Genomic DNA, 57426 nt, shown 5'->3' with positions numbered 1-57426 from the left:
CGCTGCTGACGCCGCAGCGGTCGTCGAACATCTCGACCTGCGCGACGTCATCCATGTCGGCCACTCGACGGGCGGTGGTGAGGTGGCCCGCTACATCGCACGCCACGGTGCCGATCGCGTTGCGAAAGCCGTTCTGATCGGGGCGGTTCCGCCGATCATGGTGCAGACCGAAGCCAACCCGGGTGGCCTGCCCGTCGAGGTCTTCGATGGTTTCCGCGACGGGGTCGCCGGCGACCGCTCGCAGTTCTACCTCGACGTCGCGTCGGGACCGTTCTACGGATTCAACCGCCCGGGCGCCGAGGTTTCGCAAGGCGTCATCTGGAACTGGTGGCGTCAGGGCATGGCCGGCAGCGTGAAGGCACATCACGACGGGATCAAGGCCTTCTCGGAGACCGACTTCACCGAGGATCTGAAGGCCATCGGCGTCCCGACGCTGATCCTCCACGGTGACGACGACCAAGTGGTCCCCATCGCCGACTCCGCCGAACTGTCGGTGGAGCTCGTGCCGGGCGCGACGCTGAAGGTATATCCCGGCCTGTCGCACGGCATGTGCACGGTCAACGCCGCGACCATCAACGCCGACCTTCTCGACTTCTTCAAGAACTGACTCACCACCCCGAACGAAAGGCATGATCATGAACGCTTCCCTCGCACTCCCCGGCGGCACCTGGACCCTCGGCGACACCACCGTGATGCGCTTCGGTTACGGCGCAATGCAACTGGCCGGGCCGTGGGTGATGGGTCCGCCCGCCGACCCCGACGCGGCACGCGCCGTGCTCCGCGAGGTCGTCGAGCAGGGCATCACCCACATCGACACCAGCGACGCCTACGGGCCTCGCATCACCAACGACCTGATCCGCGAGACGCTGCACCCGTATCCCGAGTCGTTGTTCATCGCGACGAAGGTCGGCGCCAACCGGGACGCCGAGGGTGGTTGGCCGCCGGCGCGGGAACCCGAGGATCTCCGTAAACAGGTCCACGAGAACCTCCGCGCCCTGGACGTCGAGGTTCTCGACCTCGTCAACATGCGGATGGGCGACACGCTGGGGCTGCAGGCGGGTTCGATCGCCGAGGGGATGGAAACGCTCGCCGACCTGCAGCGCGAAGGATTGATCCGACATCTCGGGGTCAGCAACGTGACCGTCGAGCAGGTCGCCGAGGCACGTTCCATCGCCCCGATCGTCTGCGTACAGAACATGTACAACCTCGCCCACCGCGACGACGACGCCCTCATCGACGAGCTCGCTGCCGACGGCATCGCCTACGTCCCGTTCTTCCCGCTCGGGGGCTTTTCGCCGCTGCAGTCCGAAGCGCTGTCCAGCGTCGCCGCGCGGTTGAACACGACGCCGATGTCCGTTGCGCTGGCATGGCTGCTCCGGCGCTCGCCGAACATCCTGCTCATCCCGGGGACATCGTCGAGCGCCCACCTGCGAGAGAACATCACGGGTGCGGGCCTGCAGCTGACCGACGACGACATCGCCGAGCTCGACACGATCAGTGCCTGACGAGGACCGGCAAGTAAGCTCGTGACTTCTCGCTGCAAGGGGTGTAACACTGTAATCATGTAATACGCCCGCGCGCGAGGAGGCGGCCATGAGAAACGCACAACAGGGAAGCCGAGGGCCGGGCGGTCGTCGAGGAGGTTGGCAGCAAGCCGAACTGCCCGACGCCGGAGACGCCGCCGCCTGGTTCGCCGGCCGCCTACCCGACGCGTGGTTCTCCGGACCGGCCGAGGTCACCGTCGACCGCGACGAGATCACCGTCATCGGAACGCTGGAACCCCCCGAGACCAGCGACGATGCCGACGCGCGGGCTGCTGCGCAGGGGCGGGCAGCGAGGTTCCGCGAGGACACCCGCACCGAACGGATGTCGATCGCCGACGAGGCGCAGGCCCGCTACGGCCGGAAGGTCTCGTGGGGGGTCGCCGTCGGGGACGAGCGCGTCCTCTTCACCCACCTCGCGGTACCGGTCATGACACGGCTCCGTCAGCCGGAACGGCGCGTTCTCGACACCCTGGTCGATGCCGGGGTCGCCCGGTCGAGGGCCGACGCACTGGCCTGGTCGGTCAAGCTCGTCGGCGCTCACACCGAGGAGTGGCTGGGCAAATTGCGTGCCGCAATGGACGAGGTGGACAACTTACGTGCCGAAGGTCCCGGTCTCTGACCGATTTTCGGGCCGGAGCGGGGATACTGATCCGATGCTGATCGGAATCCTCGCCGCCATCTTCGCGGCGCTCGCCTACGGAACGGCCTCGGTGCTGCAAGCACGTGGCGCGCAGAGCGTCGACGACACGGGTGCCGGGCCGGGTGAGGCGCCGTCGTTGCGGTCGACCATCGCGGCCATGCTGACGGTGGCGTTCATCGCGGGAATGGCGCTGGACGGCATCGGCTTTCTCGGCAACATGGTCGCGGCGCGGATGATCCCGCTGTTCCTCGCGCAACCGATCGTCAGCGCCAACCTGGTGGTGACGGTGGTGCTGGCGACGATCGTGCTGAAAGCGAAGCTGTCGCAGCGCGATTGGATCGCGATCGGCGTCGTCGTGGTGGCGCTGGTGCTCCTCGGGTTCGCCGCGGGCGACGAGGGACGCAAGCACGAATGGTGGCTGCACTGGGCCGTTCTCGCCGCGGCGGTGATCATCCTCGGTCTCGGAGCCGCGATCCTGCCGCGGATGCAGAGCCGGGTCGCCGTGCTGGCCGGCCTGTCCGGTGGTGTCCTGTTCGGTGTACTTGCCGTCGCGGTCCGAATCCTCGACGGCCTCGACCCCTTCGATCTCGGCGAACTCTTCACCGACCCGGCCCTGTACGCCATCATCCTGGCCGGGCCGGGCGGGTTCTACATGTTCACCGTCGCCCTACAGAAGGGAGCGGTGAGTGCGGCGTCGGCGTCGCTGGTGGTCGGAGAGACCGTGGTGCCGGGCGTGATCGGGATCGTCGTCCTCGGCGACACCGTCCGGGACGGGTGGGGGCCGGTCGCAGTGGTCGCGTTCATCGCCGCCGTCATCGGCGCGGTGGTCGTCGCCATGTCGCCGGTCGTCGAGGAGGTCGAACGGGCGGGGGAGAGCACACCGGTCGGCTGAACTGTGCCAGGTATGCCCCGGAAGCCGTCCAAAACCCGGCAACATCGGCATCATTACTGCTCATGCGCCTGATGCTGCGGTTCCTGGTGACGCTGACCTCTGTGATCGGCATGGGGGTCTCACTGTGCCTGGTGGCCCAACCGGCAACCGCCGCGCCGATGCCCAACCCGGTCGCGGCGCCGAGTCAACTGCCGTCGCAGGACCCCTTCTACGTCCCGCCGCGCGGCTACGAGAACCACGCGCCGGGTGCGATACTGCGCACCCGCCAGGTTCAACTCGGTTGGCGCGGAACGGATGTGCCGATCTCCGCGACGCAGATCCTGTACCGCAGCACGAACAACTTCGGCAACCCGACGTCGACGGTCACCACCGTCATCTCACCGCCGGGTGTCGGGCCGGGGGCACCGCGTCGCGTGGTGTCCTACCACTCCTTCTACGACGCGCTGGGCTCGCAGTGCGACCCGTCGTACACCCTGCGCGGCGGCAACATGTCCGAGCGGCCGATCGACATCAGCTTGGTCACCGGCCTGATGGCCGCCGGGTACACGGTGTCGGTGCCCGATTACGAGGGACGTGGTCTGCGCTGGACGATCGCGCGCGAATCCGGGTACGCCGCTCTCGACGGTCTCCGGGCGACGCTGCGTCAACTCCGTGCCCCCGCACGCACGCCGATCGGACTGTTCGGCTACTCCGGCGGATCGGTGCCCACCGGCTTCGGTGCGGAACTGGCGCCGAAGTACGCACCCGAGCTCAACATCATCGGAGCAGCCGCCGGCGGAGTGGTCGTCGATCCCATCCACAATCTGGGCTACGTCAACGGCAAGAAGGACTGGGCCGGGGTCGTCCCGGCGTTGATGGCGGTCTACAACGAGACCTACGACCTGAAGCTGGCCGGCTACCTGTCTCCGAAGGGCACTCGCATCCTGCGGCAGGTGGCCGGGCAGTGCATCGAACAGTTCGCCGACGGTTACCCGGGGCTCACCGACCGTCAGTTACTCAAGCCCGAGGTCGGCGGCATTCTCGGCGTTCCCGGTGCGCGCCGGGCACTTTCGCAGAACGAGATGGGAACACTCGGCACTCCTCGAGCGCCGATGATGTTGGGTGTCGGCAATTCCGACGGCACCGGCGACGGGGTGATGATCACGGCCGACGTCGCGCGTCTGGCCGGGAGTTATTGTCGCCGCGGAGTTCCCACGACGTTCGCCGAGTACCGAGGCCTGTCGCACACCCAGGCGTTCGTTCCCTGGAGCGTCGAGGCCTTCAGCTTCTTGGACAACCGGTTCGCCGGACGGCCGACGGGTGGCTGCTGAGGCAACCACCCGCCGGCATCGGGAATCACTCGGCGTCGGCTGAGGGATGCTTGTTGGTGCCGCCGTCGGACACCTCGAAGTTCTTCCACTCGCCGTTGTCATGGACCTGCATGACGGTGCCGAGGCTGTCCTCGGGTGCGGCGACGGTCTTGAACCAGTCGTATGCACTGGTGGCGTCATCGAAATCCTTCTCCTCGATGACTTTTTCGTCGGAATCCACGACGCGGTACTGAGCCATGTTCTTCTCTCCTCACTGTCGGGTTCGACCAGGGCGCCTCTGATGTGGCGCCTCTCTCGACCGTAGTCATCTGCCTACCCAGGCCCGCCCGGCCGCAACCATCGACGTCGGATCGTGCCGGCCGACAACGCGTCCATAACGATCGCGGATGGCGGGGTTTGGGCCCTGATCAGCCGAGCACACGTAACAGGGCGCGGCAGGCCTCTTCGCATCGTCGACAGACCTCTGCGCAGATCCGGCAGTGCTGATGCATGTCGGCGTGTTTGGCGCACTCGTCGGCGCATGCCCGGCACGCGACCGCACACGCCTCCAGCGTCTCCCGCACCACCGCGATGCTGGCCTCGGTGCGTCGGAGCAGCACTCGTTCGGTGATGGAACACAGGTCGGCGCAGTCCAGGTCGGCACGAATGCACTCGACGAGGTGCTCGACGCCGCTCTCGCCGAGGCAAGCGTCCGCGCAGGAGGTGCAGGCCTGTGTGCATTCGGCGCACGCCTCGATGCAGGCGGCGAGCACAGCGTCGTCGATGTCGTCGCGCACAGGGTGTGCCTCGAGTATCTCGGTCACAGTTGTCATGAGGGGACGAATACCCCGCATCGCTGGGCTGAAACCGGCCGGGTCGCCGGTGATGCGGGGTGCACATCACCGGCGACTCCCCGCCGCGCGGGCCGGAGCCGTGCCCTAGGGCAGGCGCGGAGGATTACCGAGTTCCTGGTTGATGGCCAGGGCCAGGTTGTTGCCGACGAGGTTCACGAACGCCCGCCAGGTCTTCGGATCGAGGGCCATCGAACCCTGATCCGTGGTGGTGCAACCGATTCCGGCCGGTTTGCCGTCCAGCCGATCGCGCATCCACACGATCCCCGGCGCGAAGCCCTCGATCGCGAGCGAGATGTGCTCACTGAAGTGGTCGCGGACGTATCGGACACTGGCATCCGGGTCGGCGCAGTAGGTGCGCACCAGGTCGTTCACCGGGCCGACCGGGGCGATCCAGTCGGGGTTCGACTGGTAGATGAACATCGGGAACCGCGGGACATTCTTGCCCATCTTCAGCTGCCCCAGCACATTTCGCGGGGTCGGGTAGCCAAGCGGATCGCCGGGTAGGTTCACCAGGCCCTTGATGTTCACGAACGGTGCCAGCGCGGCCTGGTAGGTCAGGCACAGCGGATTCTTGCTCGCGAGCAGCGCCTTGCCGAGCGGATTCAGATTGCGTTGCAGGAATCGGTCGAGTTCGGGGTACTCGCGGCTGACACCGATGATGCCGGCGAGGATGAGCCCCGACGCGGCGTTCTTGTCGGCCAGGTCCACCATGGCCCGGACATCCGCGGGGACACCGCCTTCGGCCGCACCGACGATCGGCAGCTCCGGCGCGTACTGCTGGTGGAGCTCCGCGGCCCAACCGGTGGCGATCGCTCCGCCGGAGTAACCCATCATCCCGACCCGCAGGTCCTTCTTCAGTCCGAGAGGCGCGAAATCGCGTGCGCCGCGGATACCGTCGAGGGTGATCCGTCCGGCGAGAGGTCCGGCGGCGAAAGCAGATTCGGGTCCCTGGTGGTCGGGGATCACGACCGACCAGCCGGCACCGACCAGCGACGTGATCTGCAGGACCTCGTAGGCGGAGTCCACCGACCCGGTCAGCTGACCGGGGATCGAGGCCTGTTGCAGTGCGTACGACGGTGAGCAGTACAGCGCGGTCGAGTCCTCGGCGGACTGCCACGACACCAGCTTCGACGGCCCGGGCTTCGCCGGACCTTTCGGTTTGAGCACGGTGGCGACCGCGGGGATGGCCTCACCCCGGGTGTTGGTCGAGCGGTAGGAGATCTGCCAGGCGTCGACGTTGATCGGGATCACCGACAGCGCGGCGAGGTGGACGCGCCGGGCGGCGATCAGCTCGCCGGGCTTCTTGTCCGCGTGCGCCGACGCAGGGGGTAGGTAGAAGTCCTCGTCGAACTCGGGGATGGCCGGCGGGACCGGAAACGGGAGGGGCGGCGCGACGGGCACGGCGGCGGCCGTCCCGGCGCCGAGCGCTGTGCTGCCGACGAGAACGAGGGCCAGTGCTCCGACGAATAGTCGCAGGCCATGCCTCGTTCTCCTGCCGGATGTCCGACCCATGAAGACCCCCTCGAGATAGTGAGACGCCTGTGTCTCACACTTCGAGCGAAGATACATGGATGTGTGCCGGCGCACAATCGTCGGGCAGGTGAGGTGCTAGAGCTCGGCGAACGAGAGCAGGATGTCGGAGAGAACCGAGACGATGTCGTCGAGCGGTGCCGGGTCGGGCGACACACTCCAGCGGTGGACGAGCCCGGTGAGCGCCCCGACATAGGCGATGGCCAGGTGGCGTTGCCGTTCGCTCGGTGCGCGCCCGGCGAAGTCGGCCATGGCTGCAACGAAGAACTCGACCCACTCCTCACGCCCGTCGAGGCGGTGCTGCTCGACGCGAGAGCTCACGCCCACGATCTGGACGAACGAGACCTCCGCACGACGCGGGTCGGTGCCGACCGAGGTCATGTAGGCGCTCATCGCCGCTGTGGCCAGCTGCCGGAGATCACGGGAAGCCATGCCCGCCAACGCTTCTGCGACGGCGTCGCGGGCCGCGTGCTGGATCTCGTCGTACAGCGCGACGAGCAGGTCCTCGCGGTCGCTGAACTCCTCGTAGAACTGCCGGCGCGAGAGTCCGGCGGCCCGGCAGATGGAGGTCACCGAGGAGCCGGCATAACCGGCGGGGCCGGTGAACTCGACGAGTGCGGCGTCGAGGAACCGGCGCCGGCGCTCGGCAGCGCGATCGCTGACCGGCCGCCCGGCGTAGGTCCGTTCGGACGCCGTCATCGCGTCAGTCGAGCTTGCTCGCGCGCAGCTCGTGGCCCTTCGACGTCAGGCAGCGGCCCGACGTCAGGTCCCACTGCCAGCCGTGGAGGTTGCACGTCAGCTTCTCGCCCTCGATGACGCCGAACTTGCCGAGGTCGGCCTTCAGGTGCGGGCAGCGACGCTGGATCTCCCAGCCGTCCTTGGTGATCGACGCCGAGTCGTCGTGGGCCTCGGCGAACCAGCCGTCGGCGTAGGCGATGCGCTCGTCGGTCAGGCACTTGAAGAACGTGTAGAGGTACTCGTTGTATCCGCCGATGCGCCACGTGGTGAAGCGCGTGGACAGGAAGATGGTGTTCACCCAGTCCGGCTCGTGGTCGCGGAGAACCGTGCGCACGAGTTCGGTGGCGATGCGGAAACCGTAGCGGTACTTGCCTTCTCCCTCTTTCGGCTCGCGCACGATGCGGTTGGGGAAGTCGAGCACGACGGTCTCGGTGGCGTCGTTCGCCGGACCACCACCCGGGGTCATCACCAGGCCGACGGGGTAGCCGATGCCGTCGCAGATCAGGTCCGACTGGGCCATGATCGGTTCGAAGAGTTCGCGGAGTGCGCCGATCAGCGGTTCTCCCTCGGCGGGCGCCCAGGTGGCCTTGTCCGCGGCGATGACCGGAGCGAACTTCTCCTTCATCCGCTCGAGGTAGGCGCGCTTGTTCTCGCCGAACACGTCGCCCGGCGCGTACGGGTGACTGACCTCGTTCAGCGTCGAACCGGTGAAGTCGGCGACCGAACCGGAGACCATCATCAGGCCGCGATGCTTCTCGCCGTCGTCGGTGCCGTGGATCCGCATCTGCTCCAGGAAGGTCTCCTGGTCCGGGAAGATCGAGGTCACGTCGGCGGTCTCGCCGGAGCCGAAGTCGTTGAGGTAGAACAGCTCCTCGTCGAGGAACATCGGCGGCCCGGCCGACGGCACGACCCAGGTCGCGCCGACCTGCTCGATGTACGAACGGGCACGGTCCATGCCGCGCTGACGCTTCTGAGAGGCGAAGTTGGCCTTCGACTTCCGCGGGATGTCGTAGACCATCGGGTACCAGATGGCGCCCGAGTACTGCAGCAGGTGCACGTCGACGTGACCGAACGCGTCGCCGATGACGTCGAGGTCGATCGGGCGGGCGTCGTTCATGTTGAAGCAGACCGTCTCGCCGTCGGAGACGATCAGGCCGCTGTCGCCGATCGGCCCGTCGGCCGGGGCGCGCAACGCGATGATCATGACGTCGAGCGAACCCTTGTCGTTCGTCACCGTCGTCTTCACCGAGTCGGTGGTCTCGATGAACTTGGTGAAGCCGAGCTTCTCGAGTTCACCACGCAGGTCCGGCACCGGGTAGTCGGGGAGCAGGACGGTCGCGTCCTTGTTGACGTTCTCGCGCAGGTTCTTCTCGTCGAAGTGATCCCGGTGGAGATGCGAGACGTAGAGGTAGTCGCAGTCGCCGAGCGTTTTCCAGTCGAGTTCGGAATTGTCCGGGAACGGCACCCACGAGGCGAAGTAGGTGGGGTTGACCCAGGGGTCGCAGAGGATCGATCCGGCGTTGGTCTGGATGTGGAAACCGGCGTGACCGATGCTGGTGATCTGCACGAAGAGGGCCTTTCCTGGTGTGCGCGGGGCTGCGCGTCAAAGCACTACAGTCCTCCAATGTATCGATCCGTGCGGACCGCTCGCGTGGGCCATGAGTCCCGCGGCGCGCAGATGCGACGATGAACACATGAGTTCGGGCAAGCTGTGGCGCGGGCAGACGCTCGAGGACCGGTCCACCGACCGGCGCGAGCAGATGCTCGCCGTCGCCGAGACCCTGCTGGGGACCGGTGGCACCGCCGCGGTCACCATGCGGGCCGTCGTGCGCGAGGCCAATCTCAGTCCCCGCTATTTCTACGAGAGCTTCTCCTCGACCGAAGAGCTGGTCACCGCGGTGTACGACCGTGTCACCCGACAGCTCCTCGACTGGATCTCCGGCATCGAGCGACCCGCTGACCGGCGGGGACGCGTCCGTGCGCTGCTCGAGGGCTTCCGCGAGTTCTTCGATGACGAGCCGGGGCGGGCCCGCATCCTGTTACGCGAACCGCTCGCCGACGACGTCCTCCGCGCGCATCGGGCGGCCACCGTGCCCGGAGTCGTCCAGGCCGTCCTGGGCATGGTCGCCGACGAGAACTCACCCGCCCCCGAACGCGTCGCGGTGATCTCCTCGGCCCTCACCGGGGCGCTCGTGGCGCTGTACCTCGACCACATCGACGGCCGACTCGCCCTCACACCCGAACAGCTCTCCGACGCCGCCGTCGACCTCGTGTTCGCCGTCACCCGCATCGGCGCCGCGGACGCCTGACCTGCCGCGTCCGGTCACTGGTTAAGCTTTCCGGCATGGAACCCGTCTACGACACCGTGATCACCGCCGCCCGCCTGCTCTGGCTGGCCGAAGGTCTCAAGTTCAAGGTGTCGGGCGTCGAGCATGTACCGGCCGAGGGCCCCGGCGTCGTCGCGATCAACCACACCGGCTACCTCGATTTCACCTACGCCGGCATCCCCGCGCACCTGCAGGGGCGTCGCAAGGTGCGGTTCATGGCGAAGAAGGAGGTCTTCGACAACAAGATCTCCGGCCCGATCATGCGCTCGCTCAAGCACATCCCTGTCGACCGCACCGCCGGTGCCGACAGCTACCGGGCAGCGGTGGAGTACCTCGAACGCGGCGAGCTCGTCGGCGTCTACCCGGAGGCGACGATCAGCCGCAGCTTCGAGCTGAAGGCGTTCAAGTCGGGCGCGGCACGCATGGCGATCGAGTCCGGTGCGCCGATCATCCCGACCGTCATCTGGGGTGCCCAGCGCGTGTGGACCAAGGGACACCCGAAGCGGCTCGGCCGCACCGGCTACCCGATCTCGATCGGGGTCTGCGAGGCGCTCGAGCCCACCGGCGATCCCGACGCCCTCACCGCCAAGCTGCACGAGGTCATGAGCGCGAAGCTGCTCGAGCTGCAGGACGCCTACGGCGAGCACCCCAAGGGTGAGTTCTGGGTCCCGGCACGGCTCGGCGGGTCGGCGCCGACGCTCGAGGAGGCGAACCGGATGGACGCCGAGGAGCAGGCCGAACGCGCCGCCAAGCGCGCTCAGCGTGACAACCCCTGACCGTTAACCTGGGAGGCATGAGCAGCGGGCCGCGTCGAGGACGGGAGCCGGTCTACCGGACCCTGGAGATCATCGCGAACGCGCTCGTCCGCGCCCAGGCGCTGGACCTGCACTTCACCGGGGTCCAGAACATCCCGGAGACCGGCGGGGCGGTGCTGTGCATCAACCACACCGGCTATGTCGACTTCATCCCGGCCGCGCTGGGCGTGCAACGTGCCGGCCGGCGGACGCGGTTCCTCATCAAGTCCGAGGTGATGGACGTCGCGATCATGCGCTTCCTGGTCAACCACACCAAGACCGTTCCGGTGGACCGGTCCCGCGGTGCCGACGCCTACCGCGCGGCACTCGAACGCCTCCGCGACGGCCACATCGTTGCCGTCTACCCGGAGGCGACTATCAGCCGCAGCTTCGAACTGAAGGAGTTCAAGAGCGGTGCGGTACGCATGGCCGCCGAGGCCGGTGTCCCGATAGTCCCGACGATCGTGTGGGGAGCCCACCGGCAATGGACCAAGGGAGGCCCACGGAACATGGGCCGCCGCCGCATCCCGGTGCACGTCCGATACGGATTGCCGTTCACCGTCGACCCCGGTGAGAAACCCGAACGCGAGACCCTGCGGCTGCACGAGGTGATGGAGGCCATGCTCCTCGAGGTCCAGGACGCCTACGGCCCGCACCCGGCAGGCGAGTTCTGGGTACCTGCCCGGCTCGGCGGGTCTGCCCCGACACCACAGGAGGCCGCGGTCATCGAGGCCGATGAGGCGCTCCGCAAAGCCGAAGCCCGCGCCCGCAAGGCCGCGGCAAGACAACGCGAGGCCACCCAGGCCCGAGACAGAGGAAACAGATGACATTCGGTCCACCCACCCTCATCGCCAGCGACGTGGACGGAACACTGATCGACGACGAGAACCGGGTGTCGTCGCGAACCGTGTCCGCGTTGTCGGCGGCCCGTGCGGCCGGCGTCGAGTTCGTGCTCGCGACAGGTCGTCCGCCCCGGTGGATCGCCGAGATCACCGACCAGTTCGCCGGCACCGACGCCTTCGTCCGATACGCGGTGTGCGCCAACGGCGCCATCATCTACGACGCCGAGCACGATCGGGTCCTGTGGTCGGCCAACCTCGAATCCGACGCCCTCGTGAAGCTGGGGGAGATCGCCTACCGGCAGATCCCGGGATGCGGTATCGCCGCCGAACGCGCCGGACGGTCGGCACACGACGCCGCGACGCCGCCGTTCGTCGCGAGCTCGGGTTACGAACACGCCTGGCTGAACCCGGACCACGTCGAGGTCGGCGACGACGAGGTGTTCAGCGAACCGGCGGTGAAGCTGCTCGTACGGAAACCGGACATGCCCAGCGGCGAGATGGCCGCGCGACTGCAGCCCTTCGTCGGCGACCTCGCCCAGGTGACCTTCTCCACCGACAACGGCCTCGTCGAACTGTCGGTACCGGGTACGCACAAGGCCTCCGGCCTCGCGCGCCTCTGTGAGGCCACCGGGCTACCCGGCGACGGACTGATCGCCTTCGGCGACATGCCCAACGACGTCGAGATGCTTACCTGGGCGAGCCACGGCGTCGCCATGGGACACGGCCATCAGGCCGCGCTCGACGCCGCCGACGAGATCACGGTCGGCAACAACGACGACGGCGTCGCGAAGGTGCTCGAGCGCTGGTTCGCCTGACCGCCGCTCACGCTGCCGGCGGGCCTGCCTCCGGTGCGGGGCCCGGGGCCTGTTCGGGCGCTCCGGGCTCACCGGGCGGTGCTCCTTCCGGGGCCGCCTCGGGTGTCGTCTCCGGGGCCGGCGCCGCGCCACCTGCCAGCGCACGGACCTGCTCCAGCGCCGCGTAACCGTGCACGCCAGGGCAACTGGTGCTGTTGTAGTCGCGGTGGCCGGAGATCATCGGCAGGTTGGACTGCGTCCCGGCCGCGAACTTGGTGCCCGCGAAACCCTCCGACATCAGGGTCGCCGTGCCCGCGGGGTTCAGACCCGCCTTGCCGAGTCGCCAGCGCAGGAAGCGTCCGGCCGCGGCCACCGCCGCCGCGGTGGGCGGCACCTCCTCCAGGTTGCCGATGAACGAGAGGCCGACCGTGTCCTTGTTGAACCCGCCGGTGTGGGTGCCCTCCACGTTGCGGTCGAGTCCGCCGAACGCGCCTTCGAAGATCTGTCCGTACTTGTCGACCAGCACGTTGTAGCCGATGTCGCACCAGTTGAGGCTCTGTGCGTGATAGGCGTAGATGCCGCGCACGATCTCGACCGACTGCTGCGGGGTGTAGTCGTTGCTACCCGCGGTGTGGTGCACGATCGCTCCCTTGAGCTGCGGCGAGTACACCGGCTGTGAACAGCGGATCCCCTCGTCGGCACCCCACTGCTGACGCGCGACCACCTGCGGTCCGCCGGTCAGCGGGGACAGCAACGACGAACCCAGCGACAGCAGACCCTCCGGGCTGATCAGGGTCGCCTTGAGGGTGTTGAGGGCCGTCTCGGCCAGCTTCGTCACGATCTCGCTTCCGGAGCCGACGGCCAGCTGGGCCAGGTCGCCGCCCTGGGTCTCGGCGGCCGGGATCGCCAGGCCGTCCTTCGACGCGGCGACCTGCACCTCCCGCGCATCGCCGACCCACACCGGTTCGGTGCCCGCCGGCTTCTCGGCACTCGGGACGGCGCCCTTCGAGATCTGCTCCAGGACAGTCCAGGGACTCCATTTCCCGTCGGGCTGCTTGGCGCGCAGCTTCAGGTCGACGTCCACGGGGCGGTCCCAGGTGAAGGCGACCATCTTGATGGGGTCCTCGCGCACGATGTGCGTCACCGCTGCACCCACCTCGCGCCCGTCGCGCATCGTCGTCACGGGAGGGGTCGTGGTGCTCGTCGGAGCGGGAGCCGGATCATCGGTCTCGGTCGTCGACGGCGCAGGCGCCTCGGAGGAGGTGGTCTCGGGTGCGCTCGACTCGGGTGCGCTCGACTCGGGTGCGCTCGACTCGGAAGTGCCCGGTGTGGAGGGGCTCGGCACGATGCCCTTCGGCAGCGGGACCGTCAGATCGGGGAGTGGGAACGCATCGGGATCGATCTCCGGCAGCGCGACGCCCGCGGCGGCGAGGCCCGACGACGCGACGTCGAGGATGGCGGCGGGCAACTCACGCAGCGGCACCTGCTCGATCTCGGTGTTGGCGATCTTCTGCTTGTTGTCGACGAGCCGGGTGTCGCCGGCCTGCGGGCCGGAGGTGCTCGCGATCACCGCGAACGGACTCGCGACGACCGCAGCGGCGATGGCCGCGAGAGCGATCGAATGCTTCGGTCGGGGGTAACGCACTGGGGGTCTCCTCGCCGGAGGGGTGTCCGGTCATCGATGCGATGCGCAGCCTCGCGCGCCGGGCGGGCGTCGAGGCGTGCTCGGTGTCGGCCGCCATCGTGGTGCGGGAAGACCCTCTGCCGACACGACACACGCCGACGTCGGACCACTCGTGACAGTCTTGTGACCTATGAGGCCAGTGTTACTGGTGTTATTGGTGAGGTCACGATCCGAGTCACAACTCGTGATGCGGTTGTGATCCGCTCGACTTGGTGAACGCGAATGAGGTTCACTAATGTCACGTAAGTCCCAATCGTCACATCGGCCACGATCGAGTGAAAGTTGTAGCTCCATGGCAACTTCTGAGGCTGGTGTCGTCGCGACCGAAGGATGTGTTCTGCAGTGAACGAAGCCCGACCCAGACGGCTCCTGCCGGGGAGGCCGGCGACCGGTTCCCGGCCCGCACGGACTCGCGGAAAGTTGCTGACCTGGGCCGCGGCCGGGCTCGCGCCCGCACTGCTGGCCGGAGGACTCGTCGCTGCGAGTTCAACGGAATCGACCCTCGGGGTCGAGCTTTCGGTCGGGTCGACGGTGACGCTGATCGGACACGGTCATGGCCACGGCCGCGGAATGGGGCAATGGGGTGCGTACGGCTACGCCCGTAAGGGCTGGTCGGCACAGCAGATCCTGCGTCACTTCTACGGTGGAACCACCGCGGGGAAGGTGGACAGGCCCGAGATCATCGTGGCCCTCACGGGTCAGAACTCGGTGAATGTGCATGCGGACGCCGGAATGCGCGTCGGAGGTCAGACGGTGGCTCCCGGACAGGCGGTCAGCTTGTCCGGGGGCACGGCCACCATCCGCAGCGGCTGCGGCGGTGGCGTGATCCGCTCCGTCCCGGCCACGTTCGTCGAACCGCTGAGCATGGCGCCGAACCGGCCTGCGGCCGAGTTCCTCAAGTTCTGCGGTTCCGAGAAGGCTTACCGGGGCGCACTCGGCCTCGAAGGTGGACGCGTGGTCAACCGCATCCACATCGACGACTACGTCAAGGGAGTCATCCCGCGTGAGAGTCTGCCCGCCTGGGCCGACTCCGGTGGTGCCGCGGCGCTGCAGGCGCAGGCCGTCGCCGCACGTACCTATGCACTCGCCGCCATCGCCGGCGGCAAGAAGATCGACGACACCCAGAACTCCCAGGTGTACGGCGGCGTGTCCGGCGAAGACCGTCGTACGAATGTGGCGGCCGACGCGACCGCAGGCCAGATCCTGCTGCAGAACGGCCAGCCCGCATTCACCGAGTTCTCCGCCTCGACGGGCGGCTTCTCGGCGGGCGGCCGATTCCCGGCCGTACCGGACGAGGGTGACACGGTCTCGCCCAATCACAACTGGACCGAGACGATCTCCGCCGGCACCATCGGCTCGGCGTTCGGTGTCGGTGCACTCCGGAGCTTCGAGGTCGTCGAGGCCAACGGCCTCGGTGCTGAACACGGCCGCGCGATCAAGGTCCGCGCTGTGGGTTCCGGTGGAACCTCCGAGGTCTCCGGCGAAGAAGCCCGCACCAAGCTCAAGCTGAAGTCGTCGTGGTTCACCGTCCAGGGCCAGCCGGCGCCGCGCATCGTCAAGCCGCCCACCGGACCGTCCGGGCCCTCGCTGGGACTCGACTTCGGTAGCTTCGGGCAACTCGTCGACCAGATCATCCCCGGCGGGGCGAAGTTCCTGGAGATCGCCTCCTCGGCCATGGACGGCAAGTTCGCCGACCTCGGCGGGCTCTCCGGCCCGCTCGGAGAGGCGATGGGTCTCCCGTCGCTGACCCCCGACGCCGCCGGCGTCACGCAGGTATACGAAAAGGGGATGATGTTCTTCACCCCGGCCACCGGACCGCGCGTCCTGGTCGGCAAGAGTCTCGCGGAGTTCCAGGGACGCGGCGGCATCCCGGCGCTGGGGTTCCCGAAGGAAGACGGACTCGGCTAGGAGGTCTCCGGACCGGCCACGACGATCTGCGCAGCGACATCGACCAGCTTGGTGTTGGTGTCCTGCGACAGTCGGGCGAGCAGTGCGAAGGCCTCGGTGGCGTCGAGCTTGTAGCGCTCCATGATCATGCCCTTGGCCTGACCGATGATGTCGCGTGAGCTGAGTGCGGCCCGGAGCTGCTGCTTCTCCTGGATGGCACCGAACGCGGTCGCGGCGTGCGCGGCGAACAGTTCGCCCAACTGGCGCGCCTCGGTGGGGAACGCGTGGGGACGGGTGCTGTGCAGGTTCAGCGCGCCGAAGTCATCTCCGTCGATGTACAGGAAGAAGCAGGCCATCGACCGGATGCCGATGTCGGCGGCGGCCGCGGCGAACCGCGGCCAGCGTTCCTCGACGTGCATGTCGTCGATCCACACCGTCACGTCGTTGACCGCGGCGCGGATGCACGGACCCTCGCCGAGCTCGCGCTGCAGTTCGTCCGCTTCGCCGCCCAGGTCGCCGATCGTGACGGGGGTTTCGACGACACCGTTCGACACGAGCGTCACCGACGCGTACTCGGCGCCCGGGATGGCGTCGACGGCGTACTTCGTCATCGAACGCACAGCGGCTTCGGTGTCGTCGCTCTGTTTACGCATCTCGCCGGCGATGCGCGTCATCTGCGCTCCGAAATCCGACAACTGGGTCACTCCTGCCTCCTTGGGAGACCGCATTTCGCGCGCCTCAGCCCCGCACGACAGCTGAGCGCAGGAAACGAAACACTCGTTTGTCGAGAATCTATTATGCCGGATCGTATAAGCCCTACGAATCGACGAGTCCCTCTCGTTGCGCAACCGACCGTTCAGGTGACAGATGGAAAACATCCAGCCGGAAATCGGTGTCGGAGTACGACGTCGAGGCCACCATCGGAGATTCGGCCAGAGCCGCGTGGACGTCGTCGCCGGACTGCGGATACTCGGCGACGGGCCAGCGCCAGTGGACGGCAACGACCTCCCCGCCCGGAGCCAGAGCCGCTGGTAGGCGGGCGATCAGGTCGGCCAGCGTGTCCGCGTCCAGGTAGTAGAGCACCTCGCTGAGAACGACGAGGTCGAAGCGTTGCGACGGCCAGTCGGCTGCGATGTCGCCGATCCGGACGTCGACGTGGGGGTGCCCGGCGAGCCGCTGTCGGGCGAGGTCGACGGCCCGCGGGCTGAGATCGGTGGACAGCAGCCGGTCGCACCGCGGGGCCAGCCCCTCGCTGAGCACCCCGATCGAGCATCCGGGCTCGAAGACCGATCGGTAACGCGGCTTGGTCAGTGCGGCCAGTGTCAGTGCGTACTTACGCTGCTCGTACCACCGCGAGGTGAAGCCCCACGGGTCGTCGCTAGCCGCGTACATGTCATGGAAGTAGCTGTCGGGCAATCTCATACGAACACGAACTCCCGATCGCGGAGCAGTCTGGCCAGAATGTGCGGACCGAGGACGACGGCGTCCTCGGGGGCATCCGAGAGGGGGTTGACCTGGGTGACGAATGCCTCGACCGCCGCACGTTTGCGCGCGAGCGCCTCGTCGTCGAGGTCGAAGGTCTGAACCCGATGCCACGGGACGGCCGGATCGTCGGGAAGTGACCAGTGCCACATCCAGATCGGGTACATCCACAACGGGACGCCGAGCCGGTCGCCGACGCTCTGGGCGCAACGGCCCACGGTCTCGTGGTCGGGATGGCCGTCGTGCGCCCACACGGCCAGCAGGCCGGTGGCGACGTCCGGTTTCTCGGCGAGAACCCGGGACACGATCACCTCGATCTCCTCCTCGTGCTCGGCGAGACCGCCATCGGGGAGACCGCACCATCGGGATGGGCGCAGGCCCAATTGTGCTGTTGCCGAGTCGAGTTCACCGCGGCGCCGGTCGGCCAGCTGGTTCGGTGTGAGTGTCGGCGAGCCCGGGTGCGACGCCGCTCCGTCGGACAGACAGACCGTCACCACCTCGATCCCGCGGCGTGCGGCCGCGGCGAGCAGAGCGCCGACCCCGAGCACCTCGTCGTCGGGATGCGCGGACAGCACGACCAGGCGATCGACCGAGAGATCCACGCCCGGCCAGCGACCTCGGACGGCGAACCAGCGTTGCCACTCGATTTCCGGGGTTCCGTTCTCGGCGACCGGCGTTGCCGCGAAACGCTCCGACATGCTGTCGGCATCCGAGGTCATGAATCCTCCTTCGCGGGTTCCTCGAGGGGGCCCGGGATGTGTCCGTCGACGAGAGACCCGAGAACCGCGAGGTCGGCGTCGGCGTGCGACTGCCGGATGTAGACGGAGAGGTCGGCGACAGCCTGGGCGTGATCGGGGTCGGCGACCATCGGCCCCGGGCCGAGCGCGCGCCCGACCCGGTCGATGACGGCGGTCGCGATCTGTTCGATCGACCACCGCAGGGCGAACGCCTCGCGCTGCGACGGAGCGGTGGGGTCGGCGTCGATGTGCCGGGCGGCGGCCTCGATCGCGGCCCACCCGGCTGCGAGCTGTGCGTCCACCGCGCCGGCGTGCATCCGCAGGAACGGGTCGTCGGAGCGGCTCACCGCGCGGTACAGCGGCCGGGCGACTCGCCGCGCCCCGCCGAACCAGCACGCCGCAACCCCCATTCCACCGTGCCAGAAGCCGGGACGATCCAGATACGCCCCGACCGCGCCGACCGCGGTTGCGGGCACCGCCTCGAAGGTGACGGTCCCGGTGTCGGTGGCCCGCATGCCGGCGGCGTGCCAGGACGAGAGGTCGGTGGACACGCCCGCCTGCCGCAGGTCGACAGCGAACAGGCGGTTGCCGTCGACGGTCGCAGCCGTGACGAGCGCATGGGTGCACGCCCCTGCGCCTGAACACCACTCCTTGACGCCGTCGAGCCGGAATCCGTCTGCGGCCTGCCGGGCGTCGACCCGCGTCCCGGGCGGCTGAGCAGCCCAGACGCCCCATAACTCGCCCGGACGAACCGCGCCGCCGACGATCTCGCCGAGGATGGCGTCGGCGTCGGCATGCGCCTCGACGAGCCGCCCGGTGCTGATGTCGTCGGAGCAGAGGCGGGTGAGCGCGGCGAATCGCTCGAGTGTCGAACCGGTGCCGGGTCGAGGCAGGCCGAACCCGGCGGAGTCGACGATCTTGCGGGCCGCTTCGGTGCTCATCGGATGGTCCCGGGAAGCTGATCGGTGAGTTCACGCAGGTAGGAGGAGAAACCGGCGACGGTCCGGCCCACCCGCCGCGTCGAGGTGCGTACCGGGGCGTCCGCGCCCCAGACGATCGGTACGGCGGCCTTCTCGAGCCGCCGGACGAGGTCGACGTCCTCATGCGCGTCGAGATCCCGGAATCCGCCCGCAGCGGCGTAGGCGGTCGCCCGCATGCCCAGGTTCGCCCCGTGCACGTGGCGGTGACCGGGTCGGGCGTCGTAGCGGGCATCGAACATCGTCCCGGTTCCGGGCGGCCACCCGTCGAAGCCGTCGGGAGTGACGATCCCCACGAACGCGTCGGCTCCGGAGTCTGCAGCCGCGACATGGGTGAGCAGCCAGTCGGGCGGCACCGCCGAGTCGGCATCGGTCGTCGCGAACCAGGTGGTGTCGGCCGGCGTCGGCGAGGCCGCGGCGAACCCCGCCCGCCGTGCGGTGCCGACGCACCTGGCAGTCACGTGGACTGTCGTCATGTGGCCGGGGACGGCGCCGGCGGAGTCGTCGTCGCAGGAGTCGAGCACCACGATCACCTGCACCGACGCCCGGACGGTGGCGACCGCGGCGTCGAGTGCGCCCAGGCAGGAGGGAAGCAGGGTCTCCTCGTTGTGGACGGGCACGACCACCACGATGTCGGTGATGGGGGAGGCCACCGCAGCAGGTGGCGCGGCGGCCACGGGTGCCGACAACTCAGGTGATGACGTCACGGTGCCCCGAACTACTCGAGAAGCAGAACAACCGGCCCGATGTCTGCAGACCGACGATCGAACATTACCCGGCGACCACCGTGGCTCGGAGAATCCTCAGGAAGGGTCCGTTACCCTGAGGACCCGTGGCAACCAGTAGCAGCTATGACCTGATCGTCGTCGGCTCCGGATTCTTCGGTCTCACCGTCGCCGAGCGGGCGGCCACCCAGCTGGGCAAGCGGGTCCTCGTGATCGAACGGCGCAACCATCTCGGTGGCAACGCCTACTCCGAGGCCGAGCCGACGACCGGTATCGAGGTCCACAAGTACGGCGCCCACCTGTTCCACACCTCGAACGACCGGGTGTGGGAGTACGTGAACCAGTTCACCGACTTCACGAACTACCAGCATCGCGTGTTCGCGCTGCACAACGGGCAGGCCTACCAGTTCCCGATGGGTCTCGGCCTCATCAGCCAGTTCTTCGGTCGCTACTTCTCGCCCGACGAGGCGCGCAAGCTGATCGCCGAGCAGGCCGGCGAGATCGACACCGCCGACGCCAAGAACCTCGAGGAGAAGGCGATCAGCCTCATCGGGCGTCCGCTCTACGAGGCGTTCATCAAGCACTACACCGCCAAGCAGTGGCAGACCGATCCCACCGAGCTGCCCGCCGGCAACATCACCCGCCTCCCGGTCCGGTACACCTTCGACAACCGGTACTTCAACGACAAGTACGAGGGCCTGCCGGTCGACGGTTACACCGCCTGGCTGGAGAACATGGCCGCCGACGAGCGCATCGAGGTGCGCCTGTCGACCGACTGGTTCGCCGTCCGCGACGAGCTGCGTGAGCAGAACCCCGACGCGCCGGTCGTCTACACCGGCCCGCTGGACCGCTACTTCGAGTACTCCGCCGGCCGACTCGGCTGGCGCACACTCGATTTCGAGACCGAGGTGCTCGACACCGGCGACTTCCAGGGAACCCCGGTGATGAATTACAACGACGCCGACGTGCCGTACACGCGAATTCACGAGTTCCGTCACTTCCATCCGGAACGGGACTCCTACCCGGCGGACAAGACGGTCATCATGCGCGAGTTCAGCCGCTTCGCCGATGACGACGACGAGCCGTACTACCCGATCAACACCGCCGACGACCGCGCCAAGCTCTCGGCCTACCGCGAACTCGCCCGCACCGAGACCGCCAGTGCGAACGTGTTGTTCGGTGGTCGCCTCGGCACCTACCAGTACCTCGACATGCACATGGCGATCGCCAGCGCGCTCACCATGTTCGACAACACCCTTGCGCCGCATCTGCGTGACGGTGCGCCGCTGGTGTCCGACCCCGCAGGAGCCGAATAGATGACGGTGACCCCCGTGAACCAGTCCGAGATCCCCGACGCGGGCATCGGACCGTCGAAGGCGAAATCCCTTCTGCAGCGCGTCATCTTCCCGCGCGCGGGTGAGCCGCTCGACGTGCGGTCGCTGTACCTGCTCGAGTCCGACTCCAACCACCGGCGGGCACACGCACCGAGTCGGACCTCGGTGCTCCTCGGCGGCGAATCCGAGGTCAGCTTCGAGACCTACTTCAACGCCTTCGCAGCCGCCTACTGGCGTCGCTGGAGCATCCTGGACTCGGTCGTGCTGCGCATCGAGGTGGTGGGCACCGCTCGCGTCGACCTGTACCGCTCCAAGATCGACGGTTCGCGCATCGGTATCGGCGGCGATCTGATCGCGACCGACGAACATGGCCGCGGTGTGGTCGAATTCGAGCTCGATCTCGGCCCGTTCGAGGACGGCGGCTGGATCTGGTTCGACATCACCACCGACACCGACACCGAGATCGTCTCCGCCGGTTGGTATTCGCCGATCGACGCGCCGACCTCCGACGCCGACACCAAGCGCGTGACCGTCGGTATCCCGACCTTCAACCGGCCCACCGACGCGGTCAACGCACTCGCCGCCCTGACCTCCGACCCGATGGTCGACGGGGTCATCGACGCGGTCATCATGCCCGACCAGGGCACCAAGAAGGTCGTCGACGAACCCGGATACACCGAGGCCGCAACGGCTCTGGGCGACCGGCTGCACATCTTCGACCAGGGCAATCTCGGCGGCTCGGGTGGCTACGCACGCATCATGTACGAGGCGCTGCGACTCACCGATTCGCCGTACATCCTCTACATGGACGACGACATCGCCATCGAGCCGGACTCGATCCTGCGTGCGTTGGCCATGTCGCGATTCGCCAAGTCCCCCATGCTCGTCGGCGGACAGATGCTCAACTTGCAGGACCGCAGCCACCTGCACTGCATGGGTGAGGTCATCCGCCGCGACAACTTCATGTGGACCGCGGCGCCGTTCGTCGAATACGACCACAACTTCTCCGAGTACCCGCTGCGGGACCGCGAGAACTCGAAGAACCTGCACCGCCGGATCGACGTCGAGGGCAACGGCTGGTGGATGTGCATGATCCCCCGCGAATGCGCCGAGACCATCGGTCTGCCGATGCCGCTGTTCATCAAGTGGGACGACTGGGAATTCGCGCTGCGCGCGGCCAAGGCCGGTTACCCGACGGCCACCGTTCCGGGCATCGCGATCTGGCACATGGCGTGGAGCGACAAGGACGACGCCATCGACTGGCAGGCGTACTTCCATCTGCGCAACCGGCTCGTCGTCGCGTCCATCCACCACGACGGACCGATCAAGGGCATCCTGCGGTCGATGACCAAGGCGACCGCGAAACATCTTCTCTGCCTTGAGTATTCGACGGTCGCCATCCAGAACGAGGCGATCCGGGACTTCCTCGCCGGTCCCGACCACATCCGCAGCCTCCTGCCGACCGCGCTGCCGAAGGTCGCGGCGATACGCAAGGAGTACCCGGATGCGGTCGTGCTGCCGTCGGCCACCGAGTTGCCCCGGACCTCCGGCGAGGCAACGCATCTGGGCACGTCGATCCCGCTGAATCCCATCAGCAAGATCAAGGCGCTGGCCGCTTCGGTGGTCAACAACGCCCGACCCGCCGACCCTCGTCATCACGAGGTGCCGCAGGCGAACTACCCGCCGATCGAGGCGCGCTGGTTCTCACTCGGCCGCGTCGACGGTGTCACCGTCACCACGGCCGACGGTCGGGGAGTGGTGTACCGGCAGCGTGATCGCGAGAAGATGATCGCCCTCGCGCGCGAGCATTTCGCTCTGATCAAGGAACTTCAGGACAAGTTCGGCGACATGAAGCAGCAGTACCGCGCCGCACATCGTGAGTTGACCAGTAAGGAGAGCTGGGCGGGTGTCTTCGGAATCGAGTAGTCCCGACGTACAGGTCGAGGAGTCGACGAAGCTCCCGGCCGACGACGCCCCCAGACCTCTCGCGGGCGAGGAGAAGGTCCTCGTCGCCATCCAGACGGGCATCGGTTCCCGTCCGGGTGTGCGGTCGGCGGCTCGCGGTCTGTCGCACCTCGGCGAGCACGCCCTGGGCTGGCTGGCCGTCTCCGGTGCCGGCTGGACGCTGGCGCGCGCCCGCGGCGACGTGCGCTCGCAGCAGTTGTGGATCGAAGCCGGTGTGGGCGCCTTCGGTGCGCACGCGGCCTCGGTGATCATCAAGCGCATCGTGCGCCGGCCCCGGCCGGCCCATCCGGCCATCGACATCGGGGTGTCCACGCCGAGCAAGCTGAGCTTCCCGTCGTCGCACGCCACCTCGACCACCGCCGCGGCGATCCTGATCGGCCGTGCGGCCGGCTGGGACGCCAAGGTGCTGCCCGCGGTGCTGGTGCCGCCGATGCTCCTGTCGCGTCTCGTACTCGGCGTTCACTATCCGACAGACGTCACCGCGGGTGCCGCGATCGGTGCCGCGAGCGCAGCCGCTGTCATCGCGGGCGATAAGGTGCTGCTCGAACCCACCCGGAATGCTCCGGCCTCAGGACGTGCCCGCCGCGCGGCGCGCGCCCTGACCCGGCTCGGCCTCACGGCCGCGGTGCCCGGCGGGCCGCTGCGACTCGCCGCGTCCCCCGTCATCGCACGGGTGACACGACACAGGGAGAATGCATGAGCGAGGAGCCGATCGAGCACGGGAAGGTCGCCGGGCCCCCGAAGAACCTGGCCACCGGGCTGATCAAGGCGATCCGTCCGCGGCAGTGGGTGAAGAACGTCCTGGTGCTCGCCGCGCCGCTGGCCGCCGGCAACATCACCGACGCCTCGGTGCTGGGCTCCGCGGCCATCGCCTTCGTCGCATTCTGCCTCGCCGCGTCGAGCATCTACCTGGTCAACGACGCGATGGACGTCGAGTCCGACCGTAACCACCCGACCAAGCGGTTCCGTCCCATCGCCGCCGGCGTGGTCCCGGTGCCGCTGGCCTACGGCCTCGCCGCCGTGCTGCTGGCCGCGTCCATCGGCATCTCGTTCCTCGCGAACTGGCAGACCGCGGTCGTCATCGCGATCTACCTGGTCATCCAGCTCGGCTACTGCTTCGGCCTCAAGAACCAGGCCGTCATCGACATCTGCATCGTGTCGTCGGGCTTCCTGCTGCGCGCGATCGCCGGTGGCGTCGCCGCCGAGATCGTGCTGTCGCAGTGGTTCCTGCTCGTCATGGCCTTCGGCTCGCTGTTCATGGCTGCCGGCAAGCGGTACGCCGAACTGCAGCTCGCCGAGCGCACCGGCGCCAAGATCCGCAAGGCGTTGCAGTACTACACCACGACCTACCTGCGTTTCGTCTGGACGCTGTCGGCCACGGCCGTGGTGGTCTTCTACGGACTCTGGGCGTTCGACAAGGGCGCCGAGAACCATGACACCAACGTCGCCTACGCGATCTCGATGGTGCCGTTCACGGTTGCGATCCTGCGTTATGCGGTCGACGTCGACGGTGGCGCAGCAGGGGAGCCCGAGGAGATCGCCCTCGGCGACCGCATTCTGCAACTGCTGGCCGTGGCCTGGTTAGTATGCGTGGGTGTCGCGGTCTATGCAGTCAATTGACGGTCTGCAACCCACCGACGGTGTCGGTACCGATTCCGTCGACGACCCCCAGGTAGAGGGCACCCACGCGACGGGCGCGCCCGTGGTCGACAGGGCGCGGCGTCGTCTCGCCGCGGCCAGTTTCCTGATCGGCGCCGTCGCTGTCAGCACGTTCTTCGCCGTCGGCGCCTGGCAGCGCCGGTGGATCGCCGACGACGGCCTGATCGTGCTGCGCACGCTGCGGAACCTCTTCGCCGGCAACGGGCCGGTGTTCAACGCGGGCGAACGCGTCGAGGCCAACACCTCGACCGCCTGGACCTACCTGCTGTGGTTCTGGGCGTGGGTCACCGACGGCCAGCTCGAGTACGTCGCCCTCTGGGTGGCACTGGTGTGCTCGGTCGCCGCCATCCCGATCGCCATGTACGGCAGCGCGCGTCTCTACGGCAACCGCCTCGGTGGGATCACCGGCGACGGCTGGACGCTGCTGCTCCCGTTCGGCGCCATCATCTACATCGCCATCCCGCCGGCCCGCGACTTCGCGACGAGCGGTCTGGAGAACGGCCTCTGCATCTTCTGGGCCGCCGTCCTGTGGTGTCAGCTCGTCGCCTGGGCCCGACGCGGTCCACAGACCACTCGTCGGGCATCGGCGGCAACGCTCGCCCTCGCGTTCACCGCGGGTCTCGCACCGCTGGTCCGGCCCGAGCTCACCGTGTTCGGCGGACTGGTGCTCGTGCTCGTCTTCTTCGCGCCGCTCGGCTGGAAGATGCGGCTCGGCGTGGCCGTCGTCGCCGGTGCACTCCCGGTGGGCTATCAGATCTTCCGGATGGGCTACTACGCCCTGCTCGTCCCCAACCCGGCGGTCGCCAAGGACGCCAGCGGTGCCAAGTGGGAGCAGGGTTTCGCCTACCTGACCAACCTCTTCGGTCCGTACGTGCTCCTGCTGCCGGTCGTCATGGCCGTCGTCGCCGGCGTGATCCTTGTCGTCGGTGCACGCCTGCGTGCCGATGCCGCCACGAGCACCGTGGACCCGGTCACCGTCGACCCCGACCGCTCCCGCCTGGGCGCGTTGTCGGCCCGGCTCCAGTCGTCGACCGCCGTGGTGTCCGTGGTCGTGGTGGCCGGCCTCATCCTGATCGTCTACTGGATGCGCCAGGGTGGCGATTTCATGCACGGCCGCGTCCTGCTCGTGCCGCTGTTCGTCACGCTGCTGCCGCTCATGGTCGTACCGCTGACGGTTCCCGCGCATCTCGGTGCCGCCTTCGGCCGGCGTCGTGCCGCGCAGGAGTCCGTCATCGACGACGAGCCCGAACCTGTCGAGGTGTCGCCGGCCGAACGTCGGCGGACCCGCGTCGGACTGGCCGGTGCGGTCGCCATGGCCGGCCTGTGGATCACTGTCCTCGTGTGGGGGATCAGCACCCACGCGAACGTGCTGCCCAACGCCGGCATCGACATCGGACGCAGCGGCATCGTCGACGAGCGTCGCTTCTATGTGACCAACATGGGCAACGAGAACCCGGTGACCGCCGAGGACTACCTCGCCTACCCGCGGATGAGCGCGATGGTCGAGAAGATCGACAAGTACCGCGAGGACGGCGGCGTCATCCTGCCGTCGTTCAACTACGACGAGTGGTACGTCGCGCAGCTGCCCGCGGTGATGCCCAAGGGTGCCGAGCGTCAGGTGACGGTCTACTTCCTCAATCTCGGCATGACGAGCATGAACGCGCCGCTCGACGTGCGCGTCATCGACCAGATGGGTCTGGCCTATCCGCTCGCCGCACACACCGAGCGGCTCGAGGACGGCCGCATCGGGCACGACAAGATCCTGCCCAGCGAATGGGTCGTCGCCGAGGCCGGGGCCTATCCGCGCAAGCCGGTTCTGCCGGGATACCTCGACGAGGACCTCGTCCGTCAGGCGCAGGTGGCGCTGCAGTGCCCTGAGACCAAGGACCGGTTCGCGTCCTTCGAGGGACCGTGGTCGTTCACCCGCTTCAAATACAATCTGAAGCAGGCGTTCACGTTCAACAGCTATCGGATCCAGCGCGAGCCGGAGTACGAGATCGCCCGGTGCGGACTCGAGATGCCGCCGCCCGTGAACCCGGAGTAGAGGGCACACGGGCGGTTCGCGGGTGCGCGCGACCCTGGCACACGAACCCAAGTAAATGCACAGAAAACCCGCACTCTGCGCTGAGGACTTGCCCCGGAACATCTCGGATCGGTAACGTCCCGGCGTCAGAGGTCGATAAACCGTTCGTGACCGATGTGTCCTGGAAAGTGCCGGGGCACGCACGGTGACGGGGGTTGTGATCGCGATCACAAGGTTTGTCACGGTCGGGGGCATCGAATAGGCTCGCCGACGGCGAATCGCATGCGAGATCGGCTCGGAAACCATCGTCGCGCCGCGCTCTGCGCCGGGGGACGAGAGATGTGAGACGCACAAGAACCGGTCGGGTTCTGCAGGAGGCAAGACCTCCGGTGATCCGATCGGCCGAAGAGGGAGATTCTGTACATGCGTGAAGCTGCCACTCAGGCGACCAAGCCTGCGCGCGGCCGGATGGGGAACCGGCTGATCGCCGCACTCGTCGCCGTGCTGACAGTTGTGGGACTGACCGGCGTGGTCGCCGGCCAGGCCAGCGCCCGGATCGGCGGAACGCAGGTCGGCAAGCAGGAGTTCTTTGTCAACGGCTGCGGAATGCCCGATGTGAAGGTCCGCGCCTGGAAGAGGCCGGGCAACTACAAGACCGTCATCCTGCTCGACGGTATGCGCGCCCAGTACGACTACAACGGCTGGGAGATCAACACCAACGTCCAGGAGATGGTGAAGTCCGGCGTCAACGTCGTCGAGCCCATCGGTGGACCGGCCAGCTTCTACACCGACTGGGATGCACCCAGCAACTTCAACCGCCAGGCGTACCGCTACCGCTGGAACTGCGCCATCACCAAGTCGCTGGTCGGTGCCCTCGACAAGCGTGGCTTCCGCGTCGGCGCGTCGAAGCGCTACGCGATCATGGGTCTGTCGATGGGCGGTAACGCCGCCCTCGTCATCGGCGCGCAGAACCGTCAGCACTTCGACCGTGCCGGCTCGCTGTCGGGCTACAACTTCCTGAGCGCCCCCGGTATGCGCACCGCGCTGCGCCTGGCGATGTTCGACGTCGATCCCAAGCCGTGGAACATCGACGCGATGTGGGGCCCGCCGTGGAGCATCCGCTGGTTCCAGAACGATCCCTTCTGGAACATCGGCAACATGCGCGGCATGAAGATCTTCGTGGGCTCGGGCAACGGTCTCTTCGGCAAGTACAACTCGCTGCCCAACGTCTTCGACGATCTGTTCAAGGGTTCGACGCTGGAACTGCTGGCGTTCACCCAGTCGAAGGCCTTCGAGGCTGCCGCGTTCGTCCAGGGCGTGCCGCTCATGACGTACTACGCCAACGGCACCCACGCCTGGGGTTACTGGCAGGACATGGTCTGGAACGCCAAGAACCGCGGCTTCTTCCGCTGATCGGTAACAGACCGGCCTGACACGGCCTTCACGACGCCCCGTCCGGGATTCCCGGGCGGGGCGTCGTCGTGTTTCGCTACGGACTGCCGCCGGATGGGTTGGTATCAACTGTCACACAAATCCCACGAGTCACAGCGTGGCGTTCGGACACCGGGGCCGGATTCCGTGTAAGAAACTCCTGAGGCGTTTGGTATTGATGATGCAGTTGTGACTGACGGGGAATCGGTCAGAACGTGCGGACGCCGTTGTACTGGGTCGAAGGAGTTCTGGAGAGTGATGCGGCGAATCAGTGGTACCCGACCGGTCGGTGCCCGAGTGGCCTGGCGAGCGGCGATGGCCGCCGTGGTGGCGATCGTGGCCGTGATGACACTTGTCGTGGGTCAGGGCCTCGCGGGCGCCGAGCCCGCGCCGGCACCGGCCCCGGCCTCGCCGGCGGCTCCCGCCCCGGCATCCCCAGCTGCGCCCCCGGCCTCTCCGGCTGCACCCCCGGCCTCTCCGGCTGCACCCCCGGCTTCTCCGGCTGCACCCCCGTCGTCGGCTGCACCCCCGTCGTCGGCGGCTCCGGCAGCCGCACCGGCCCCGGTGCCTCCGGGCAAGGTGACAAACACCTACTGGTACACCGATCGCCGCGTCGCCCTATGGGTGTACTCGCCGTCGATGAACACCAACATCCAGGTACAGATCCTCCTGGCGCGCGATTGGCATGCCAAGCCCAAGGAGAAGTTCCCGCAGATGACGATGCTCGACGGTCTGCGTGCGCAGGACGACCAGAGCGGTTGGGTTCTGAACACCAAGATCGTCGACTTCTACAAGGACAAGAACGTCAACGTCATCCTGCCGATCGGTGGTGAGTCGAGCTTCTACACCGACTGGAAGGAACCCGACCGCGGCAAGAACTACAAGTGGGAGACGTTCCTGATGCGGGAACTCCCGCCCATCCTCGAGAACGACTGGCGCTCCACGGACGTCCGCGGCATCGAGGGTCTGTCGATGGGTGGCTCGGCCGCGATGATGCTGGCCGCGCGCAACCCCGGCTTCTACAAGTTCGCCGCGTCGTTCTCCGGCATCCTGCAGTTCAGCTCGTTCGGTATGCCGCAGGCCATCCAGTTCGCCGTCCGCGACGGCGGCGGCTACGACTCGATGAAGATGTTCGGTCCGCCCACCGACCCGGCCTGGAAGGAACACGACCCGTACGTCCTGGCCGACAAGCTGCAGGGCACGAGTCTCTACATCTCCTCCGGCAACGGCATGGTCGGCGAGCACGACAAACCCTCCGACATCCCGCTGCTCGCGACCAACTACTCCGGCGTCGGCCTGGAGATGCTCAGCCGCGTCACATCCCAGCAGTTCGCGGTCCAGTTGAACCGCAAGGGGATCCCTGGCCAGGCGGTCTACCGTCCGTCCGGAACGCACACCTGGCCGTACTGGGAGTTCGAGATGATGCAGGCGTGGCCGCAGGCCGCCGCGGCTCTCGGTCTCTCGCGGGACGCGGTCGCCTGCCGTGTCGACGGCGCCTTCCGCAAGCTCTGGGACGCCAACAAGGGCGACCTGGGCGGCTGCCTGACCCCGGCCTACGGCGTTCCCGGTGGCAAGGCCCAGGACTTCGCCAACGGCCGCATCTTCACCGGCCCGAAGGGTCCGAAGATCGCGACCGGCGCGATCGGCGGAGCCTACGTGTCGGCCGGCGGTCCCGGCGGGCGTCTCGGCAAGCCGGTGAGCAACGAGGAGCCGACCCGCGACGGCAAGGGTCGGGTCAACCACTTCGAGCACGGCCGCATCACGTGGACGGCCAAGGACGGCACGAAGGTTCTGAAGTGAGGCCCCAACCTCGACCGCACGTGTGCGGGCGCTGAGACTTCGCTGAGGAATCGAGGTGTTCGTGCAGGTCGCGCCGGTGGGCGGGATCGTCGAGGGGTGTGGGGACGGTAGCCTGGCGGGGCGTGCGGTGCAGTGTCCGGCTGTGCCGCGTCCGGCGGGATAGAGGTTCGACAGGAAGTGGCGATGACAACGAAGTGTGCTCGGCTGGTGCTGCCCCTGGCGGGCCTCGCACTCGCGCTCGGTTCGGTCTCGGCGTGCTCCGACGATTCGACGGCCAGTGCGCCGATCACCAACAACCCGGTCACCACCACGTCGCTGTACTCGGCCGCGGGATCGTCCACACCCGCGTCGGGTTCGGCCTCGGCCGAGCCGACCGCCAAGGTCTCGGACGCGCCGTCGGGCACCACCTCGAGGCTGCCCGAGACCGAGCCCAACCCGAGCACCAAGGTCCCGGACAACTTCCCGGGGCCCAGCGGTGCCCCGCTCGACGCCAAGGCCAAGGCCTACCTCGCGGCACTCAAGGCCGACAACGTCACCTTCATGGGCGACGGCGACCACTCCGTCTCGCTCACCATGGCGAAGTACGTGTGCGGAGCCAAGCAGAAGGGCACCGACCCGGGCATGGTGAAGGCCTTCGTCACCGCGTCGGTAGGGCCGGGGACCAAGACTGTCGAAGAGGCGAACACCAAGGCCGACAAGGTGATTCGCGCAGCAGAACAGCACTACTGCTGACGTGATGGCCAGACGCACCGCGGGCCGCGCTCGGAAGAGCCCCGCCCGGCGGTTGGGGAAGTTCTCCCTGTTCCTCCTCGCGCTCGCGGTCATCGCGATCGTTCTCATCGTGCTGCTCATCCTGGTGTGGCTGAGGCCCGGACCGATCCCGCCGATCGGACCGGAGGTCCCGTCGACGCCGTCCAAGGAACGCCCCGAGGCGCAACCCGCGGACTGTCCCGATGTGCTGACCGTGGTGATCCCCGGCACCTGGGAGTCGAGTGCGACCGACGACCCGTACGCGCCGTCGGCGAACCCGAATTCGCTGATGCTGCGGGTCTCGCGCGCGTTGTCCAAGGAGTTCGACTCGTCGCGGACGGAGGTCTACACGGTGCCCTACACCGCACAGTTCCGGAACCCGACGAACCTCGCCGACCGTCAGGCCGACTACAACGTCTCACGCACCCAGGGGTACAAGCGTGCCGCCGGCAAGATCATCAACACCAACAAGCGCTGCCCGCTCACCAGCTACGTGCTGATGGGCTTCAGTCAGGGGGCGGTGATCGCGGGTGATCTCGCCAGCAACATCGGCAACGGCCGGGGTGTGCTCGAAGACGGTGACCAGGATCTCGTCCTCGGAGTCGGGCTCATCGCCGACGGGCGCCGCCAGCCCGGCAAGCAGAACGACGTGGACCCCAGCCCCGACGGCGTCGGCGCGGAGATCGCGCTCGGCGGTATGGGCAACATCGTCCCCGGCATCACCATGACCGGCCCGCGCAACGGCGGCTTCGGCGACCTCGAGGACCGCGTGCAGTCCATTTGTGCGCCAGGCGATCTCATCTGCGATTCGCCGACGGTCCTCAATCCGCTCGCCGCGGTGTCGAAGCTGGCCAACGCCGCGAGCAACCCGATCCACGCGATGTACGCCACCACCAAGTACTGGGAGTCTGACGGTCGCACCGCGACCCAGTGGATGTACTCGTGGGCCCAGGACCTCATCGACGAGGCCCCGCGTCCCGCGCACGAGTGACCCCTCGGCGTCCCGCGGTCGGCCAACTCGCTGTAACCCTGTCGCCGAGACCACCGATTCGTTTTGCGGGGCCGTCACGCTGCATTAACGTGTTGGGCTGGCCCGGGCTTCGTCCGGGCGATCGACACAGGGTGCCGTACGGCGTCCCCGACGGCCGGACACGAGGAGAGGACAGCGATGACGCAACCCCCGAATGATGCGGGTGGCAGCTCCTCCGGTCTGCGCAAGTTCCGCTTCGGTGCGGGCGGTGAGGGCAACAAGGACGAGGGCGGAGCCCGCAAGTTCGTCAAGCTGGCCCAGACCGCCGAAGAGTACGGCTACGACACCTTCGCGGTGCCCGATCACCTGGGCAACCAGGTCGGTCCGCTGGCCGCGCTCGGTGCGCTGACCCAGGCCACCAGCACGATCCGTCTGGCGACGTCGGTGCTGGCCAACGGCTGGCGCCACCCGGCGCTGCTGGCCAAGGAGGCCACCACGATCGACGTGCTGAGCAAGGGACGACTCGAGCTCGGCATCGGCGCAGGCTGGATGAAGGAAGAGTTCGACAAGGCGGGGATCGAGTTCGAGTCCCCGGGCGTCCGCATCCGCCGGCTCGACGAGGCGCTGACCATTCTCGACGGCCTGATGCGCGGCGAGACCGTCGACTTCGACGGCGAGTTCTACAAGATCAACGGCCTCGAGGGCAGCCCGCGACCCCGACAGGGACCGCGCCCGCCGATCGCGGTCGGCGGTGGCGGGCCCAAGATGCTGGCTCTCGCCGCCAAGCACGCCGACATCATCTCCGTCGCCCCGGGCACCACGCCCGACGGCAAGATGAAGCTGTCGGACATGACCATCGAGAAGACGGCCGAACGCGTCGACCGCATCCGCCAGGCCGCGGGTGATCGTTTCGACGAGATCGAACTGAACTGGACCATCGCCGTCATCGTCATCACCGACGATCGCGTGGCAACCGCCGAGATGGCGCTGAAGGCCCTCGAACAGGGCTACCCGCCGAACATCGCGCACGACACCGAGTTCACCGTCGACGACGTGCTGTCCTCGCCGTACATCGCGATCGGCAGCTTCGAGGAGATCGCGGATCAGATCCGCGAGGTCCGCCGCCGGACGACCATGTCCTACGTCGGGGTCTTCCCCACCCAGATGGACGCCTTTGCGCCCGTACTGGCCCAGTTGAAGGGGGAGTAGGATGGCCGTCTGTCTCGCGAGTGAACTGCGAGGTGGTGGGTCGTTGAACCGAAGGTGTGCGCCGGATGACCGTCGTACGCTTTTTCGAAGCTGACCATGACGATCACAAGCTTTTCGTTGTGTAACTGGACGTGCGCTACCGTATCCCGCGGTCGGCACAGGACGTGGATGGCAGAAGCGCCGGGTGTTGTCGCCGAAGGACGTCACCGGGGAACTGCACTCGCGTGGGGGAGTCCACGAGGGGGCCACAGGAGTAATGAATGCTGAAGACTGAACTCGAAGACTTTCTCGATGAGACCGGAAACATCTCTTTCACCGAGGAAGCAACGCTTGTCGACTACGTCGAGCAGAACGTACGTGAGCAGGCCGACACGCTGGCTTACCGTTTCATCGACTACAGCCGCGAGCGCGACGGCGAAGCCCAGGACCTGACTTGGGCGCAGTTCGGCAAGCGCCTGCGCGCGGTCGCCGCACGCCTGCAGCAGGTGACCAAGCCCGGTGATCGTGTTGCGATCCTCGCGCCGCAGTCGCTTGAGTACGTGATCGGCTTCTTCTCCGCGCTGTACGCCAGCAACGTCGCGGTGCCGCTGTTCTCGCCCGACGAGCCCGGCCACACCGATCGTCTGCACGCCGTCCTCGACGACTGCAAGCCGACCGCGATCCTCACCTCCACCAAGTCCGCCGAGGCGGTCCGCGACTTCTTCGCGCCGCTGCCGGCCAAGGAGCGCCCGCGCGTCATCGCCGTCGACGCGGTCCCCGATTCGGTGGGTTCGAGCTGGGTCGCCCCGATCGCGGGCAAGGACCACAACAAGGACACCGTCGCGTACCTGCAGTACACGTCCGGTTCGACCCGCGTCCCCGCAGGCGTGGAGATCACCTACCAGGCGGTCGCCGCGAACGTCCTGCAGATCTCCGACACCATCCAGATCGACCGCAACGCGCGCGGCGTCACCTGGCTGCCGATGTTCCACGACATGGGTCTGCTGACCGTGATCCTGCCGGCGCTCGGCGGTCGTTACATCACGATCATGAGCCCGCAGGCGTTCGTCCGCCGCCCCGGCCGCTGGATCAAGGAACTCGCCGCGGCCGCCGACGGCGCGGAGACCTACGCCGCGGCCCCGAACTTCGCCTTCGAACACGCCGCCGCGCGCGGCCTGCCCAAGGAGGGCGAGGAACTCGACCTGTCGAACGTCATCGGCCTGATCAACGGCTCGGAGCCGGTCACGGTCAGCTCGATGAAGAAGTTCAACGAGGCCTTCGCGCCCTACGGCCTGCCGAAGACGGCCATCAAGCCCTGCTACGGCATGGCCGAGGCCACCCTCTTCGTCTCCGCGACCCAGCGTGAGAACGAGGCGAAGGTCATCTACGTCGACCGCGACGATCTCAACGCCGGCAAGCTGACCGTCGTCGAGGAGGGCACGCCCAACTCGGTCGCCCAGGTGTCCTGCGGCCAGGTCGCGGTGAGCCAGTGGGCGGTCATCGTCGACCCGGAGACCGCCTCCGAGCGTCCCGACGGTCACGTCGGCGAGATCTGGCTGCACGGCCTCAACATCGGCGCCGGCTACTGGAACAAGCCCGCCGAGACCGAGGAGACCTTCCACAACAAGCTCGTCGCCCCGCTCCCCGAGGGCAGCCACTCCGAGGGCGCCCCGGCCGACGGCCTGTGGATGCGTACCGGCGACTACGGCGTCTGGCTCGACGGTGAGCTCTACATCACCGGTCGCGTCAAGGACCTGGTGATCGTCGACGGACGCAACCACTACCCGCAGGACCTCGAGTACAGCGCCCAGGAGGCCAGCACCGCGCTGCGTCCGGGCTTCGTCGCCGCCTTCTCGGTGCCGGCGAACCAGCTGCCCGCCGTGGTCTTCGAGTTCGCCGGCAGCGGTCTCACCCCTGACCCCGACGATGCCTCCGAGCAGCTGGTCATCGTGGCCGAGCGCGGACCGGGCCGAAAGGCCGACCCGCAGGAGGTCGCCGACACCGTGCGTGCCGCCATCGCGCAGCGTCACGGCGTCATGGCTCGCGACGTCCTGCTGGTTCCCGCCGGTTCGATCCCGCGTACCTCGTCGGGCAAGATCGCCCGCCGGGCCACCCGTGCCGCCTACATCGACGGCAGCCTGCGCGGCGGCTACAAGCAGACGGCGTTCCCGGACGCTGCGGAATAGCGCGTCCGCACCCGTTCACGGCCGCGGTGTCGGTGATCGTCAGCAACAGTCACCCGGCACCCGGTTTCGGGTGTCGACGAGAGCAGTAGTCTGGAAGCGATGTCTGAACTGAATACCGACGAGTCCCGCGGCACCGATCTGCCCGAAGACTCGTCCCTCGAGACCCCCGGTTCGGTAGACGGAGCAACCGCCGACGCGACCGACGCCACGTCGAACGGTGAGGCCACCCCCGGCGAGACCGCCGGTGACCTCACCGTCGACGAACTGCGGGACTGGCTGCGGGAATGGGTGTCGCAGGCGACGGCCGTGCCGGTCGCCCAGATCGACGTCGACCGCCCGATGGAAGAACTCGGACTCTCCTCGCGCGATGCGGTGGCCCTCGCCGCCGACGTCGAGGACAAGACCGGGGTCATCCTGACCGCGACCGTGGTCTACAACCACCCGACGATCTCGTCTCTGGCGCAGCGCATCATCGACGGCGACCCCGACGAGGGCCTCGACGACACCGCAGACACCTTCTGGCAGCGTGAGCGCAGCGCGGACGACGACATCGCAATCGTCGGCCTGTCGACCCGTTTCCCCAAGTCCGGCACCACCCCGGAGTCGACCTGGGAGGCGCTCGTCGGCGGCGTCGACGGCATCTCCGACCTGCCCGAGGGCCGGTGGACCGAGTTCACCTCCGATCCGCGTTTCGCCGAGATCCTCGAGTCGTCGAACATCAAGGGCGGCTACCTCGACGACGTGCGCTCGTTCGACGCCGACTTCTTCCAGATGAGCCCGCGCGAGGTCGAGATGGTCGATCCGCAGCAGCGGCTCGCGCTGGAACTCACCTGGGAGGCGCTCGAGCACGCCCACATCCCGCCGAGCGACCTCAAGGGTGCGCCGGTCGGTGTGTTCATCGGTACGTCGACCAACGACTACCAGCTGCTCGCGACCCTCGGACTCGGTGAGGGCGCCGAGGACACCGCGGCCTACGCGTTGACCGGTACCTCGACGGCCATCGTCGCCAACCGCGTCTCCTACTTCTACGACTTCCGCGGGCCGTCGATCGCCATCGACACCGCGTGCTCGTCGTCGCTGGTCGCGATCCATCAGGCGGTACGCAGCCTGCGCACCGGTGAATCCGACGTCGCCCTCGCCGGTGGCGTCAATATGCTGATCACCCCCGCCGCGACCCTCGGCTTCGACCGGATCGGCGCGCAGGCCAAGGACGGCCATATCAAGGCCTTCTCCGCCGACGCCGACGGCATGATCCGCGCCGAGGGCGGCGGTCTCGTCGTGCTCAAGCGCATGGCCGACGCCCGCCGCGACGGCGACGACGTGCTCGCGGTCATCGCCGGGTCGGCGGTCAACTCCGACGGTCGTTCCAACGGTCTGCCCGCCCCGAACCCCGAGGCCCAGGTCGAGGTGCTGCGTTCGGCGTACACCGACGCGGCGATCGACCCGCGCACCGTCGACTACGTCGAGGCCCATGGCACCGGCACCATCCTCGGCGACCCGATCGAGGCCGACGCCCTCGGGCGCGTCGTCGGGCGCGGACGCACCCCCGACAAGCCGATGCTGCTCGGTTCGGTGAAGACCAACTACGGACACATGGAATCCGCTGCGGGTGCGGGTGCGATCGCCAAGGTCGTCCTCGCGCTGAAGAACGGCGTCATCCCGGCGTCGCGCAACTACAGCGGCCCCAACCCGTACATCCAGTTCGACGCGACCAACCTGAAGGTCATCCCGGAGGCCACCGAGTGGCCCCGCTACTCGGGCCACGCCGTCGCCGGCATCTCCGGCTTCGGCTTCGGCGGCACCAACGCCCACGTGGTGGTCCGCGAGGTCCTGCCGAGCGACCTGAAGCCGGAGACGGTCGCGGTCGACGCCGGGGCGTCGGAGCTCCCCGCCACCGGATCGCTGCCCGGCGAACCGGATCTCGACGACGAGGACGAGTTCCTGACCGAGGCCGAGCGGGCCGTCCTGGCCGCGCAGGCCAAGAATGTCGAGCCGGTGGTCGCCGAGACCGCGGCCGACCCGGCCGAGGGTTTCGCGCCGTGTGCCGTCGAGGGTTCGGTCGTCCCGCTGGTGATCTCCGGCTTCCTGCCGTCGCGTCGCCGCAAGACCGCCGCCGACCTGCTGGAGTGGCTCGAATCCGACGAGGGCCGGGCCACCCCGCTCGCCGACATCGGACGCGCGCTCGCACACCGCAACCACGGCCGTTCGCGTGCCGTGGTGATGGCCCGCACCCATGAGGACGCCATCACCGGCGTCCGCGCGGTCGCCGACGGCAAGGGCAATCCCCTTGTGTACTCGTCGGATTCGCCGGATGCGGCGTCGGCCGTGTGGCTGCTGTCGGGCTTCGGTTCGCAGCACCGCAAGATGGCCAAGCAGCTCTACACCGAGAACCCGATCTTCGCGAAGTACGTCGACCGCGTCGACGCGCTCATCCAGAACGAGCTGGGTTACTCGATCGCCGAGATGTTCCTCGACGACGAGCAGACCTACGGCATCGAGACCAGCCAGGTCGGCATCTACACCATTCAGGTCGCACTTGCCGACACCCTGCGCCACCACGGCGCGGAACCCGGTGTGCTGGTGCCGCATTCGATGGGTGAGGCCTCGGCGTCGTACATCAGCGGCGGCCTGTCGCTGGAGGACGCGACACGCGTCATCTGCCAGCGTTCGCGCCTGATGGGCGAGGGCGAGTCGATGCTGCAGGGCGACGACATCCGCCTGATGGCGTTGGTCGAGTACAGCGCCGAGGACATCAACGACGTCCTCGTCGACTACCCCGACCTCGAGATCTGCGTCTACGCGGCCCCGACGCACACCGTCATCGGTGGGCCGGAGGGGCAGGTCGACGCGATCGTCGCGCGAGCCGAGGCCGAGGGCAAGCTCGGCCGCAAGCTGCAGACCAAGGGCGCGAGCCACACCTCGCAGATGGACCCGATCCTCGGTGAACTCGCCTACGAGCTCACCGGCATCGAGCCGCGACGTCTCACCACCGGGTTCTACAGCTCGGTCGACCGCGAGGTGTTCTATCGCGCGGGCCACGAGCCGGTCCACACCATCGACTACTTCCTCAAGGGTCTGCGCCACAGCGTGTGGTTCAGCCAGGCCATCTCGAAGTCGGTGGAGAACGGCCACCGCACCTTCCTGGAGCTCTCGCCCAACCCGGCGGTCCTGATCTCCGTTGCCGCCGTGACCTTCTCGGCCGGTCTGCACGACGCCGAGCTCATCGAGACGCTGCGCCGCAAGGAAGACGAGAGCTTCGGTCTGGTCAACGCCCTGATGAAGCTGTACGTGCACGGCCACCCGGTCGACGTCGCGTCGCTGTTCGGCGCCGGTGGTTACGCCGCCATCCCGCGGACCCGCTTCGAGCGCAAGGAGTTCTGGCTCAAGGCGCAGCTCTCCTCGGGTGGTTCGGCCGGTTCGGTCCCCGGATCGCATGTCGCGCTGCCCGACGGCCGGCACGCCTGGGAGGTCAACGCCGCCGCCGTCACCGACCCGCGCGCGCTGGTGCACGCCGCCGCCGCTCAGGTGCTGAAGAACGCCTCGGTCGGTGCCGCGGTGTCGCACGGTGAGATCCCGAAGGCGGGCACCGTCACCACCACGCTGAGCCCGCACCCGGGCGGCGCATCGGTGAGCTTGCATGTGAAGGCCGACAAGAACTTCCGCCTGCTCTTCGAGGCTGTCGTGACCGGCGACCTCGACGAGACCGCCGGCACGGTGTCCGCGCCGGCGGCGGCCCCCGAGTCCGGGGCCGCGGCGTTCGCCGACGACAAGGTCGTCGTCGAGGACGAGGTCGTCGACGACATCGGGAACAAGTGGAACCCGGAATCCGGTGAGACCGTGGGTGATCGCCTCGCGATCATCGTCGGCGAGTCGATGGGTTACGACCCCGAGGACCTTCCCCGCGAGATCCCGCTCATCGAGCTGGGCCTGGATTCGCTGATGGCCGTGCGGATCAAGAACCGCGTCGAGTACGAGTTCGACATCCCGCAGCTGCAGCTGCAGGCGATGCGCCAGGCGAACCTGGCCGACGTCCAGAAGTTCGTCGAGTTCGCGGTCACCCACCGCGATCAGCTCGACGACCTCGCCGAGAACGCCGGCAGCGGAGGCGAACTCGACACCGCAGCGCTGAACGCCTATATCGACGAGCAGAACGCCAAGGACGCATCGTCGGGCCTGCCGGCCGTCGAGGAGTCGCCGGAGCCGAAGCAAGAGGTGGCCCAGGACGTCGTCGACGTCGAGGACGCCGTCGCGACCTCCCCGGGCACCGACCCGGAGCCGGTCACGGCTCCCGCGCCCAAGGCGGAGACCAGGCCGGCCACCGACATCACCTCGCAGAAGGCCGTCGCCGAGGCCGCGGGTTCGGATGTCCCGCCGCGTGATGCGGCCGAGCGTCTGACATTCGGCACCTACGCGGTCGTGACCAAGAAGTCCGCGGGTGGCATCTTCAACAAGCTGCCGGTCCTGTCGGAGGAGATGGCCCAGCAGCTCACCGACCGCCTCAACGAGCGCGCCGGTGGCGACATCGACGTCGAGGACATCCTCGACTCGGAGACCATCGAGGAGATGTCGAACTACGTTCGCGAGCACCTCGATGCCGGCGCGTCGACCGACGGATTCCTGCGCTACCTGCGTCTGGTTCCCGAGGACAAGAAGGTCTACGACCCCGCTGCGGGCGACCCGACCCCGATCCTGTTGTTCCACCCGGCCGGCGGCAATACCTCGTCCTACGAGGCGCTGCTCAAGCGTCTGCCCGACGACCGGCCGGTCATCGGTTTCGACCGCGGCGTCGAGGGAACGATCGAAGACCGTGTCCGCGAATACATCCCGCGTCTGCGTGAACTGCAGCCGAACGGGCCGTACGTGCTGGTCGGTTGGTCGTTCGGTGGTGCCCTCGCCTACGGCGTCGCCCAGGTACTCCGCGAAGCAGGTGAAGAGGTCGCCTTCGTCGGCCTGATCGACGTCGTGCGTCCGCGGGAGGACATGACCGAGACCCCCGACACCAAGCGGGCCCGCCTGGAACGGTGGAAAGAGTTCGCGATCCGCAACTACGACCTCGACCCGGACGTGCCGATCCCGATGGAGCGGCTCGTCGAGGCCGACGACGAGGGACAGTTCGCGATCATCATGGAGATGATGTCGATGTCGGGCACCAAGATCCCCGGCGGCATCATCGAACACCAGCGGACCTCGTTCATCGAGAACCGCGTGCTCAGCAACATCGCGCCGGAACCGTACGACGGCAAGGTCGTGCTGTACCGCGCCGACAAGATGCACGCCGGGGCGATAGAGCTCGAACCGCAGTGGGCCGAGATCGACGAGGACGGCCGGTGGGGCGAGGTCGTCGACGACCTCGAGATCATCCACATCGGCGGCGACCACCTGTCGATCGTGGACGAGCCGTACATCGCCAAGATCGGCGCCGATCTGGCCACGCGTCTCGGCGAGCTTGATAAGAAGTAGCTTCAACGAGACATCGTGGTCGCGTAGAAAGTGAAGGACCGTGACTGACACCACCGCAGGCAAGCTCGCCGACCTCCGGCAAAAGCTGGAGGCCGCTCGCGAACCCGGAGGGGAGAAGGCAGTCGCCAAGCGTGCGGCGAAGGGGATCTGTTCCCCTCGCGAACGCCTGGCCATGCTGTTCGACCCGGGGACGTTCGTCGAGATCGGCGCGCTCGCCAAGATGCCGGGCGCCGCGGAGAGCGGTTACGGCGACGGTGTGGTCACCGGTCACGGCCTCGTTCACGGACGCCCCGTCGCCGCGTTCTCGCACGACCAGACCGTATTCGGCGGCACCGTCGGTGAGATGTTCGGCCGCAAGGTTGCGTCACTGATGGAGTGGGCGGGCAAGATCGGCTGCCCGATGGTCGGCATCAACGACTCGGCCGGCGCCCGCATCCAGGATGCCGTTACCTCGCTCGCCTGGTACGCCGAGATGGGTCGCCGCAACGACCTGCTCTCCGGTCTCGCACCGCAGATCTCGGTCATCCTCGGCAAGTGCGCCGGCGGTGCCGTCTACACCCCGGCCAACACCGACATCCTCGTCGCCGTCGAGGACAAGTCGTACATGTTCGTCACCGGCCCGGACGTGCTCAAGCAGGTCAACGGCGAGGAGATCTCCGCCGAAGACCTGGGCAGCGCCCACAACCAGGCGCGCTGGGGCAACATCCACCACATCGCGCCCGACGAGAAGGCCGCCTTCGACTGGGTCCGCGAGTACCTGCAGTACATGCCGTCGAGCGCCTACGAGCAGCCGCCGGTGATCAACCCGGGTCTCGAACCCGAGATCACCGAGTCGGATCTGTCGCTCAACGACTTCATGCCGGACAACGACAACGCCGGGTACGACATGAAGGACATCATCATCCGGTTGTTCGACGACGGTGCCTTCCACGAGGTGGGAGAATTGTTCGCACCCAACATCATCACCGGTTACGCGCGCGTCGACGGCCGGTCGGTGGGCGTCGTCGCCAACCAGCCGAGCGTCATGTCCGGTGTGCTGGACACCGATTCGTCGGAGAAGGCGACGCGGTTCGTCCGCATCTGCAACGCCTACAACATCCCGCTCGTGTTCCTCGTGGACACGCCCGGCATCCTCCCCGGCCTCGCCGAGGAGCAGAAGGGCACCATCCGCCGGTCGGGTCGCTTCCTCTACGCCTACGTGGAGGCCGACGTCCCGAAGGTCACCGTGGTGCTGCGCAAGGCCTACGGCGGTGCCTACGCGGTGATGGGGTCAAAGCACCTCGGTGCCGACATCAACTTCGCCTGGCCGACCGCCAAGATCGCAGTGATGGGCGCCGAATCGGCTGCCGCGGTGCTCACCCGCCGTCAGACCGAGGGACTCTCGGCCGCCGAGGCCGACAAGGTCCGTCGTGACTTCATCGACTTCTACAACACGATGATGGCCACGCCGTACCTGGCGGCCGAACGCGGCTACGTCGACGCGGTCATCGAGCCCGCCGAGACACGTCTGCAGCTCCGGAAGGCGTTGGCGCAGTTGCGCGACAAGCAGGTCCTCAAGACCCCGCGCAAGCACTTCCTGATGCCGATCTAGTGCAAACCCACCCCTTTTCGCCAAACCCAGCACCCCTCGAGGTGCTGGGTTTGGCCATTTCTGGTGGGTCTACGTAATCGGTTGTGAGTCGATGTCGATGTGCAGGGTTGCGCCGGTCGCGGTGGTCATGTGCTCGACGGCCACACCGGGTGCCAGCTCGCGGAGCACCAGGCCGTAATCCTCCACGTCGATGACGCCGAGATCGGTGATGATCCGGTTCACGACCCCCTGGCCGGTGAGGGGCAAGGTGCACGTGTCGAGGATTTTCGGGTTCCCGGCGCGATCCGTGTGCTCCATCAGGACGATCACGCGCGACGCGCCGTGGACGAGATCCATGGCGCCGCCCATGCCTTTGACCATCTTGCCCGGGATCATCCAGTTCGCGAGGTCGCCGGTGGACGACACCTGCATGCCGCCGAGAACTGCGGTATCAATGTGGCCGCCACGGATCATGCCGAAAGAGCGGGCCGAGTCGAAAAACGCGCCCCCGTCCCGCACGGTGACGGTCTCCTTGCCCGCGTTGATCAGGTCGGGGTCGACCGCGTCCGCCGCCGGATAACCGCCGGTGCCCAGGATTCCGTTTTCCGAGTGGAGGGTCACCCGGACATCGGACGGGAGGTAGGAGGGGATGAGCGTTGGAAGGCCGATGCCGAGGTTGACGTACTCGCCGTCGGTCATCTCGGTAGCGGCGCGGGCGGCCATCTGGTCGCGGGTCCATCCGACGACCGGAGCCGATGCGGTGGAGACGCAGCGGCCTTGATCGGACGGGACGCTGACGGTGAGCTTCTCGATTCGCTTTTCCTGCGGTCCGGTGTGGACGATCCGCTGCACGTAGACACCGGGTAGATGCACTGCGTCCGGGTCGATCTCACCGGGTTCGACGAGACGCTCGACCTGGGCGATGGTGACCTTGCCGGCCATCGCAGCCAGCGGGTTGAAGTTCATCGCGGACTTGTGGAACAGGAGGTTGCCGTCCGTGTCGCCGACCGCCGCGTGCACGAGCGCGAAGTCGGCGGTGATCCCTGCCTCGAAGACGTACGGTTTGCCGTCGAAGACCCGGGTCTCTTTGGGTGGTGAGGCCAGGGCGACCGATCCGTCGGCCGCGTAGCGCCAGGGTAGTCCGCCGTCGGCGACAGGGGTGCCGACACCGGCAGGTGTGTAGAAGCCGGGGATACCCGCTCCGCCCGCCCGCAGTCGCTCGGCGAGCGTTCCCTGGGGGGTGAGTTCCACTTCGAGTTCGCCGGAAAGGTACTGGCGTGCGAACTCCTTGTTCTCGCCCACATAGGACGCGGTGACCCGGCGGATACGTCCTTGGCGCAGAAGCACTCCCAAACCGTGGTCGTCAACGCCGCAATTGTTGGAGAAGACCTCGAGACCGGTGACGGCCGACTCCGCCAGTGCGTCGATGAGCGCATCGGGAATGCCGCACAACCCGAAACCGCCCACCGCGATACTCGCTCCCTCCCGGACATCGGCCACTGCTTCGGCGACTGACACGTACACCTTGGACGACAACACTTCTCCTTTATCGTTCGGTCAGCAGACATCGTCCGCTCTCGTATGACTCAACAATGTCGTTGCGCTGGAGTGCAATATGTACGGCCAACCCACTCGTGAGCTGCTCGCACGGTGAGCATCTGCGTCAGCTACGTTCATTCTGTGAACGCAACGAGTGATGAGCGTCCGCACGTCGTCGCGCGCGTCGGAGCGCTCCTGCGGGCGGTGGGCGCGGCCGAGCCCGCTGGGGCCTCGACGACCGAGCTCGGTCTGGCGACAGGTTTGGCACGCCCGACTGTGCACCGACTGCTGATGTCCCTGGCCGCAGAAGGACTCGTCGATCGTGACCGCGGCACGGGCAGGTGGACACTGGGGCCGGAACTCTATCTGCTGGGCGCGGGAGCGGCTGCACGATATGACATCGGCGAGCAGGCACACGACGTGGTCGCTCGTCTCGCGAGAGAAACGGGGGAGAGCGCGTTCCTGTCCGCCCGCCGGGGTGACGAGACGGTCTGCGTGCTGAGTGAGGAGGGGAGCTTCCCGCTGCGGTCTCACGTGCTTCACGAGGGAGTGCGGTTCCCGCTGGGCGTGGCGTCGGCCGGTCTGGCGATTCTCAGTCATCTCCCGGCGCGCGAAATCGACGAGTACCTGTCCCGAGTCGACCTTCTCGGCAACTGGGGCAGAGCACATTCCGATGCCGACATTCGTTCGCGGATCGAGTCGACCCGCGAGACCGGCTACGCGCTCAACCCTGGGTTGCTCGTCGAGGGAAGTTGGGGTTTGGGTGCGGCGGTCTTCGATCGTGCGGGACGGCCGGCCTGGGCGCTGAGTCTCACCGGCGTCGAGACGAGGTTCCGGCCGGAGCGGGTCGGCGAGATGGGTGTACTTCTGCTCGAACGGGCGCATCTGCTCACCGGTCGATTGCGATCGTGAGATCTGCGACGATGAGTGTATGTCTGACAACAGCTTCGACAACGCCTCTCAGTCCTTTCGGGACGGGCTCGACGTCCGCCGGCAGGTGATGGGTGACGAGTTCGTCGATCGGGTGCTCGCCCGCACCGAAGGAACGGAATCGGCTGTCCTGCAACAGTTCGTAACTGAACACGTCTGGGACGCCGTATGGAACCGACCTGGTCTCGAGCGTCGTGATCGGAGCCTGCTGAACATCGGAATGCTCACCGCCCTACGAGCGCACGAGGAACTCGCGGGACATGTTCGGGCCGCATTAAACAACGGTCTGACGCGGGACGAGGTCGTCGAGGCGATCGTGCACACCGCGGGGTACTGCGGCGCGCCCGCGGCGTTGTCGGCTATGAAGGTGGCCCAGCAGGTCTTTGACGCCTGAGGTCACTCGGTAGCGTGATCGGCGAGCGCCCTCTTGCCGAGGGCGAATGCCCGGTTGCTGTTCGGCACGCCCGTATACACCGCGGTGTGGAGAAAAACCTCGACGAGCAGCTCCGGGTCGACGCCGGCGCGCAGGGCGGCCCGGATATGCATGTCGAGTTCGTGCTCGTTGCCGACCGCGGTGAGGATCGCCAACGTGAGGAGCCGTCTGGTGTGATGGTCGAGCCCCGGACGGGACCAGATGTCGCCCCACGCCGTTCGGGTGATGAAATCCTGGAAGGGCGCGGTGAATTCGGTGCTCTCGGCGATGGACCGGTCCACGTGCGCTTCGCCTAGTACCGCACGCCGGACGGTCATTCCGTTCGTGTAGGTGTCTGTGAACTCCGCGCTGAGGTGCCGGCGCAGGCACTCGGTGACCCGACCCGCCTGCTCGAGGTTGGCGAGTTCGCCGCACGCCCCGACCGCGTGGAACCTGCTGCCGGCGATCTCTCGCGCCCACTGGCGGGCGACGCTTCCCGGCCCGGTGTCGTGTGCGGTGGCGCCCAGCACCAGCGTGGGGGCCACGATGCGGGCGCGATCATGTGCGCCGCCGTCCCATTCGGTAAGCGCATCGCAGCAGGACGCGTACGCCGCAGGCGTCATTCGGCACAATGTCTCACGGAGGCGGTCGACGAGTTCGGGGGCGTTCTTCGCCAGACCTTCGGTGACCCAGCCGGTGATCGCTTCGGGAACGATCGCGGCAATCCCGTGTTCGCGGGCAAGTCGGGAACGCTCGGCCCATGTTGCAGACGTTCCTGCGGCGCCGACGGCGATCAGGGTGAGAGTGAGGGTGCGGGCCGGATGATGGGCAGCGACGTGCTGACCGACGATACTTCCCAGGCCGACGCCGGCGAAATGAGCACTGTCGATGTGATGGGTGTCCAGCAGGGTCAGGACGTCACCGGCGAGATCGGCGACGGAGTACGGTCCGGCGGGCGCCGACGACCATCCGTGACCCCGGAGGTTGACCGCGACTACACGGAAATCTGCTGACAGCGCGCTGATCTGAGGTTCCCAGACCGAGAGGTCGGTGCCAAGCGCGCCCAGGAGAACGACGACGGGAGCATCCGGGTCCCCGAACTGTTCGTGGTCGAGTTCGACTGTCATGACATCTCTCCTCGGCGTGCGGCCAGGGCCCGGTCCACCAGGTCGGTGGCGTGCCCCAGATAGTTGGTGGGGTCAGTGAGTTCGGCGATTCGTGCGGTATCGAGGTGGCGGGTGATCTCGGGCGATTCGCTGAGACGGCTTCCTGATCGTGCTGCGCGCGTGACGATATCCCTTGCCTCCGAGGTGACCTGGGCGAGCGCCGCGGTGACCCGTTCGGCCAGGATGTGTCCCCCGGTGAGTTGGAGATTCCGGGCCATCGCGTCCGAGTCCACCTCGAGCCCTTGGAGGCTGGTCGCGAGTCGGGACGCCGCTCCGCCCGTGCAGCCGAGAAGACCGGTGAGGGTTTCCCACTCGGCGTGCCATGGTCCGCCGGCCCGGTTGAATTCGTGGTCGGAGTTCGCGAGAACGGTGGCGACCAGACCGGGTGCGCGACGTGCCGAAGCCCGGGCAGTGACGGCCGCCGTCGGATTCCGCTTGTGGGGCATCGCCGACGAGCCGCCGGGGTTCTGTTCGGCGACCTCGGCCACCTCGGTCGATGACATGGCGACAATGTCGGTGGCCGGTTTGGACACCGCGGCGGCGGCGACCCCGAGCGCCGTGGCGATCTCGAGGACCGGGGTGCGGTCGGTGTGCCACGGCGCCACCGCACGGGACAGCCCGAGATCGTCGGCGAGGGCGTCGGAAACGCGGAGTCCGTGCGGGTGAGATGCTGCCAGAGTTCCTGCGGCGCCGCCGAATTGAACGGGCGCTGCCGACAACGCCGCGCCGAGGCGGGTGGCGGCACGATCGAGGGACGTGAACCATGTGGTGGCGAGTAGACCGAAGGTCGACGGCAGGGCCTGCTGTCCGAGGGTGCGTGCCACCATGGGCGTCTCCCGGTGGATGTGTGCCAGGTCGGCGGCGGCGTCAGCCGCGGAATGCAGATCGTCGACGACGATCGAACCACCGCGACGGAGGATGAGCAGCAGAGCGTTGTCGAGGATGTCCTGGCTGGTCGCGCCCTGATGAACCAGTTCGGGCTCTACGCCGAGGAGTGTCGCCCGCTCGCGCAGGATCTTCACGAGAGGAATGACCGGGTTGCCCCCGTTGACGGCGGCGCGCCCCAGTTCGGCGATGTCGACACCACCGGGAGCGCCGAGTTCGGCCACCGACGTCTCGATTGCGGCACACTGCTCCGCGCTGAGCAGCCCGATCGTCGCCTGGGCCCGGCCAAGGGCGGCCTCGACGTCGAGCATGGCGCGTACCCAGGCCTCGTCGGACAACTCTGCGCCCACACGGTCCGCGCCGAACAGGGGATCGAAGAGCTCGCCTCGGGTCGACATCAATGCCATTCTCAGACCACGAAGAAGGGTGTCTCCCGACCCAGGGGGTCGGAGTCCTGGACATGAACCGTCCATGAGTAGCCGTCGTTGACACGGGTGGCGATCAGTTTGGGACGGTCGTGCCCGGAGAGCGTGGAGAGAACCGGATCGAGCGCGTGTGCGGTGGTGTCCTCCGGGAAGTACATGCGGGTGACCAGGCGATCGAGCATTCCGCGGGCGAAGATCGAGACGTCGATGTGCGGGGCTTCGACGAGCCCGTCCTCGGCCGGCAACACAGCGGGTTTTACGGTGTGGATGATCGCGGTGCCGGTTCCGTCGGCCGGGCTGCGTGCGAAGCCCCGGAACGTCGTCAGCCCACCGTCCCGCACCGGGAACCGACCCTCGCCGTCCGCCTGCCACGTCTCGACCATCGCGTCCGCGACGGGCTGCCCGTCTCCGTCGACCACGGTGATCGCGACGGTGATGCGGTCGGCATGGTCACCGGACACGACGTCGGGCCCGTCATCCCAGAGCAGGCCGATGTGCCAGTACGGTCCCACCGTCTGTGACGGCGTCGGGCCGTAGGCCGCGGTCGTGAAATCCCCGCGGGTTACCTCGTACACCGGTGCCACGTGGTCAGTCATCATGGTCGTCCTCGCTCTCGAACACGGTGGCTTCCCGCCCGCGCAGCACGATGTCGAAACGGAAGGCAAGAGCCCAGTTCTCGACGTCGGCGTCGTGGTCGGGGATGCTCACCATCCGGTGCCTCGCCTCGGCCGGCACGGCGTTGAAGATGGGGTCCTGGAAGAACATCGGGTCGTCGGGGAAGTACATCTGTGTCACCAGGCGTTGTGTGAACGCGGTCCCGAACAACGAGAAGTGGATATGCGCGGGGCGCCAGGCGTTGTCATGGTTCCGCCACGGGTACGGGCCCGGCTTGATCGTCGTAAAGGTGTAGCGGCCCTCGGCGTCGGTGATGCACCGACCCAGACCGTTGAAATGCGGATCCAGCGGCGCCGGCCAGTTGTCGCCGGTGTGCCGGTAACGTCCACCCGCGTTCGCCTGCCAGATCTCGATCAACGCGTGCGGGACGGGCTTTCGGTCACCGTCCAGTACTCTTCCGTGGACGAGGATGCGTTGACCGAGCGCCTCGCCGCCGTTGGCGATCGTGAGGTCGCTGTCACCGGGGCGTAGGCGGTCCTCGCCGAAGACCGGCCCGCTCAGTTCGGTCAGGCGGTGCGGTAGGAGTTTGAGCGGTTGCTTGGGATGACGCAACACGGTGGTGCGGTAGTCGGCGAAGGCGGCCGGAACCTTCGTGTGGTGAGTTTCGTATCCGGGAGGCAAGTGCAACATGGGATCTCGCTGTCGATTCTCTCTAGGGCGGGAAACGAGCGGTGGTTCGGCGACCGGGGCCGCCGAACCACGTCAGTCGCCGGGGTTCAGGCGCGTCACCTCGTGCCGCCACGCGGTGTCGAGGTTGAGCGAGCCGCCGAGGTCGGGCAGGTCGGCCAGGTCCTCCGGCGGTATGGGGCGGACCGTGCCACCGGCCGCGACGACCGCCAAGGAGAGCGAGGCGATTGTCGCCACCGAGGCTGCTCGCAGAACCGCTTCCTCGACAGACCCGCCGGTGGCGGTGAGGCCGTGGCCGCGCATGACGACGACCGGACGGTCACCCAGTGCCGTCGCCACCTCGTCACCCAGTCCCTCGGTGTGGATGAGGGCGGACCGCGGGTACTCCGGGACTCCGCCGTGTGCCAGGACCGCTCCGGGGATGTCGTAGGCGCCGACGATCGGCAGGATGGGCAGCCCGGCGAGGTTGGCAGCCACCACATCCCGGGGGTGTGCGTGGACCACGCAGTTGACGTCGGGACGATGGTGCAGCACACGGGTGTGCAGCGGGAGCTCGGCCGGCGGCCGGTGTTCGTCGAGTTCGCCAGGAGCGCCCGGAAAACCGTCCATCGTCACCAGGCGGATGTCGTCAGCGGTGGTATGGGCGAGACCCCGCTCGCGGGGTCCGCGGCACCGGACGAGCACCCGCGCTTCGTCGATGCGGACACTGATGTGTCCGAGGATTCCGGGAGCGAGTTCCCGTGCGGCGAGAACCCGGCAACCGATCGCGATCTGTTCGCGGAGATCCGCGTGCGAGAGGACGCTCATGCGGTCACCGCTTCGTGCGACGACGCACGGGATGCATTGCGCGCCGCGATCGACTTGCGGAGCCGGACCGATTCACGGGGCCAGTTCACCGCCATCCCGCCGGTGACCTCTCCGCTCCCGTCTCTCCAAACCGCGACCAGCCGGAACGGATCAGCTTCCTCGGTGACCTCGGGATCGACGCCGGCGGGGCGGATCCCGAAGAGGTGGATGCGCCAGTCGTACTGATCGCTCCACACGTATGCCACCGGGTCGTGTGGTGGTGTGTCCTCCTTGCCGGCCAGTCGTGCAGCGACGGCTGCGGCCTGCTCGATTCCGTTGGTCCAGTGTTCGATTCGGCTGTGCGCCCCGGTACTGGGACGGAACCATGCCGAGACGTCGCCGATCGCCGAGATGTTCGCGTGGCCGAGCGCCCGACCGTATTCGTCGCACCGCACGCCTTCGGCGTCGGCAAGCCCGGCGCCGGCGAGCCATTCGGTGTTGAGGGATGCGCCGATCCCGACGAGGACGGTGTCGGTGCGGATCTCGGAGCCGTCCGAGAGCAGCGTCCGGATCGAGCCGTCTGCGCGCGTCATGTCATGAACGGCCACGCCGAACTTCGTTGTCACACCGTGCGCGTGGTGCAGATCGACGAACCTCTTCCCGAGCTCGTCGCCCACGACTCGCGCCATCGGGATCGGTGCGCTGTCCACGATCGTCACCTCGAGGTCGTTGGCGCGCGCGAGCGCGGCCACCTCGGAGCCGATGAAGCCGGCACCGATGATCAAGAGTCTGCGTGACGTCGTCAGGCGTTCGCGCAGCGTCCGCGCGTCATCGATGCCGCGGAGCACGTAGACGCCGTCGCTGGTCCAGGGCGACGGACGCGCCTTTGCGCCGGTGGCGATGACGAGGTGGTCGTATCTGACGACGGCACCGTCGTCGAGATCGATCTCGTCGTCACCGGGCCGGACGGCGGCCACGGCGCGACCGAGATGGAGCTCGACCCCGAGGTCCTGGGCCTCCGACCGGGTGATCAGCGGTACGTGGGGATCAGAGTCGACGGCGAGCTTGGACAGCGGGGGCTTGTCGTAAGGAACCTCGTGCTCGGCTTCGAAGACTTGAATGGTCCCGGTGAAACCGAACTGCCGCAACGCCTTCGCCATGCGTATCCCGGCCACCGAACCGCCGGCGATGACCACGCGAGTGCTCATTCGTCCTCCAACCACAGCGCCGAGACCGGACAGCTCTTGGCTGCGGCCTCGACACGCGCGCGTTCACCGTCGCCGACCTCGGCCTGCAACAAGACGACAAGACCATCGTCGTCGAGGTCGTAGTAGTCATCGGCTCCGACAACGCAATTCGCGTACCCCTGGCACGCACTCAGATCAACTTTCAGCACAGCCATGTGCGTCCTCCAGATAACAGACAGTCACGCGCGAGGCGTGATCAGGCCTTGATTCCCATGCCGCCGTCGGAATGCATGACGCGACCTGTGATTCCACGCGCCCGGTCCGACGCGAGGAAGACATAACTCCACGCGTGATCGGCGCCCGAGAGCGCGACGGCCAGCGGAGTGCGGCCGGCGAGCTCGCTCGCGCGATCGGGCCCGTCGAGTCTTCGGGCGGTGATCCCCAGGGACGACAGGCCCCGCAGATCGGTGTTGAGCGTGCCGCCCGGCGCGACGCCGTTGACCCGGACGTCGGGTGCCATTTCATACGCGAGGGTGGTGACCAGCCCGCGGACCGCGAACTTCGAGGCCACGTAGAGCGTCCCACCCCGTCCCGGGTAGTAGGACGAGGTGGACTCGGTGAGGATCACGTTCCCCTTCGACCGGGCAAGCTCATCCATGGCGCTCTTCACGCTGAACAGATGGGACTTGACGTTGATGGAGAACATCTCGTCGAAGGCCGAACCCATTGTCTCGGGGTCGAGTTCGGCGAGCTTCCGGTAGAAGTCGAATACCCCGACGCAGTTGACGAGGACGTCGAGACCGCCGTCGCGATCCACCGTCGCGGCGACGGCGGCGTCGTTCGCCGCGAGGGTTGTCGCGTCACCCGCGATGACGAGTACCTCTGGTCGCTCGGACTCGAGTGCTCGGCACTTGTCCTCGCTGATCTCGAGTACCGACACCCGGGCCCCTTCCGCGCAGAATGTCTCGACCACCGCCCGTCCGATACCCGATCCGCCGCCGACGATCAGAGCGCGTTTTCCGTCCAGCCACCCACTCATGCCTGGTCCTCCTCGGTGATCAGCGGGCTGAACGGACTCCCGACCATTGCGGAGAGCGTTGCGTCGTTCTGCCAGGTGAGGGCTTCGAGCTCGAGGGGGTCGAGCGTGATCCACTGACCGGACCGCGGTGAGCGGATGAGGATGCGAGCGCCGTTGCGCGTCAGCACCTTCGACACCTCGATCTCAGAGAACTCGTTGCCGATCGTCAGTGCGGGCCCGTCCTGGTGTTCCTGAAGCCCGGCGAGCTGCGCTCCGGCAAGCGCGTTGGCAGCGGCGTCTTCTGCTTCCCCCTCCCAAGAGAGCTTCACAGGAAGATCGCCAGGTTCTGGGTGCGGAGCACCGACTCGTCAACTGCTATGTGGCGACGGGCAAGTCGCCACACGGAGCCCTCCCGGCGCAGCAGGTCGGTGCGACCCGCAGAGATCAGCGACGCCTCGCGGACATCACCACGACTCCGGAACAGTAGGACCGCGGATTCGACGATCAACTCGTCGGGCGTGTCGGTGGCGAAGGTCCGCACGTTGCTCAGGTGATGGCGGATCCGCGAGGGCGGGTCCTCGGTCCAGGCGTGCTCGGTGTGGAAGCGCGCGACGCGCCTGCTCAGCGAGTACTTGTCCTCGTCGAAGTGGGCCATGCGTTTTGCAGTGTCGTAACCGGAGTTGAGCGCGGTGGTGATCCGGATGGGCATGAAGTAATGGATGTCCTCGCTCAGCGAGTCAAGCCAGGTCTCGTAGTCCTGGTGATCCAGGATGTAGGTTTCGTCGACCAACCACTTGTGCGCCGTCAGGTGTCGCGCGTCGTCGAACGGCAGTGATGGTCCGGTGGCCTCGGTGCGAGCGGCGTCCTGGCCGAGCGGGGATTGATCGGATCGGATGGGGATGTGTGTGGTCATGCCGAGGTCTCCACTGTGCTCGAATCGCAGGATGTACCGAGTTCGGGTGCGCCGACCCGGATCTGGGCGACCTGCGGAGGTTCCATATCGAGGTGGTCGGCCCATGTGTTGAGGAGGTGTCGTTGGTTGTACTCGCCGTAACCGACGTGGGCGACGCCGGGGCCGGCGAACTCGTCGGCGGTCAGCGGCGCCACCACCGGGCTGTCGTCGTGGAGCATGCCCATCCGGCCGTTGAGGAGTAGACGCTGAGCCATTGAGCCGGCTGCGGTGTTGGTCAACGAGACCCAGTTCTCGACATCGTCCTGCTCGAACATGCCGCTGCTGCCGAAGCACATGAGATAGGCCTTGTACGAGAGCTTCTTGAACTCCTCGGGCGCCTCCTTGTCCACGACGAACCACGAGAGGACCTCCGTCTCGTCCGCGCTGATCGGTTGCCACTGGCGCAACGAGATGAACGGGAGCACGTCGTCGGACTCGCCGACCTTGGGCCAGTTGTGGACAAGGCTGAGATTGGGGAACAGCGATGCTGCCGAGATCATGAAGCCGTCGCGACCGATGACGTCGATCTGCTCCTGGGTCCACTGTTCTTTCATCCGCGTGATCATCTCGTCGGGGTATCCGACGTAACCGACCCGTTCCTCGAAAGTTCCGGGCGGCAACTTGTAGGTGGTTCCGCCGCCTTTGCCGGCCCAGTAGGTGTTGCCGTCCTTGCGCTTTTCGGCCTTCGGTTCACGGAACAGCCCGATCTCGACGACACTCGTATGGGTTTGCGGGGTGTGGTACATGTCGCCGGCAAAGTTCTCCGCGCCGATCTTCCAATTCGCCTTGACCCGCCAGCGTTGCGGGCCGAGCACCTCGACGCCGCTCCCGCTCTGCTTGGTGTAGTAGTCCAGGTAGAAAGCGAAGTCGCCGAGGAACTCTCGCAATGGAGGCGCCTCGGGATCCATCGAGACGAAGATCAGACCGTTGTAGATCGCGAGACTCGGAGCAGGGAGCAGTCGCTGGCCCTTCTTGGCAAACCCCGCCTCGCCCCCGTATGCCTCCTTGTGGAAGGGCAGTCCGACGATGCGGCCGTCGTTCTTGTATGACCAGCCGTGGTAGGGGCACCGGAAATGGGATGCGTTGCCTTGCTCGGCGCGGCACACTTGCATGCCGCGGTGCAGACACATGTTGAACATCGCGTGGACCTCGCCGGATTGGTCGCGGCTCACGATGAAGGAGTTGTCCACCACCCGACGAACGACGTAGTCGCCGACCTCGGGGATCTCCGACTCGTGCGCCACGAACATCCAGGACCTGCTGAACAGCCGCTCCTTCTCGGCGGCGAACACCTCGGCGTCGTTGTAGATGTGGGCGGGAAGCATGCCCTTTCGGACGTTTCGCAGAACGTCGTCGGCGTCGCGCATGTGACCTCGTTTCAGTGTGATCGGGGATGAGCCGAGAGTCTGCTGTGAAGATGAATTGGTGTCAATGCCTCTGCTCTATGGGCTCAAGAGCCCGGCGCGTCTCCATCTACCTGCGGGAACGCTGGAACATGGGCCTCCGGTCGAATGGCCGTGACCCGCAAGGGGCTGACGGGACATGAGAGCTGAAAGTGCAGCTCACGCTGCATGTATCAGGTATCTCAGGGGTGCTCGCGAGGTCTACGCGAGAAAAGTTCGAGACCTCTGCACAGCAGAAACCAACTGTGCGCCGCTTGTGAAAGGTTCAACAAATGTGTTCACTGTGACTTAGCTCATGGTGGCCGAAGGGGAGTGTCGGATGGCACGCGGTGGCCGAGCGCAACTACCTGTAGCGGTTGAGGAGAATCAATGACCGAGCCCTTTGTCGACCTGTACACGCGCAACGGCTTCGCCGGACCGGTGGGAACCATTCTGCGGTCGCACTATGCCCCGCCATACGCGCAGGTGAAGGGGACCTACGCCCCGCGTCGGATGGACGTGCACGCTGTTGCCGATGAGCTGTTCCGAGGTGCCGGCGAGCTCCCGGTTGCCGTCCTCGAGGGCGATGACGTCAGCATCGAGCTGTCCTACCGCGCCGAGGGCTCGTCCACCGCTGTGCGCAACGTGCTGGCCGACGAGATCCACTACATCCTCGAGGGCGCCGGCCGGTTGGAGACCGACTTCGGCGTACTCGACGTCGCCGCAGGCGATTTCGTACTCCTGCCGCGAGCGGTTACCTACCGCTTCGCATCGGTGAGCACGCCGATCCGCGAGATCGTCGTGGTGACCGCCTCGGAGATGGTGCTCGATCCGCAGCCGCCGGTGGCCCTAGACGTCACCCAGCATGTCGACATTCCCGAGCCGAATCCACAGCCACGTCAGGACGGCCCGTTCGAGGTCATCATCCGGCATGGCAAAGACACCACGATCTACACCTTCGATGTCGATCCCATGCCGTGCATCGGTACCGGAGAAGGCCCGGTGGTCCGCCGGTTCTCGTTCGAGAACGTGCCGCACCTGACGTTCGAGCAGACCGGGCCCTTCCCTCCGAAGCTGTTCGACGACGCTTCGAGTCGCGTGCTGATGTTCAATCTCAGCGACCGCGAGAGTCCGCGTCCGCCGATCCACCACAACGCCGACTTCGACGAACTCATCTTCTATGTGGCGGGTCCCGGCCGGTATGGCGAGGTCGACGTACCCGGAACGATCATGTGGACGCCCAAGGGGATCGTCCACCACGGTCCGGCCGAGGACGTCCCGAACGGGTATCGCGCATTCCTCGTCGAGACCCGCGCGGCGATGCGCCTGACGCCGGCCGGCGAAACGATCGCCACACTGATGGAGACCGGGATGTTCGGTCTCTTCGACGAGAACTGACCGTACGCAAGCCCATTCAACGACCGCATCGCACGCCCCGGGCTGCGATGTCGACGGCCCGTGCGCCGGTGATCCGCGCGCATGCCTCTTCCGAAAGGACCGAAGATGACCACCACCGAAGAAATCACCTCCGCCCCGTACGACGACTTCACGGGCACCGAACTCGACACCGACAAGTGGATGTTCCTGGAATACCCGATGCCCGACGGGAGTACCCATGTGTGCGCCGAGCCCAATGCGGAGGTCGTGGTGGGCGACGGTACGTTCTCCATCCGCATCGAGCAGTTCGAGAATCACGATCACGTCGTCCAAATAATCGACAATCCGAAGCACCTGGTGTTCACCACCGAGGCTTTCGACGTGCCGGAGAGCGGTGAGATCCGGTTCTCGGTGACCATGGCCGCCGAGGGGCTCAATGCCACCGCCCACGATTATCGGGACGGCTTTGCGGCCTTCAATGTTCTCGATCTCCAGGGCGGATGGGTGTTCGACCTCGCGGCGACCTCGGATCGGATCTTCGCGATCCACGAACGTCTCCCGTTCCCCGGTGTCGTCACGCCCTTCACCCACTGCATCGATGCTCCGTTGAGCGGTCTCGCCGTCGAACCCGGCGCGGAGCACCGCTACTCGGTGACCCTCGATCGCGAGGCGCGGTCGGTGGTGTGGGAGGTCGACGGCAAGGGCGTGTACTGGGTGGACGACGCAGAAGTGCCCGGACAGGTGCAGGTGGGTTTCGGGGTCTTCACCCTGCATCCGGTGCAGGACAGTGGCAGTGTCTCCTTGCGCGGCCAGGGGCTCGCCGCACGCTGGCGCAACCTGACGATCGAGATGCCCAGTAGTGCATAATGGCAGCACAAATCGGGTGACGGACCGCTGCCGAGCATGGGATCGGGGGATCGTATGACCGAGTTCAGGGCGGCGCCTGCGCGGCAGACCCGTCTGTATCAGGACGTTGCCGATCAGTTGCGTGAGGCGATCCTCACCGAGCAGTTCGTCGCCGGCGACCGACTACCCATCGAATCGGAACTCGCAGCCCAGTTCGGCGTCAGTCGGGCGGTCGTGCGGCAGGCGACTCTCAACCTGGAACACGAGGGGCTGGTGACCGTGCTGGTCGGTGCCGGCGGCGGGACATTCGTCACCCAGCCCGACACCACGCCGGTTCTCCGCGCACTGGAGAACTACTTCCGTCACCGGGGCGTGCCGTTCGAGGACTACCTGCACGCCAAGCGGATCCTCGAACCGACGGTTCTCAACGACATCATGCGGTTCAGTGATCGAGCTCATCGAGATCGCCTGCAGGCGAACGTCGATGCGTTCGAGAGCGCGTGTCGCGAAGGTGCCCCGGACGGAGAATTGCTGACGCTGTCGCTCGAGTTCCATGAGATCTTGATCTCCGAGGTCGGGAACCCGGTTCTCGAACTGGTACTGGGCGCCCTCGTCCGCCTCGGTGATCGGGTGCCGGAGTTCCAGCAGACCCACAACCAGGATTGGCAGCACATTCTCGACGAACACCGGGAGATCCTGAAGGCGTTGGCGGACAACAATGCCCGCGCCTTCCGGGAGTGCATGCTCGAACACCTCGAGTCGGTCGAGCACATCTACGGCGATGCCCACGTCATCGAGTCGCCGCGTCGGCGGTGAATGCGAGACCCACGCAAGAGGATTGAAAACCATTGCGGGACAGCGATGACAAGGTGATTTCGCCGGCGATTCTCTGGTTGGTTTGTCTGCAGGTCAGGTATGATCACTGTCATGCAGATAAACCCGCCGGGCCGCCGCTTTCAGGACCCGGCGATCCCGGCGCCGCAGTATCCGATCGAGTCCGTCGACAACGCGCTGAAATTGGTTCTCCTGCTTGGTGAGAAGCCCGCGATCCGGATGACGGATGCAGCCCGCTACCTGGGGGTCGCGACCTCCACGGCCCATCGGCTGCTCGCGATGCTGCAGTACCGGGGCTTCATGCGCCAGGACC

At 67.2% G+C, this 57426-nt stretch carries 52 protein-coding genes (2 of these 52 only partly in view); 29 read left to right on the top strand and 23 right to left on the bottom strand.

From position 1 onward, the window contains the following. The 5 genes from LQD00_RS12445 to LQD00_RS12425 all read left to right on the top strand — a co-directional run. Window positions 1-607 carry the 3' portion of an alpha/beta fold hydrolase gene (locus LQD00_RS12445; RefSeq protein ID WP_006867039.1) on the top strand. It extends 218 nt beyond the left edge of the window, so 607 of the gene's 825 nt are visible here — the last part of the coding sequence; its start codon lies off the left edge, out of view; its stop codon occupies window positions 605-607. 22 nt (window positions 608-629) lie between these two features. Further along, window positions 630-1505, top strand: a complete 876-nt coding sequence (locus tag LQD00_RS12440) for an aldo/keto reductase family oxidoreductase (RefSeq protein WP_232717523.1) — start codon at window positions 630-632, stop codon at window positions 1503-1505. An 88-nt stretch (window positions 1506-1593) separates the two neighbouring features. Beyond that, complete coding sequence (locus LQD00_RS12435; RefSeq protein WP_232717522.1) at window positions 1594-2163, top strand: hypothetical protein; 570 nt, start codon at window positions 1594-1596, stop codon at window positions 2161-2163. A gap of 34 nt (window positions 2164-2197) precedes the next feature. After that, a complete protein-coding gene (locus tag LQD00_RS12430; protein WP_232717521.1) occupies window positions 2198-3076 on the top strand; it encodes a hypothetical protein in 879 nt (292 codons plus the stop codon). Window positions 3077-3138: 62 nt separating this feature from the next. Further along, on the top strand, window positions 3139-4386 hold the full coding sequence (locus tag LQD00_RS12425; RefSeq protein WP_232717520.1) for a lipase family protein: 1248 nt from the start codon (window positions 3139-3141) through the stop codon (window positions 4384-4386). Between the two features lie 25 nt (window positions 4387-4411). On the opposite strand, the gene LQD00_RS12420 is transcribed toward LQD00_RS12425, so the two are convergent. The 5 genes from LQD00_RS12420 to LQD00_RS12400 all read right to left on the bottom strand — a co-directional run bounded on the left by LQD00_RS12420 (window position 4412) and on the right by LQD00_RS12400 (window position 9054). Further along, window positions 4412-4624 (bottom strand): hypothetical protein, encoded by a 213-nt coding sequence (locus tag LQD00_RS12420; protein WP_006867044.1) that lies wholly within the window; start codon window positions 4622-4624, stop codon window positions 4412-4414. A gap of 169 nt (window positions 4625-4793) precedes the next feature. Continuing rightward, window positions 4794-5198 carry a four-helix bundle copper-binding protein gene (locus LQD00_RS12415; protein ID WP_232717519.1) on the bottom strand — a complete coding sequence of 135 codons (405 nt, stop codon included), beginning with the start codon at window positions 5196-5198 and terminating at the stop codon, window positions 4794-4796. A 105-nt stretch (window positions 5199-5303) separates the two neighbouring features. Next, window positions 5304-6731, bottom strand: coding sequence for a lipase family protein (locus LQD00_RS12410; protein ID WP_232717518.1), 1428 nt, complete (start codon window positions 6729-6731; stop codon window positions 5304-5306). 96 nt (window positions 6732-6827) lie between these two features. After that, window positions 6828-7448 carry a TetR/AcrR family transcriptional regulator gene (locus tag LQD00_RS12405; protein WP_232717517.1) on the bottom strand — a complete coding sequence of 207 codons (621 nt, stop codon included), beginning with the start codon at window positions 7446-7448 and terminating at the stop codon, window positions 6828-6830. A gap of 4 nt (window positions 7449-7452) precedes the next feature. Beyond that, the gene (locus LQD00_RS12400; RefSeq protein ID WP_232717516.1) at window positions 7453-9054 is read right to left on the bottom strand and encodes a Rieske 2Fe-2S domain-containing protein; all 1602 of its coding nucleotides are present in this window, start codon (window positions 9052-9054) and stop codon (window positions 7453-7455) included. 127 nt (window positions 9055-9181) lie between these two features. On the opposite strand from LQD00_RS12400, the gene LQD00_RS12395 reads away from it, so the two are divergent. The 4 genes from LQD00_RS12395 to LQD00_RS12380 are packed head-to-tail and all read left to right on the top strand — an operon-like array spanning window position 9182 to window position 12265. Then, window positions 9182-9796, top strand: a complete 615-nt coding sequence (locus LQD00_RS12395; RefSeq protein WP_232717515.1) for a TetR/AcrR family transcriptional regulator — start codon at window positions 9182-9184, stop codon at window positions 9794-9796. Window positions 9797-9831: 35 nt separating this feature from the next. Beyond that, on the top strand, window positions 9832-10590 hold the full coding sequence (locus tag LQD00_RS12390; protein WP_232717514.1) for a lysophospholipid acyltransferase family protein: 759 nt from the start codon (window positions 9832-9834) through the stop codon (window positions 10588-10590). Between the two features lie 17 nt (window positions 10591-10607). Then, window positions 10608-11435: a lysophospholipid acyltransferase family protein gene (locus LQD00_RS12385; protein ID WP_232717513.1), complete on the top strand. Its 828-nt coding sequence runs from the start codon at window positions 10608-10610 to the stop codon at window positions 11433-11435. Beyond that, window positions 11432-12265, top strand: coding sequence for an HAD family hydrolase (locus LQD00_RS12380; RefSeq protein ID WP_232717512.1), 834 nt, complete (start codon window positions 11432-11434; stop codon window positions 12263-12265). Before LQD00_RS12385 ends, LQD00_RS12380 begins: the two co-directional genes overlap by 4 nt. A 7-nt stretch (window positions 12266-12272) precedes the next feature. On the opposite strand, the gene LQD00_RS12375 is transcribed toward LQD00_RS12380, so the two are convergent. Beyond that, window positions 12273-13889, bottom strand: coding sequence for a peptidoglycan recognition protein family protein (locus tag LQD00_RS12375; RefSeq protein ID WP_232717511.1), 1617 nt, complete (start codon window positions 13887-13889; stop codon window positions 12273-12275). A 459-nt stretch (window positions 13890-14348) separates the two neighbouring features. Between LQD00_RS12375 and LQD00_RS12370 the strand changes: the two genes are divergently transcribed. After that, the gene (locus LQD00_RS12370; RefSeq protein ID WP_232717543.1) at window positions 14349-15836 is read left to right on the top strand and encodes a SpoIID/LytB domain-containing protein; all 1488 of its coding nucleotides are present in this window, start codon (window positions 14349-14351) and stop codon (window positions 15834-15836) included. Here the strand turns inward: LQD00_RS12370 and LQD00_RS12365 are convergent. From LQD00_RS12365 to LQD00_RS12345, 5 genes are all read right to left on the bottom strand, one after another. After that, a complete protein-coding gene (locus LQD00_RS12365) occupies window positions 15833-16519 on the bottom strand; it encodes a GAF and ANTAR domain-containing protein (protein ID WP_232717510.1) in 687 nt (228 codons plus the stop codon). The two genes, LQD00_RS12370 and LQD00_RS12365, sit on opposite strands and share 4 nt — an antisense overlap. A 112-nt stretch (window positions 16520-16631) precedes the next feature. Beyond that, entirely contained in the window at window positions 16632-17237 is a 606-nt protein-coding gene (locus LQD00_RS12360; RefSeq protein WP_232717509.1) for a class I SAM-dependent DNA methyltransferase, read from the bottom strand. After that, window positions 17234-18016, bottom strand: coding sequence for a PIG-L deacetylase family protein (locus tag LQD00_RS12355; protein ID WP_232717508.1), 783 nt, complete (start codon window positions 18014-18016; stop codon window positions 17234-17236). The genes LQD00_RS12360 and LQD00_RS12355 overlap by 4 nt, the downstream gene beginning before the upstream one ends. Further along, window positions 18013-18975: an acyl-CoA dehydrogenase family protein gene (locus tag LQD00_RS12350; RefSeq protein WP_232717507.1), complete on the bottom strand. Its 963-nt coding sequence runs from the start codon at window positions 18973-18975 to the stop codon at window positions 18013-18015. The genes LQD00_RS12355 and LQD00_RS12350 overlap by 4 nt, the downstream gene beginning before the upstream one ends. Then, window positions 18972-19688: a glycosyltransferase gene (locus LQD00_RS12345; protein ID WP_232717542.1), complete on the bottom strand. Its 717-nt coding sequence runs from the start codon at window positions 19686-19688 to the stop codon at window positions 18972-18974. Before LQD00_RS12345 ends, LQD00_RS12350 begins: the two co-directional genes overlap by 4 nt. A 155-nt stretch (window positions 19689-19843) precedes the next feature. Here LQD00_RS12345 and glf point away from each other — a divergent pair, with 155 nt between their 5' ends. The 13 genes from glf (at window position 19844) to LQD00_RS12280 (ending at window position 42093) form a co-directional block, all read left to right on the top strand. Beyond that, window positions 19844-21052, top strand: coding sequence for a UDP-galactopyranose mutase (gene glf / locus LQD00_RS12340; RefSeq protein WP_154885272.1), 1209 nt, complete (start codon window positions 19844-19846; stop codon window positions 21050-21052). Then, window positions 21053-22996, top strand: coding sequence for a glycosyltransferase (locus LQD00_RS12335; RefSeq protein ID WP_232717506.1), 1944 nt, complete (start codon window positions 21053-21055; stop codon window positions 22994-22996). Further along, window positions 22977-23735, top strand: coding sequence for a phosphatase PAP2 family protein (locus LQD00_RS12330; RefSeq protein WP_232717505.1), 759 nt, complete (start codon window positions 22977-22979; stop codon window positions 23733-23735). The genes LQD00_RS12335 and LQD00_RS12330 overlap by 20 nt, the downstream gene beginning before the upstream one ends. Continuing rightward, window positions 23732-24655 (top strand): decaprenyl-phosphate phosphoribosyltransferase, encoded by a 924-nt coding sequence (locus tag LQD00_RS12325; protein WP_006867060.1) that lies wholly within the window; start codon window positions 23732-23734, stop codon window positions 24653-24655. Before LQD00_RS12330 ends, LQD00_RS12325 begins: the two co-directional genes overlap by 4 nt. Further along, window positions 24642-26738, top strand: a complete 2097-nt coding sequence (gene zomB / locus LQD00_RS12320) for a flagellar motor control protein ZomB (protein WP_232717504.1) — start codon at window positions 24642-24644, stop codon at window positions 26736-26738. Before LQD00_RS12325 ends, zomB begins: the two co-directional genes overlap by 14 nt. 402 nt (window positions 26739-27140) lie before the next feature. Then, window positions 27141-28130 (top strand): alpha/beta hydrolase, encoded by a 990-nt coding sequence (locus LQD00_RS12315; protein ID WP_232717503.1) that lies wholly within the window; start codon window positions 27141-27143, stop codon window positions 28128-28130. A gap of 276 nt (window positions 28131-28406) precedes the next feature. Next, window positions 28407-29948, top strand: coding sequence for an alpha/beta hydrolase-fold protein (locus tag LQD00_RS12310; protein WP_232717502.1), 1542 nt, complete (start codon window positions 28407-28409; stop codon window positions 29946-29948). A 183-nt stretch (window positions 29949-30131) separates the two neighbouring features. After that, window positions 30132-30680, top strand: a complete 549-nt coding sequence (locus LQD00_RS12305; RefSeq protein ID WP_232717501.1) for a DUF732 domain-containing protein — start codon at window positions 30132-30134, stop codon at window positions 30678-30680. Between the two features lies 1 nt (window position 30681). Further along, window positions 30682-31689: a cutinase family protein gene (locus tag LQD00_RS12300; protein WP_232717500.1), complete on the top strand. Its 1008-nt coding sequence runs from the start codon at window positions 30682-30684 to the stop codon at window positions 31687-31689. 177 nt (window positions 31690-31866) lie between these two features. Further along, entirely contained in the window at window positions 31867-32877 is a 1011-nt protein-coding gene (locus LQD00_RS12295; protein WP_232717499.1) for an LLM class F420-dependent oxidoreductase, read from the top strand. 260 nt (window positions 32878-33137) lie between these two features. Continuing rightward, entirely contained in the window at window positions 33138-35042 is a 1905-nt protein-coding gene (fadD32, locus tag LQD00_RS12290; RefSeq protein WP_232717498.1) for a long-chain-fatty-acid--AMP ligase FadD32, read from the top strand. 99 nt (window positions 35043-35141) lie between these two features. Continuing rightward, window positions 35142-40502 (top strand): polyketide synthase Pks13, encoded by a 5361-nt coding sequence (pks13, locus tag LQD00_RS12285; RefSeq protein WP_232717497.1) that lies wholly within the window; start codon window positions 35142-35144, stop codon window positions 40500-40502. Window positions 40503-40542: 40 nt separating this feature from the next. Continuing rightward, window positions 40543-42093, top strand: coding sequence for an acyl-CoA carboxylase subunit beta (locus LQD00_RS12280; RefSeq protein ID WP_006867069.1), 1551 nt, complete (start codon window positions 40543-40545; stop codon window positions 42091-42093). A gap of 69 nt (window positions 42094-42162) precedes the next feature. Here the strand turns inward: LQD00_RS12280 and LQD00_RS12275 are convergent, their stop codons facing one another. Further along, window positions 42163-43608, bottom strand: coding sequence for a 3-oxoacid CoA-transferase subunit B (locus tag LQD00_RS12275; RefSeq protein ID WP_232717496.1), 1446 nt, complete (start codon window positions 43606-43608; stop codon window positions 42163-42165). A gap of 144 nt (window positions 43609-43752) precedes the next feature. Here LQD00_RS12275 and LQD00_RS12270 point away from each other — a divergent pair, with 144 nt between their 5' ends. Both LQD00_RS12270 and LQD00_RS12265 read left to right on the top strand, forming a co-directional pair. After that, on the top strand, window positions 43753-44523 hold the full coding sequence (locus LQD00_RS12270) for an IclR family transcriptional regulator (RefSeq protein WP_232717495.1): 771 nt from the start codon (window positions 43753-43755) through the stop codon (window positions 44521-44523). A gap of 19 nt (window positions 44524-44542) precedes the next feature. Then, on the top strand, window positions 44543-44935 hold the full coding sequence (locus LQD00_RS12265; RefSeq protein ID WP_232717494.1) for a carboxymuconolactone decarboxylase family protein: 393 nt from the start codon (window positions 44543-44545) through the stop codon (window positions 44933-44935). A 2-nt stretch (window positions 44936-44937) separates the two neighbouring features. On the opposite strand, the gene pcaDC is transcribed toward LQD00_RS12265, so the two are convergent. The 11 genes from pcaDC to LQD00_RS12210 all read right to left on the bottom strand — a co-directional run bounded on the left by pcaDC (window position 44938) and on the right by LQD00_RS12210 (window position 54041). After that, on the bottom strand, window positions 44938-46080 hold the full coding sequence (gene pcaDC, locus LQD00_RS12260) for a bifunctional 3-oxoadipate enol-lactonase/4-carboxymuconolactone decarboxylase PcaDC (RefSeq protein WP_232717493.1): 1143 nt from the start codon (window positions 46078-46080) through the stop codon (window positions 44938-44940). Then, complete coding sequence (locus tag LQD00_RS12255; RefSeq protein WP_232717492.1) at window positions 46077-47402, bottom strand: lyase family protein; 1326 nt, start codon at window positions 47400-47402, stop codon at window positions 46077-46079. The genes pcaDC and LQD00_RS12255 overlap by 4 nt, the downstream gene beginning before the upstream one ends. An 11-nt stretch (window positions 47403-47413) precedes the next feature. Further along, a complete protein-coding gene (gene pcaG, locus LQD00_RS12250) occupies window positions 47414-48025 on the bottom strand; it encodes a protocatechuate 3,4-dioxygenase subunit alpha (RefSeq protein WP_232717541.1) in 612 nt (203 codons plus the stop codon). Then, the gene (pcaH, locus tag LQD00_RS12245; RefSeq protein ID WP_232717491.1) at window positions 48018-48734 is read right to left on the bottom strand and encodes a protocatechuate 3,4-dioxygenase subunit beta; all 717 of its coding nucleotides are present in this window, start codon (window positions 48732-48734) and stop codon (window positions 48018-48020) included. The genes pcaG and pcaH overlap by 8 nt, the downstream gene beginning before the upstream one ends. A 72-nt stretch (window positions 48735-48806) precedes the next feature. Further along, the gene (locus tag LQD00_RS12240) at window positions 48807-49538 is read right to left on the bottom strand and encodes a class II aldolase/adducin family protein (protein WP_232717490.1); all 732 of its coding nucleotides are present in this window, start codon (window positions 49536-49538) and stop codon (window positions 48807-48809) included. Continuing rightward, on the bottom strand, window positions 49535-50725 hold the full coding sequence (locus LQD00_RS12235) for an NAD(P)/FAD-dependent oxidoreductase (protein ID WP_232717489.1): 1191 nt from the start codon (window positions 50723-50725) through the stop codon (window positions 49535-49537). Before LQD00_RS12235 ends, LQD00_RS12240 begins: the two co-directional genes overlap by 4 nt. After that, complete coding sequence (locus tag LQD00_RS12230) at window positions 50722-50919, bottom strand: ferredoxin (protein WP_006867079.1); 198 nt, start codon at window positions 50917-50919, stop codon at window positions 50722-50724. Before LQD00_RS12230 ends, LQD00_RS12235 begins: the two co-directional genes overlap by 4 nt. Before the next feature lie 41 nt (window positions 50920-50960). After that, window positions 50961-51743 carry a 3-(cis-5,6-dihydroxycyclohexa-1,3-dien-1-yl)propanoate dehydrogenase gene (gene hcaB / locus LQD00_RS12225; RefSeq protein WP_232717488.1) on the bottom strand — a complete coding sequence of 261 codons (783 nt, stop codon included), beginning with the start codon at window positions 51741-51743 and terminating at the stop codon, window positions 50961-50963. Beyond that, window positions 51740-52051 (bottom strand): hypothetical protein, encoded by a 312-nt coding sequence (locus LQD00_RS12220; RefSeq protein ID WP_006867081.1) that lies wholly within the window; start codon window positions 52049-52051, stop codon window positions 51740-51742. Before LQD00_RS12220 ends, hcaB begins: the two co-directional genes overlap by 4 nt. Beyond that, window positions 52048-52635, bottom strand: coding sequence for a 3-phenylpropionate/cinnamic acid dioxygenase subunit beta (locus tag LQD00_RS12215; protein ID WP_232717487.1), 588 nt, complete (start codon window positions 52633-52635; stop codon window positions 52048-52050). The genes LQD00_RS12220 and LQD00_RS12215 overlap by 4 nt, the downstream gene beginning before the upstream one ends. Then, window positions 52632-54041, bottom strand: a complete 1410-nt coding sequence (locus LQD00_RS12210) for an aromatic ring-hydroxylating dioxygenase subunit alpha (protein WP_232717486.1) — start codon at window positions 54039-54041, stop codon at window positions 52632-52634. Before LQD00_RS12210 ends, LQD00_RS12215 begins: the two co-directional genes overlap by 4 nt. A 405-nt stretch (window positions 54042-54446) precedes the next feature. Between LQD00_RS12210 and LQD00_RS12205 the strand changes: the two genes are divergently transcribed. The 4 genes from LQD00_RS12205 to LQD00_RS12190 form a co-directional block, all read left to right on the top strand. Then, complete coding sequence (locus tag LQD00_RS12205; RefSeq protein WP_232717485.1) at window positions 54447-55454, top strand: AraC family ligand binding domain-containing protein; 1008 nt, start codon at window positions 54447-54449, stop codon at window positions 55452-55454. Window positions 55455-55559: 105 nt separating this feature from the next. Next, entirely contained in the window at window positions 55560-56300 is a 741-nt protein-coding gene (locus LQD00_RS12200; protein ID WP_232717484.1) for a DUF6081 family protein, read from the top strand. Between the two features lie 54 nt (window positions 56301-56354). Next, window positions 56355-57095 carry a FadR/GntR family transcriptional regulator gene (locus tag LQD00_RS12195; RefSeq protein ID WP_232717483.1) on the top strand — a complete coding sequence of 247 codons (741 nt, stop codon included), beginning with the start codon at window positions 56355-56357 and terminating at the stop codon, window positions 57093-57095. A gap of 99 nt (window positions 57096-57194) precedes the next feature. Then, on the top strand, window positions 57195-57426 hold the 5' end (the start) of the coding sequence (locus LQD00_RS12190) for an IclR family transcriptional regulator (protein ID WP_406567016.1). 581 nt of this gene lie beyond the right edge of the window; only the first 232 of its 813 coding nucleotides appear in the window; it begins with the start codon at window positions 57195-57197; the stop codon falls past the right edge of the window.

Origin of the sequence: Gordonia metallireducens, assembly GCF_021245825.1 — a bacterium.
GTDB classification, from domain to species: Bacteria; Actinomycetota; Actinomycetes; order Mycobacteriales; family Mycobacteriaceae; genus Gordonia; species Gordonia namibiensis.
The sequence above is the reverse complement of the archived record's forward strand: the minus strand, read 5'-3'. Positions and strand labels throughout refer to the sequence as shown.

Excerpts from the sequence above, each read along its gene's own strand:
- LQD00_RS12210 (WP_232717486.1), bottom strand. The coding sequence starts at position 54,041 with ATGCGCGACGCCGACGACGTTCTGCGAAACGTCCGAAAGGGCATGCTT.
- LQD00_RS12405 (WP_232717517.1), bottom strand. The coding sequence starts at position 7,448 with ATGACGGCGTCCGAACGGACCTACGCCGGGCGGCCGGTCAGCGATCGC.
- LQD00_RS12310 (WP_232717502.1), top strand. The coding sequence starts at position 28,407 with ATGCGGCGAATCAGTGGTACCCGACCGGTCGGTGCCCGAGTGGCCTGG.
- LQD00_RS12335 (WP_232717506.1), top strand. The coding sequence starts at position 21,053 with ATGACGGTGACCCCCGTGAACCAGTCCGAGATCCCCGACGCGGGCATC.
- LQD00_RS12360 (WP_232717509.1), bottom strand. The coding sequence starts at position 17,237 with ATGAGATTGCCCGACAGCTACTTCCATGACATGTACGCGGCTAGCGAC.
- LQD00_RS12395 (WP_232717515.1), top strand. The coding sequence starts at position 9,182 with ATGAGTTCGGGCAAGCTGTGGCGCGGGCAGACGCTCGAGGACCGGTCC.
- LQD00_RS12255 (WP_232717492.1), bottom strand. The coding sequence starts at position 47,402 with ATGTCGACCCGAGGCGAGCTCTTCGATCCCCTGTTCGGCGCGGACCGT.
- LQD00_RS12305 (WP_232717501.1), top strand. The coding sequence starts at position 30,132 with ATGACAACGAAGTGTGCTCGGCTGGTGCTGCCCCTGGCGGGCCTCGCA.
- pcaH (WP_232717491.1), bottom strand. The coding sequence starts at position 48,734 with ATGTTGCACTTGCCTCCCGGATACGAAACTCACCACACGAAGGTTCCG.
- LQD00_RS12230 (WP_006867079.1), bottom strand. The coding sequence starts at position 50,919 with ATGGCTGTGCTGAAAGTTGATCTGAGTGCGTGCCAGGGGTACGCGAAT.
- LQD00_RS12205 (WP_232717485.1), top strand. The coding sequence starts at position 54,447 with ATGACCGAGCCCTTTGTCGACCTGTACACGCGCAACGGCTTCGCCGGA.
- LQD00_RS12385 (WP_232717513.1), top strand. The coding sequence starts at position 10,608 with ATGAGCAGCGGGCCGCGTCGAGGACGGGAGCCGGTCTACCGGACCCTG.
- LQD00_RS12325 (WP_006867060.1), top strand. The coding sequence starts at position 23,732 with ATGAGCGAGGAGCCGATCGAGCACGGGAAGGTCGCCGGGCCCCCGAAG.
- LQD00_RS12315 (WP_232717503.1), top strand. The coding sequence starts at position 27,141 with ATGCGTGAAGCTGCCACTCAGGCGACCAAGCCTGCGCGCGGCCGGATG.
- zomB (WP_232717504.1), top strand. The coding sequence starts at position 24,642 with ATGCAGTCAATTGACGGTCTGCAACCCACCGACGGTGTCGGTACCGAT.
- LQD00_RS12215 (WP_232717487.1), bottom strand. The coding sequence starts at position 52,635 with ATGACCACACACATCCCCATCCGATCCGATCAATCCCCGCTCGGCCAG.
- LQD00_RS12415 (WP_232717519.1), bottom strand. The coding sequence starts at position 5,198 with ATGACAACTGTGACCGAGATACTCGAGGCACACCCTGTGCGCGACGAC.
- LQD00_RS12265 (WP_232717494.1), top strand. The coding sequence starts at position 44,543 with ATGTCTGACAACAGCTTCGACAACGCCTCTCAGTCCTTTCGGGACGGG.
- LQD00_RS12195 (WP_232717483.1), top strand. The coding sequence starts at position 56,355 with ATGACCGAGTTCAGGGCGGCGCCTGCGCGGCAGACCCGTCTGTATCAG.
- pcaDC (WP_232717493.1), bottom strand. The coding sequence starts at position 46,080 with ATGACAGTCGAACTCGACCACGAACAGTTCGGGGACCCGGATGCTCCC.
- pks13 (WP_232717497.1), top strand. The coding sequence starts at position 35,142 with ATGTCTGAACTGAATACCGACGAGTCCCGCGGCACCGATCTGCCCGAA.
- LQD00_RS12430 (WP_232717521.1), top strand. The coding sequence starts at position 2,198 with ATGCTGATCGGAATCCTCGCCGCCATCTTCGCGGCGCTCGCCTACGGA.
- LQD00_RS12380 (WP_232717512.1), top strand. The coding sequence starts at position 11,432 with ATGACATTCGGTCCACCCACCCTCATCGCCAGCGACGTGGACGGAACA.
- LQD00_RS12390 (WP_232717514.1), top strand. The coding sequence starts at position 9,832 with ATGGAACCCGTCTACGACACCGTGATCACCGCCGCCCGCCTGCTCTGG.
- LQD00_RS12355 (WP_232717508.1), bottom strand. The coding sequence starts at position 18,016 with ATGACCTCGGATGCCGACAGCATGTCGGAGCGTTTCGCGGCAACGCCG.
- hcaB (WP_232717488.1), bottom strand. The coding sequence starts at position 51,743 with ATGAGTGGGTGGCTGGACGGAAAACGCGCTCTGATCGTCGGCGGCGGA.
- LQD00_RS12435 (WP_232717522.1), top strand. The coding sequence starts at position 1,594 with ATGAGAAACGCACAACAGGGAAGCCGAGGGCCGGGCGGTCGTCGAGGA.
- LQD00_RS12420 (WP_006867044.1), bottom strand. The coding sequence starts at position 4,624 with ATGGCTCAGTACCGCGTCGTGGATTCCGACGAAAAAGTCATCGAGGAG.
- fadD32 (WP_232717498.1), top strand. The coding sequence starts at position 33,138 with ATGCTGAAGACTGAACTCGAAGACTTTCTCGATGAGACCGGAAACATC.
- LQD00_RS12240 (WP_232717490.1), bottom strand. The coding sequence starts at position 49,538 with ATGAGCGTCCTCTCGCACGCGGATCTCCGCGAACAGATCGCGATCGGT.
- LQD00_RS12440 (WP_232717523.1), top strand. The coding sequence starts at position 630 with ATGATCATGAACGCTTCCCTCGCACTCCCCGGCGGCACCTGGACCCTC.
- LQD00_RS12200 (WP_232717484.1), top strand. The coding sequence starts at position 55,560 with ATGACCACCACCGAAGAAATCACCTCCGCCCCGTACGACGACTTCACG.
- LQD00_RS12350 (WP_232717507.1), bottom strand. The coding sequence starts at position 18,975 with ATGAGCACCGAAGCGGCCCGCAAGATCGTCGACTCCGCCGGGTTCGGC.
- LQD00_RS12410 (WP_232717518.1), bottom strand. The coding sequence starts at position 6,731 with ATGGGTCGGACATCCGGCAGGAGAACGAGGCATGGCCTGCGACTATTC.
- LQD00_RS12295 (WP_232717499.1), top strand. The coding sequence starts at position 31,867 with ATGACGCAACCCCCGAATGATGCGGGTGGCAGCTCCTCCGGTCTGCGC.
- LQD00_RS12235 (WP_232717489.1), bottom strand. The coding sequence starts at position 50,725 with ATGAGCACTCGCGTGGTCATCGCCGGCGGTTCGGTGGCCGGGATACGC.
- LQD00_RS12425 (WP_232717520.1), top strand. The coding sequence starts at position 3,139 with ATGCGCCTGATGCTGCGGTTCCTGGTGACGCTGACCTCTGTGATCGGC.
- pcaG (WP_232717541.1), bottom strand. The coding sequence starts at position 48,025 with ATGACTGACCACGTGGCACCGGTGTACGAGGTAACCCGCGGGGATTTC.